Here is a 56,578-nt window from a genome sequence, read left to right as displayed (position 1 = left end):
CGGCGAGACGCCGGGCATCGGCATCAAGGTCGGCAGCGTCTCGTCGATCAGCATGCGCCGGACGAAGGCGGCGAGCAGCGGGTCGGCGATGGCATCCGACGTGTGCTCCAGGCCCGCCAGCACTCCGAGATAGGCAAGCGTGGTCTGGGCGCCGTTGAGCACCCGCATCTTGAGGTGCTCGAAGGGGGTGACGTCGCCGACGAACGTCGCGCCAACCCGGTCCCATCGCGGCACGCGGCCGGCGAATTTCTGCTCGATCACCCATTGCCGGAACGGCTCGCCGACGACGACGGCGGCATCGCGGTAGCCGAAATGCTGCTCCACGGTCTCGATATCGGCCTCAGAGGTCGCTGGCGCGATGCGGTCGACCATGGCCGAGGGAAAGGCGACGTTGGCCGCGATCCAGTCCGACAGGCCATTGCCGCGCCGGCTGGCCAAAGCCTGCACGACGTTCTCCAGGATGATGCCGTTGGTCGGGATGTTGTCGCAGGAGAGCAGCGTCACCGGACGGCTGTGCGAGGCCATGCGCAATTCAAGCGCCCGCGCCAGAATGCCCGGCACGCTTCGCGGTTCCAGTGGATTGGCGAGATCGTGGACGACGTCCGGGTGGGTCACATCCAGCGCGCCGCTGGACGGGATATGGCAATAGCCTTTCTCCGTCACAGTCATCGTGACCATCTCGATGCCGGCGGAAGCCAGCACGTCGATCGCGGGTGCCGCACTCTCCTGGCTGTCGACAACCCTGACGATGCTGCCGATGATTCGCGCCTCGACTTGGCTGTCTTCGCGGATCAGGCGCGTGTAGAGGCCGCCCTGCCAGCCCAGCGTTTCCGACAAGTATGGTGCGCGGATGTTGATGCCGACCACGCCCCAGCGATCGAAACGGCGCGAAAGAAGATCGTCGGTGTACTCCGCCTGGTGGCAGCGGTGGAAGGCGCCGACACCGATATGAGCCATCCCCGGGACAAGTGCGGCCCGATCATAGGATGGTTTTCGGACGGAGGAAGAAAGCCGGCTAATGAGTTCTGGGCCGAGCGTTTCGGGGGGCGTTGAAGTGCTCACCGGTTCGCCCCGACGACCCATTGCTCCTGGTCGATCAGGGCGCCGGTCATCGGCCCGGAGGCGTCGGAGAGCAGGAACACGGCGAGGTTCGCCACTTCGCCGGCCGCCAGCAGCCTCCCGAAAGGCTGCGACGCATTGGCGGCGTCGAGCCAGCCTGGGCCGTGGCCCAGCGTCTCGGCCTGCATGATGCGTTCGGCCGGCGTGTCGGTCCAGCCGACATTGATGCCGTTGACGCGGATGCGGTCGAAGCGGTGCGCATTGGCGGCATTGCGGGTCAGCGTGGCGAGCGCGCCCTTGGTGGCGGAATAGACGGCCAGTTCGGGCGAGCCGCAATGCGCGTTGATCGACAGGATGTTGACGATCGCGCCGCCTTGACCTTGCTTGCGCATCTGCGTGATGGCCGCCTGCATCAGGAAGAAGGGCGCCCGCGCGTTGACGGCGAACAGCGCCGCCCAGTCGTCGAGGCCGGCATCGAGAAACGAGGCGCGGTTGGTCAGGCCGGCGGCGTTGACCAGCGCGTCGATGCGCCCGAAACGGGAAATGCAAGCCTTCACCAGTTGCGCCGGCGCCTCGGGGTCCACCAGATCGGCTGCGACGAAAGCGGTCGGCGTGCCTATCTCTGAAAGCGCTGCGGCGACTTCGGCGCCACGCACCGGCTCGCGGCCCGTGACCAGCAGGCCGCCGGCACCAGCGCGCGCCAGCGCCTCGGCGATCGCCCGGCCGATGCCTTGCGTCGCGCCGGTGACCAGCACCACCTTGTCGTCTAGCCGAAGCTCCATTCCTCCTCCCGGAATAAAGTTTCCATTTTTCTAGATATGGAACCTCAATTCCCGATAGTCAATCGCATCCGTCTCAGGCCGTGCGGCGCGCGACGACACCGTGGACAAGGGCCATGCCGACGGCGAGCGAAGCGGCAAGCGAGCGGAAGCCGGCAAAGTCGGACTCAACCACTTCCAGCCATGTGTCCGACAGCTTGACCAGGGGAGAAAACGTGCTGTCGGTGATGGTGACGATCCGCGCCTTTCGCTCATGGGCGACAGCGACGAGGTCTGGCGTGATCGAGTTGTAGGGGCTGAAGGATACCGCCAGCACGACGTCGCGCTTGCCGATGCAGCCGACCTGGTCAAGCGCGGTGGAACCGACATTGTCGACCAGCACGTTGCGCACGCCCTGTTGCGACAGAGTGAGCGAGAGATAGGTGGTGACGGGAAAGGCGCGTTTGCTGCCGATCACATAGATCAAGTCGGCTGCCGCCAGCAGGTCGACCATGCGCTCGAAGCTGGCAATGTCGAAGTTATTGTCGATGCGGCCGAGCGAAGCCTGCGAGGCGCCGACCATGCCGTTGAGAAAATGCAGATTGGCGTTGGGCTCGGTGGCCGCCCGTTCCTGTCCGTCGCGCCCCCGTCCTTCGGGCCAGGAGCCTTTGACATGGTCCTTAAAGAGACCCTGGAAATCGGAAAATCCGGCATAGCCGAAGATCTGGGCAAAACGAACAAGCGTCGAGGGCTGCACACCGGCCTGCTCGGCGACCTGCGCGATCGTGCCGAGCGCGACGTCGCTCGGATGCTGCCACAGGAAAATGGCAACCTGGCGCAGGCGTTTTGGAAAATGGACGGTGCCGGACGACAATACCGCGCGCAGTTCCTCATAGGTCTGCGGCTTGGTGTAGCCGAGCGCGGCAAGCGAGCGGCCGCGCTTGCGGGTCGCCGCCTCGTCGGCAATAGACCGTCCGGATGCTTTGCCCGCCTCACTCATGATTTGGAGGCTAGCGCGGTACGATCGTATTACAATATGGAAATTGGAAATCTTGTCGAAAGTGCTGGGGCTCGATCCGGTGATTTGGCTGACTGGAGGGCTCTCTGGTGGCCGGGCGCATTGTTCTCGGACCCCAAAATGCCTGTTGGTGTTATTTCACTGCGGTGACCCTGCCCGCCGCATCGAGGCGACAGCCGACCCGCGCCCGCCGAACTTCGATGCCGCCTTGTCTTGTGTAGTCTATTCGCACCTCGATCGGCGCCGTGAGTGCGCTCCGACGTTGACGCAAGGCGCCTGCGCTTACCGCGTGGACACCGACGGCGCCAAGCGGCGTCGCAGCGGATATGATCGCCGCGCGGCAGGCTCGCACGACCGCAGCTGGCGTACCGGGTTTCGCTTTCAGTGGTCTCAAAGATCCAAAGGGATACCCCTTCGTGGAGTCACCCTCACCGGCTTTGGAAGGCCTGAGAGCGGGTGGCAGGGCGATCGATTGCTTGCCGGTCTTGGCAGAGGCAGTGGCTGCCGTGACTGCGGCCGGACTACCGGGAGCGGTACTCGTTCCGTTTTCGGCGGACGGATCGTCGCCCACGCCGACACCCGTCGAAGGGCTAACGCCTGCGTCGAGTGATCCTGCGCCGACCGAAGCTCCAACGTTTGCTCCACCCACACCGTCGACGCTCGTGCCCACCCCCACAGATGCGCCTTGCGAGCTGGCGCTCACTCCGGCACCGACCCCGAGGCCGCCGGCCTTACCGCCTAAACCTGCGTCAAGAGCCGAGGCAGGCCCGATTGCGATCCCGATCGTCAACACGGCTGCGACGTACTTTTTCATTGTGATACTCCCCTGCGGCATACATTTCGCTCACTAGTCTTCACTGGCATAGGTCGAGCTTCACAGTGGTCGCGTCGGGAGCAATGCGGCGGGAAGAGCGATGGTTGCCGGCAGAACAGGATGTGGTGACTTTTTTGCCTTCACTTTCCGTTTTTTCGGCAAGCCCGGTTTATGGGCTGGTTGGGCGCCCGAACGCGATAGCGTACTTGCAAGTGGGGTACGTGATTTCGGCGCGCGCTCCAAAGCCGCAGTGCGACGCTTATCCTTGACGATGTCGATCGCCTCACGCGCGGCACTGAGGCTGCGGCCTAGACCGATAGCCCTTTCACGCTCTTTCTCCAGCGCCGCACTCAACTCTGCCGAGATCTGTTTTGAAGCGTCGCGTTCCTTGCGAACAATGTCGAGGTCGCGCGCAGCTAAATCTGCTCGTTCGCGTTCCAGTTCGAGTGCTTCTCCAGCTTGCTTTAGAGCGGTCTCGACCACCGATCGGTCCTTTATGGCGTTGCTCTTCTCGACCGCGGCCAGGTTTGCGCCTGTCTTAAGAGCGTCGATAGTTTGGCGAGCCGTGGTGAGTTCTTGTTCCAAGAGTTCAACCTTGTGCCTCTCCTCATCAAGCGCTTGCTTCGCAGCAACCTGAGAGGCTTCCATAGAGGGGTGCGCTCCGGCGGCCTTCTCGCGGTCCCAGAGAATGGCTTCGGCCCTAAAGTCTTCGATAACGCGCTGCGCCGTCTCCAGCGCTTCGTCTATTTGCTGCTGTTCTTTTAGGGCTTGTGCTTGCTTAGCCGCCGTGTTTGCCAGTGCGTGTGCCTGGGCGCTTGCGTCACGTGCCTCGCGCTGCATAATTTCTAGCTCCGCTCGTGCTGCGGCCAATTCGCGGCGTAAAGCCATTTCATGCTCGCCGGGCGGCGTCTGCACACCCTCCTTGAGTTGCGCGGCGCTGGCAACGCTGACTCCCGCGGCGGCGATGACGGCAACCGCGACGGAACGAAATGTGGACGAAATCTTCACGATGGGAGACTCCTCAAGATCGCCGCCTACCTAGCGCGACGGACACATGTCGAAGTCCGGCTGATAGCCACCTTCGCGGTAAAGGTTCTCTGCGACGTAGCTGCCTTTCGCCCTTTCCAGCACACCGGGTCCAAGATGGATTCCTCGGGCATCTGTAAAGACCTACTGCTGCCATCCGCGGTGCTCCTTATTTTACCCCCCGGACAGGATGATCCCGTAGACGCCTGCGAATGTCGCCCTTCATTGTGATGAAGCGACGCGCCGCGCGCGGCCAGGTGCCCGGTGTCGTCGACGACGCCCTGGCGTGAAGTTCGTCGCGGCGGCGGTTGCCTCGAATTCCGCAAGTAGGGGCCTGGACGCCTGCTTTGTTCCCATGTGTGCCGAGCATGCAGGTCCCAGAACGGTCAATAAATACAGCCGCATCTACGGCCACACGGGATGCGGCCGATTTCACCGGTGAAGGGGTTCTGTGCAGTGGCCGGCACTTGGCATCGGTCAGCGCGCGGATCGATCCAGGGGTGCAAAATAGTTGCCGTGAAAGCCAAAGGGGATGTGATGCGGGACGGAGGCCCGGGCGCGTTTGGCGAGCGTCGCGGCGTCGAGCACAAGCAGGAATGACGTGCCGGCGCCGACATCGAGCACGACGGACAACAGGACGCCGTCGTCTTCCTCGGCGCCGGTCGGCCGCGCCACATAAACAGGCTCGCCAGCATAGCAGCCCGGTTCGGCCCAGGTCGTCACGGTCGCCGGCGCGGTGGCTGAAAGCTCGACCTTGGCTATAGTGTCGAGGAAGCTGTCCGGTTCACTTTGGCCGGCTCCCCATACGCAGCGATACGATCTGCCGGCGCGGCGGGAATAGTCGATGCGCGGCAACTCGATGCGTGTGCCGCAGAGCGATTCCGGCTCGATCTCGACAGCCGCAGAAGGGCTACCGTCGAGCGGAATGCGGTACCGCGTCAAGGTCGAGGTCGGGTTGACCTGCGCTCCGGAGCGCAGCCGGTCGAGGCGCAGCTCGTCGATGATTCTCGCATCGGGATAGGCGAGGAGGTCCACCAGCAGCGCGCCGTCCGCCTCGAAGGCATTGACGTGGTGAAAGCAGAAGCACGACGCCGCCCTGGCACGGGCGGCGACAGCGCCGGTCGACTTATCGATCACTGTGAATACGGTGCCGAACTCCGGTTGCCAGCGATAGTTTGTGATGAAGGGTCTGCCTGAGAAGACGAGCTTGAGCGGGTTCACCCGAAGCGGAAACTCCGTCAGCACCAAATAGCGTTCCGACATGCCGAAGGAATGCATGTAGCTCGGCCGATCGACGGGCAATTCGGCCAGGACACGCTGCATGCCGCTTTCGTCGACGAACAGGCGATACGTGCTGCGGCGCCCCATCTCGATGACGTACGAGTAGCCGCGCTCGCCGTCGCTGTGCGGATGCGCAGTCGAGATCTGCCCCTTGATCGCCCGACTGAATTGGAGCCGGCCGTGCGTTTTGAGCGTGTGCGGATCGAAGCGGATCGGCATCGGCGTCTCGGTCAGCGCGACGATCTCGCCGGCCAGCACGGAGACATTGACATTCGCATTGTCGGTCAGCTTTGGGTTGAAGATCGCCATCACGCGGCCGAAAAGTGTGCGGCACGGATCCGTCATGAATTCGCCGCGCGCGATGCGACCCTTCTCCATCGCCTCGCAATAGGATTGCGAGCGGATGAAGCGGTTGGAATAGCGGACCGCGCCATCGCTGAAGTCGAAGGCGTGGAGCATGGCGAGACCGTCGAACCAATGCGTATAGGCTTGCCGGCCCACCTCGAATTTCGCAGGCCCGGTTCGGAGAAGCCGGCCGGTGAGCCACGCCGGCAATTCGCCTTCCACCTGCAACGGCAGTTGATCGACCTCCTGTTCGAGTGTGGTGAAGCCCAGTGCGTAACGGCCCTTCGCTTCAGGCATTCCAGCCTCCTTCACTTCGCCTGGTGCCTCCGCCCTCCCTGCCGTTTAACGCGTCAGCGTCGCCGATGTTTCGCATCCGAGCCGTAGAGCCGGACCAACTTCCTGCCAAGTTCCTGACGCAGCGGGATCAATCAGCCTCGCCAGCAGGTCGCCGATCTTGTTTGTGATCCAGACAGAACCGGGTATGGCACGATCCTGGGCGTCATAGGCCGTCGGCGCGGCGGTGAACCTTCGTCATCCGCCCGTATGCAACTGCCGCCGTGCCGGACAAGGGATGACCGGCTGAGCGAACCACAGCCCCAGCCAACGGAAAAACCGTTCGCTGGCAGCGAAATCAGATATTTGGGATATCCCGCTGGTGGAGCTGAGGAGGATCGAACTCCTGACCTCGTCATTGCGAACGACGCGCTCTCCCAGCTGAGCTACAGCCCCGTCCAGCGGATGGGCGCATTTATCGGGCGTGGCGGTTTCCTGTCAAGACGGCGTTTTGCCCAAAAAAGCCGCGCGGCGAGCCATCGACGTGGCCTGCCGCGGACAGCGGCTCTTGCCGCTTTCGCCTGCAATGGCTACATGTCGGCAACAATCGGAGACCGGCATGATAGCTCTCATTCAGACCATTGTCCTGGCGCTTGACATTTATTGGTGGATCATCATCGCTTCGGCGATTTTCTCCTGGCTCTACGCCTTCAACGTCGTCAACTCGCGCAACCAGTTCGTCGATAGCGTCAGCAACATGCTCTTCCGGCTGACCGAGCCGGCGCTGCGGCCGATCCGCCGCTTCTTGCCCGACCTCGGCGGGATCGACATTTCGCCGATCATCCTGCTTCTGATCCTGTTCTTCCTCCGGCAGTTCCTGCTCACCACGGTGGCGCCGCTGGTCGTCTGACGGCCATTCGATGACTGGGCCGTTTCGCCCGCGTAACGACGGCGTCGACCTATTCGTCCGGCTGACACCGAAAGCGGCGATGGACAGGCTCGAAGGCATCGAGATCTCGGCAGACGGGCGAAGCCATCTTAAGGCTCGCGTCCGCGCCGTGCCGGAAAACGGCGCCGCCAATCAAGCGCTCGAACGGCTGGTCGCCAAGGCGTTGGGAGTGCCGCGATCGGCCGTCTCGGTCGTCGCCGGCGGCACGGCCCGGCTGAAGACGCTGCGTATCCTCGGCGATCCGGCTGCGCTGGCGAAAGCCATCGAGGCGCTCAGCAGCGCTTGAGTCGTCTCATTCTTCGCGCCCCCTCTGTCCTGCCCGACATTTCCCCCTCGTGGCAGGGCAATCGCATTTGGATTCTTGCGAAGATGGACCCCCACCCTAACCCTCCCCACAAGGGGGAGGGAACGCTGCCGCGCGCCTCCACTTTGGTGCCGAAAGGCAGGCAATTTGTCGAGGTCAGCGCTAGCGGAAGTCTCCCTCCCCCTTGTGGGGAGGTGTTAGGGTGGGGGTGCATCGTAGAGCGAGAGCCTCGGCTTTCCACCTGCGATAACCCTGCCCACAAGGCATTGGCAGCTTTCGCTGTTCAGACCAGCCCGCGCTTGACCATCATCGCTTCGGGCGACGGCATCTTGCCGCGGAAGGCGGTGTAGAGCTCTTCCGGGTCCTTCGAGCCGCCGGCGGCATAGATGTTCTTCCTGAGCCGCTCGGCCAGCGCCGGATTGAACGGGTCGCCCGTCTCCTCGAAGGCGGCGAAGGCGTCTGCGTCGAGCACCTCCGACCACATGTAGGAATAGTAGCCGGCCGAATAGCCGTCGCCGGAAAATATGTGCCCGAATTGCGGGGTGCGATGGCGCATGGCGATGGTGTCGGGCATATCGAGCTTTTCGAGCGTTTCGGCTTCGAAACGAAGCGGCTCGTCCGGCGCATCCGGCCGCGCATGGTAGGCCATGTCGACCAGCGCCGACGCGGTGAATTCGACCGTTGCGAAGCCGGCGCCAAACGTGCGCGCCGCCAGCATCTTGTCGACCAGCGCCTTCGGCATCGGCTTGCCGGTCTTCACATGCAGCGCATGCTCTTCCAGCACCGCCGGCACGGTCAGCCAGTGCTCGTAGAGCTGCGAGGGCAGCTCTACGAAATCGCGGCTGACCGAGGTGCCCGCGACCGACGGCCAGGTGACGTCGGTCAGCATGCCATGCAGGGCATGACCGAATTCGTGGAACAGGGTCTTTGCCTCGTCGACCGACAACAGCGCGGCCTCGCCTTCCGGCGGCTTGGCGAAATTCATGATGTTGTAGATGACAGGCTTGGAGCCATCGCCGAGCTTATAGCCGGATTTCAGCGCGCTCATCCAGGCGCCAGAGCGTTTCGAGGGTCGCGCGAAATAGTCGGCCAGGAACAGCCCGCGCTCGCTGCCGTCGGCATTCCTGACGACGAAAACGCGTGCATCCGGATGCCAGGTGGCAATGCCCTTCTTTTCCTCGAAGGTGATGCCGAACAATCGTGTCGCCACGTCGAAGCAGGCTTCGATGATGCGGTCGAGCTGCAGATAGGGCTTCAACTCGGCCTCGTCGAAGGCGAATTTCTCGGCGCGCAGCTTCTCCTGATAGAAGCGCCAGTCCCACGCGGCGAATTTCTCGTTGCTGCCGGCCTCGGCCGCCAGCCGCTGCAACTCGGTCTGGTCGCTTGCGGCCTTTTCCAAGGCTTTTTCCCAGACCGGGTCGAGCAGCGTGTGCACCGCCTCCGGCGTCTTTGCCATGGTGTCGTCGAGCTTCAGGGCGGCGAAGGAAGCGTAGCCGAGCAGCTTCGCCTTCTCGGCGCGCAGGCGCAGCATGTCGCGCACCACGGCGGTGTTGTCGGTGGCGCCGCCATTCTGGCCACGCATGGTGAAGGCGCGGAAGGCGATCTCGCGCAGGTCGCGGCGCTCGGAGAAGGTCGAGAACGGCTCGTAGATCGAGCGCGACAGGGTGACGGCATAGCGGCCCTTCTGGCCGCGCATCTCGGCGGCCTCGGCCATCGCGCTTTTCAGGAATTGTGGCAGGCCGGCAAGGTCGGCCTCGTCGAGGAACAGCGCCCAGTCGCGCTCGTCGGCAAGCAGGTTTTGGCCGAAAGTGGTGCCGAGCGACGACAGTTCCTCGTCGATCGCCGCCAGCCGCTTCTTGCCCTCGGCGTTGAGCTTGGCGCCGGAGCGGACGAAACCTTTCCAGGTCTTTTCCAGCACCCGCAGCGTTTCGGCATCGAGCTTCAGGGTTTCCCGGCGCTGGTAGAGGTCGTCGATACGGGCAAACAGCCTCTCGTTCATCGAGATCGCCGAGAAATGCCGCGACATCTTTGGCGAAATGTCGCGCTCCAGCGCCTGGATCGCTTCGTTGGTATGGGCGCCGGCCCGGCACCAGAAGATCGACGATACATGGTCGAGAGCCTCACCGCCAAGCTCCAGCGCTGCGAGTGTATTCTCGACGGTCGGTGTCTCGGCATTGCCCGATATCGCCTCGATCTCCGCCTCATGCGCCTTCAATGCCGCATCGAAAACCGGAGAAAAATCGCCGTCGCCGATGCGGGTGAAATCGGGCAGGCCGAGCGGCCCTTGCCAGGTGGTCAGCGGATGGGCGGCGAGGTCGACGGCTTTCGTGGACGGCATGGACAGTCTTTCGCTGAGAGAGGGGGCTTTCGCTGAGTGGCTGTAGTAGAGGCAGGGCGGGATCATCACCGATGTAAGGCGCTGGCTTGCCGCACGCAATATCGCAGCTGCTACCCGCTCAGTAGCCGTCGCAGTTTTCCGCGATCGCCGCCTGCGAACTGGCGGTGATTTGGTTGTCGGTGATGGCGAAGGTTTCCTGCATCAGCATGTCGTTTTTGGGAAAATCATAGCAGGCGATCACCGTGGTGACGCCGCCTTCGGTCTTCTCGATCCGATGCCGGATTTCAGCCCCGGCGACAGCGCCTTTCCATTCGTCGATCGCGGCGATGAACTCCTGCTTCGTCTGGACGACGCCGAGGTCGTCGAGTTTTATCCGGACGTCGTCGGCAAGCAGGTCCGACAATTCCGTGCGATCGGCGACCAGCAGCGCCGCATACCAGCGGCCGATGAGCGCGCCGTCGTCGGCGCGGGCGGATACGATTGAAAACAGCAGCGCCGCTGCGGCCAAAGCGATCGAACGGCATACCATGCAATCCTCCTATGTCATCTCCGGCCTCTCGAAGTCACCGGTCTCCTTGTTCATCACCCAGAGCTCGCCGGTCGAGATGTCGAACCAGGCGCCGTGCAGCGACAGCCGTCCCTTGCCTTCCAGGATCGAGACGCAGGGAAAGGTCCTGAGATTGGCGATCGAATAGCGGATCGAAATGCGCTCCAGCGCGGTCTGGCGCTCCGTCGCCGTCATGAAGGTGCTGGACGACACCGTCTCGGCCGCCGGCGCAATCAGGCTCATCCATTTGCCGATGAAGTCGCCTGGCGACAAGGGCGCAGCCGTGGTGTCGAGTGCCGCGCGGATGCCGCCGCAGCGGCCATGGCCCATCACCACGATGTTCTTAACCTTGAGGCTCTGCACGGCGAACTCGAGCGCTGCCGAGGTCGAGTGGAACTGGTCGTCGGGCGCATAGGGCGGCACCAGATTGCCGACATTGCGCAGCACGAAGAGTTCGCCGGGGCCAGCGTCGAAGATCGCCTCGGGAGCCGCGCGGGAGTCGCAGCAAGCAACGATCATCGTTTCGGGGGACTGGCCCTCGCGAGCGAGCGAGCGATAGCGCCCGCTCTCGGCGAGATAGCGGCCGCTCATGAAATTGCGATAGCCGGTGAGCAGATGGTCAGGGAGATGAGGCATGGGCGGCGTCTGGAGCCTTTCCGGGTTAGGCGGCAGCTCTTTTAAGTCAGAAAGGCTCTAGCGGCAAAAGCCGGTCGCGAGCAATGCCGAATCGCGGATGGCTGGCTGCTATAGGGATGCAGCAAACAGGGCTCGGCCTGGTAAGACCAATATCTTTGCAAGCCAGATTGTCATGCCCAAATGGCGACAGGGATGCCAAAACGGTCGACGAGCGGCGGATCCGGACACGGCCTTGCCTCGCCGCCGGCGATGCGGCCGGCGATCAGCATCATCACTGCGGCGTCGAGAAAGTCGTCGGCAGCAGCGCCTCGCGGCGGCATCCGGTCGAGAAAGTCCCTGATATAACCGTGCCGGCAAAGCAGCGCCTTGCGTTCCGCCATGCCGGCCGGGTTGATGGCGCCCTTGATCTTCTTCGGCAAGCGCATCGCGTGGTCGTCATTCAGCCGGCAGAAGGCGACTTCCGGATGCGATTCGAAGACGCGGCTGCGCAGTTCGGGACGCGCGATCAGCACGGCATCGATTTCGCGGATCTTGGCAAAGATGCCGAAGGCCTGGATCGAGACGCCGCGCGGCGGATTGGAGGTCGCCTTCGCCACCTTGCTTGCCTGGCGATGCGCGGCATACCAAGCCTCGATCGTGGTAAAGCCATCTGTATGCGCGTAAAGCGCTGCACGCGAGGGGATGGCGAAGACGCTGGATTGCCTGTTACCGAGCAGCGGCCGCACCAGCGCCTCCGGCCCGCGTCCGCCCTTCTGCGAGAGTTCGGGCAGGCCAATCGGCATGTCGACGGCGACCGTCACATCGGCCGGCAATGCGTCGAGAAGTGCTGCGAAGCTGGGAAAAACGGTTACTGAGGGCGCAGCACCCGGGTTACGAGGTGTCGAACCGGGATCGCGGCGAACGGCGATCCAGCCGGCCTTGCAGCCGTCGACACCGACAAAAGTCACGCCCTTTTGTCCCGCCCCGGATGCAGGAGATGGCGAAGCTGCACCATCGCCATCGGGTGCGACAGGCTCTGCGCATCGGTTTCGAGCTGCAATTCATCGCCGCCGCGCTTGGCGGTGCGCGCCAGGATCTCGTAGACCGCCGCCGTGGTCGACTGCAGTGCCTTGATCGCAGGCTGGCCGGACAGGATGCGTGCCAGATAGACGGCCGCCGTCAGGTCACCGAGCCCATTGGGCGGCTTGTCGATCAGGCGATGCTCGGCCAGTAGCGCCTGGTTGCCGTTGAGCAGCAGATTGCCGGTGCCGCCGGCCATCATCGCCGGCGCCGAAGTGACCAGCATGGTCGACGGCCCGGCATGAAGGGCGGCCGCTATCACCGCTTTCAGATCGGGCAGCGGCGCTCCCGCCATCCATTCCAGCTCGTAGCGGTTGGGCGTGGCGATGTCGGCGATCGGCATCAGCCGGTCGCGCATGGCAATGGCGGTGGTCTCCGGCACATAGAGCCCGCCCGAATCGCCCATCACCGGATCGCAGATATAGACGGCATCCGGCGTCTTCGCCTTGACCGCGCCGACCAGCGAGGCGACGGCGTCGGCCTGGCCGCCTTCACCGAGATAGCCGGACAGCACCGCGCCGACCTCACCCAGCCACGGCGCGCGCTCGAGATCGGCCATCAGCGCCTTGAATTGATCGAGCGGCGGCACGATGCGCGTCGCCCGTCCATGGCCCGGATGCCAGGGCAGGATGACGGTCGGCACCGCCCACACCGGAAAGCCCAGCGTCTCCAGCGCAAAGACCGCGGCGCGGTTGCCGACCGAGCCGCGCGCGACATGGCTGGAGATGACGATGACCGCGCGCGGCGCGTCGTGTTCTTCGGTGCTCACGAGGTTCCTAACTTTGGCTGATGAAAAGCACGAGCCAGATCAACAGGCCAATGGCGATAACGAGCCCTAGCGCCCGGCCAATGCGCGTGCCCCAATATTCGATCGGGTCCGACTGGTCGGTGTCTGCAGCAGTGACGTGATCGCGCGCGCCCTTCGCGGTCCGCGCAATGAACGAGGTGCCGCCCGGGTCGGTCTCACGTGCCACGCGCTCGATGATGCGGCGCGATTCGTCGTCGCTGTCCTGGCGTCCCGCCATGGCGAATGTCCTGTCTTTCGCGGCGACTTTAACCCGTTCGCCCGGCCAATCACAGGGCCTTGCAGCGAATGATAAAGAACCAGTAACGCTTCCGGGCGGAGGTCATGTTCTTGCGCGCGGATTGTGGTAATGCTTCGCCTGTCAGTCTTATTGAGGGATCTTACCATGCTTGCCCAGCGTCTTTCCTCCCCTTTCGTCTTCCGCAACCTGCCGGCCTTGCTGATGATGGCGATCGTGCTGCCGCTGCTTGCCGGCTGTGGCTACAACACCATCCCGACGGCGGAGGAAAACGCCAAGGCCGCATGGAGCCAGGTGCTGAACCAGTACCAGCGCCGCGCCGACCTCATTCCCAATCTGGTCGAAACGGTCAAGGGCTATGCCGCGCACGAAAAGGATACGCTCGATGCCGTGGTCGAGGCGCGCGCCAAGGCGACGCAAGTGACGGTGACGCCGGAAACGCTGAGCAATCCGGAGGCCGTCAAGAATTTCCAGGACAGCCAGGCCGGCCTGACCAGCGCGCTGTCGCGGCTGCTGGCGGTGGTGGAGAATTATCCCGACCTCAAGGCCAACCAGAATTTTCTGGCGCTGCAGGCGCAGCTTGAAGGCACCGAAAACCGCATCGCGGTCGCCCGCCGCGACTATATCCAGGCGGTGCAGGAGTACAATCTGACGCTGAAGACCTTCCCGTCGGTGGTTTGGGCAACCCTGTGGTTCCGCGGCAACCAGCCGTTCGCCAACTTCACCATCGAGGAAGACAAGATGCAGACGCCGAAGGTCGATTTCGGCACGACGCAGGGCGGGTGACGAACAGCTGGTGAGCGTGGTCCCTATTGGCCTTGCACTCCGTCGCGCCCCCCTCTGTCCTGCCGGACATCTCCCCCTCAAGGGGGGAGATTTGCAGCTTCGACCCCGCCGCCAATCTTGCAACGTTGGAGATTGGCGAAGGCAGGAATGACATCCAATCTCCCCGCTTGAGGGGGAGATGTCCGGCAGGACAGAGGGGGGCGCGACGGAGTGGCAACCTCTCGCTTCTAGGCGTCACTCTAGTTCTGCTTTGCCTTAGCCTCTTCCTCCCCCTCACCGCTCTCGCCGCCGAATTGCCTGCCCTGACCGGGCGGGTTGTCGACAATGCCGGTATCATCGACGCCGCGACCAAGGCGGCGCTGACCCGGAAGCTCGCCGATTTCGAGGCCAAGGGTTCGGACCAGATCGTCGTCGCGACGATCGATAGCCTCGACGGCGAGGAGATCGAGCCCTACGCCAACCGGCTGTTCCGCGCCTGGAAGCTCGGCCAGGCCGGCGAGGACAATGGCGTGCTTTTGCTGGTCGCCCAGAACGACCGCAAGATGCGCATCGAGGTCGGCTACGGGCTGGAAGGCACGCTGACCGACCTGCACACCAAGCTGATCATCGAAAACGACATGGTGCCCGCCTTCCGCGCCGGCGATTTCTCCGGCGGCATAGCCAAGGCCGTCGACGACATGGTCATGGTGTTGGAAGGCAATCCCGAAGAGCTGGAAGCGCGCGGGACCCGCAACCAGCAGGCGCCATTCAACACCGACGATCTGTTCTTTGCGATCTTCATAAGCATCTGGGCAATCATCTTCTTCGGCAGCATCGCCGCCTCCATCCTGCCGCCGATCTTCGGCCAGAAGATCGGTCCTGGCCGCTATCGCTGGCTGGGCATGACCTTCGAGCCGAGCCGGCGGTCTTCCAGCGGCTGGTCGGGAAGTTCCGGCGGGGGATGGTCGTCGGGTTCAGGCGGTGGCGGCTTTTCCGGCGGCGGTGGCTCGTCCGGCGGCGGCGGCTCCTCGGGAAGCTGGTGACGACATGACAAGACGCGCCATCCGTTTACCAGGTTCCGGCCGTTTTGCCGCTACGATCGGCGCCGTCTTGGTGACCATGGCGGTGGTGCTTGTCGGCTTCACCGCATTCGCCGCCGAATTGCCTGCCCTGACCGGGCGGGTTGTCGACAATGCCGGTATCATCGATGCCGCGACCGAGGCGGCGCTGACCCGGAAGCTTGCGGATTTCGAGGCCAAGAGCTCTGACCAGATCGTCGTCGCGACGGTTCCTAGCCTCGACGGCGAGGAGATCGAGCCCTACGCCAACCGGCTGTTCCGCGCCTGGAAGCTCGGCCAGGCCGGCGAGGATAATGGCGTGCTTTTGCTGGTCGCCCAGAACGACCGCAAGATGCGCATCGAGGTCGGCTACGGGCTGGAAGGCACGCTCACCGACCTGCACACCAAGCTGATCATCGAAAACGACATGGTGCCCGCCTTCCGCGCCGGCGACTTCTCCGGCGGCATAGCCAAGGCCGTCGACGACATGGTCATGGTGCTGGAAGGCAATCCCGAAGAACTGGAAGCGCGTGGCGAACGCAATCCGGCCGCCAACAATTCCATCGATCCCATCGTCGCGCTGTTCATCATCGTGTGGGCAATGCTGTTCTTAGGCGGCCTAGCGATGGCGGTCCTGCCGCCGATCTTCGGCACAAAGCTGTCGCCGGGCGTGTACAAATGGCTGGGCATGACATTTCGCTACGGTCAAAGATCGGGTTCCGCGTCCTCGGGCGGCGTCTGGACAACCGGCACCGGCAGCGGCTGGTCATCGGGCCGCTCCAGCGGCGGCTGGTCGTCGGGCGGTGGTGGCGGCGGGTTTTCGGGCGGCGGCGGCTCGTCCGGTGGTGGCGGTTCTTCAGGAAGCTGGTGAGACACAACATGGCAACACGACCGATCAGCCCCGAGGATCATGACCGCATCGCCAAAGCGATCCGCGCCGCCGAGACAAAGACCGACGGCGAAATCTACTGCGTGGTGGCCTATGCCAGCGACGGCTATTTCTTTCCGGCCGCCTTCATGGCGACATTGGCCATGCTCGTCGTCAGCCTCGCCGTCAGTTACGGGCTGGAAGCCTGGTGGCTGTCGATCCGCTTGCCGCATTTCGTCATCGCCCAGCTTTTGGCGCTGGCCTCGGTGCTTGCCCTGTTGTGGGCGCTGCCCGGCTTGCGCATTCATCTGGTGCCGAGACGGCTGCGCTACCAGGCCGCGCACGCCAATGCGATAAAGCAGTTCCTCGCCCGCAACGTCCACCGCACCACGGCGCGCACCGGCGTGCTGGTCTTCGTCTCCATTGCGGAACGCTACGCCGAGGTGGTCGCCGACAGCGGCATCGACAGCCGTGTCGGCCAGGATGTCTGGGACAGCGTCGTCCGCGACCTTACCGCACATGCCGGCGACGATCGTCTCGCCGACGGCTTCATCAAGGCAATCGAAGCGACGGGCGCGGTGCTGGCCGAGCATTTCCCAGTTTCTAACGGCGACAGCAACGAGCTCGACGATCATCTGGTCGAAATCTGAGAGCCTGCCTGTAAACGCTACTCTGCCGGACGCCTGACGCAGTTTTCTGCGCTTCCGATGCTCACGGACCCAAATGTCCGCTGCGCTTCGGTTCTCGAAAACCACGCCATCCGCCTCGGCAGAGCGCATTTTCAGACAGGCTCGCGGGCCTTCCGATGGCCTGTGCGAAAGCGGGGGGAGCCGCTTACCGGACTCTTGCAATCGGGCGATGCGGGTTTATGGTTAACCAATCATGAAGACGCTGAGCATCGATATCAGGAAAGCCGAGCCGCGCGATGCAAGCGCCATCGCCGACGTGCACCTGCTGGCCTGGCGCGGCGCCTATGCTGGCATCATCCCGCATCGCACGCTGACATCGATGATCAACCGCCGCGGCGCCGAGTGGTGGGCGAACGCCATCCGTCGTGCCGCCACCGTCCTGGTCGTCGAGATCGGCGGCAAGATCGCCGGCTACGCCACGATCGGCAAGAACCGCGCCCGCGAGCTCAAGCAGCAGGGCGAGATCTACGAACTTTACGTGCGCCCGGAGTATCAGGGCATCGGGCTCGGCAGCCGGCTATTTTCAGCCGCACGAGCGCGACTGGCAGACCACGGGCTGAAAGGCATGGTGGTGTGGGCGCTGGAGGACAACCAGAACGCGCTCACCTTCTATGCCGGCGCCGGTGGCCGCGACGTCGCCGAGGGCGTCGAGATCTTCGAGCAGAAGGCGCTGAAGAAGGTTGCCTTCGTCTGGGAATGACGGCTCAACGCTCCTCCCGCTAAAACCCTCAGTCTGTTTTCAGTACCATTCGCCGCATTGCACCATGCGCCACCGCCCGCTATCGGTTTCCAATCGAAAGAGGGACAAAAGCCATGCGTATCGAAGCCATCGCCATCGGAAAGAACCCGCCGGAGGACGTCAACGTCATCATCGAAGTGCCGATCGGCGGCGAGCCGATCAAGTATGAGATGGACAAGGAGGCCGGCACGCTGTTCGTCGACCGCTTCCTGCACACCTCGATGCGCTATCCCGGCAATTACGGTTTCGTGCCGCACACGCTGTCGGGTGACGGCGACCCGATCGACGTGCTGGTCTGCAACACGCGCGCGCTGGTGCCGGGCTGCGTCATCAATGTGCGGCCGATCGGCGTGCTGGTGATGGAGGACAATTCCGGCCAGGACGAGAAGGTCATCGCGGTGCCTTCGCCCAAGCTGACGCTACGTTATCAGAACGTCACCGAATACACGCAGCTGCCAGACATCACACGCGACCAGGTGCAGCATTTCTTCGAGCACTACAAGGATCTCGAACCCGGTAAATGGGTCAAGATCGAGGGCTGGCACGATGCCGCCTACGCCAAGAAGATGATCGTCGAGGCGATCGAGCGGGCCAAGGCAAGCAAGTAGGCTACCGGCGTACCCGTCGGAACTAGGCTTCTTTTAGTTCGAGCATGATTTTCGGGATCATGCTCAATTGTCGACGCGGCCGAAAGCGGGCGCGTTGCCGATGACGACGCGCTTGTCCTTGCCGCAGGCAAAGGTCCGCGCCTTCTCGTCGGCGAGCTTGCGGGCCTGGTCGTTGGCACTGGGATTGCCGGTGGCCAGCACCAGGCCGACGGTGCAGCCCTCATAGTTCTCCGGCTGGGCGACCTTGGCGACGATCAGCACGTCGGTCGGTTTGTTCTCCCCCTCGGGATCGCTGATCGAGCGACGGTGGATGACCGCGAAAGGAATGGCGAGGTCGCCGTTCGTCTCGATGCGCCACTCGAGTTTTGGTCCAGCCGAATTAAGCCCGACAAAACTTTCCCAGACCGCGGTCATGTCGCTGGGCGGAAAACCATAGAACAGCGATTCCCGGGCGTCGTCGTAAGAGATCAGCACTGGGTAGCCGCGATAGCCCGAACAGACGAGACTGGCCCAGTCGCCGTCGCCTTCCTCGGCCTGCGCGTAGGTCACGCAGTCCTTCTTCCCGTCAAGATCGGTGTAGGCACTAGAAAGATCGCCGGCCTGGGCAGCCTGGCAGAGGCCGGCGAGGGCTAGCGAAATCATCAAAAGGGCTCGCATCGCAGGCAACTCCGTTTCGGGCTGCCGTAGCGTATCGTCAAACGCTATTTCTGCAAGCTCGCTTCGATCAGCAGATCGGCGTTGCGGGCCACCGATTTTGCCGGTCCGCCGGCACCGAACAACTGCCCGCTTATATAGGCGCCCTCGATCAGGAGCAGCAGCCCGTCGCCCAGCGTATCGGCGTCGCCGGCACCCATTGCCGCCGCCATGGCGCGCAGGCGTCGGCGCAGTTCCTGCTTGTTGGCCTCGCTCACCACGCGGGCCGGGTGGCCATGTTCGGGATACTCGACGGCCGCATTGGTCATGCCGCAGCCGCGATAGTCCGGTTTTTGCGTGCGCTTGCCGATGCGGGTCAGGAAGGCGGCGATCTGCGCGCGCGGATCGCCGGGATGGGCAGCCACCGCCTCGTCGAAGCGGGCCCAGAACTCGAGGTCGTATTGCCGGAGATAGGAGGCGGCCAATTCGTCCTTGGAGGGAAAGCTGCGATAGAGGCTGGGCTTGGTGACGCCGGCACGCCGCACGATCTCGTCGACACCGATCGCCCTGATGCCTTGCCGGTAGAACAGGTCGCGGGCAACGCGAAGGATTTTTTCGCCGGCGCGGGGCGGGGCTACTTCATCCGCTTTGATCGTTGGTTCAATGCTTTTCATCTAGGACGTGCCGTGGCCTGCTTGACAATGTTACCGATCGGTACGTATACCTCGGTGCAATTGCAACGTACCGGTCAGTAACATGATAGCTCAATCCCGCCCGTTTGGCCAGCGCTATGCTTTCGTCGTGGTCGCCGTCATTTTCCTCTGCCTGCTGATCGCGGCGGGCCTCCGTTCGGCTCCCGCCGTCATGATGCTGCCGCTGGAGGAGAGTTTCGGCTGGCGGCGCGATGTCGTCTCGCTCGCCGCGGCTATCGGCATCTTCCTCTACGGCCTGACCGGGCCGTTTGCCGCGGCACTGATGGAACGGATCGGGCTGCGCCGCACGCTGCTGGCATCGCTGGTGGTGATGTCGGGCTCGACGGCGCTCAGCCTGTTGATGACCCAGCCGTGGCACCTGCTTCTCACCTGGGGCGTATTCTCGGGCGTCGGTTCGGGCGCAGTGGCCACGGTGCTTGGCGCCACCATCGTCAACCGCTGGTTCAAGACCAATCGCGGCCTGGTGATGGGACTGATGTCGGCCTCCGCCGCCACCGGCTTGCTGGTGTTCCTGCCACTGCTCGCCGCGCTCGCCCAGTCGGGCGGCTGGAAGCCGGTCGCCATCGCCATTGCGGTGGCCACCGCTTGCCTGGTGCCGCTGGTCTATCTGCTGGTGCCGGAGCGTCCGGCGTCGATCGGCATGGTGCGCTACGGCGCTGAGCCCGACGACGTGCCGCCGGTTCCACCGGCCTCGCAGGGCAATTTTCTCACCCACACGCTCACCACGCTGCGCCGTGCCGCCGGCACCCGCGTGTTCTGGTATCTGTTCGCCACCTTCTTCATCTGCGGCTTCACCACCAATGGACTGGTCGGCACGCACCTGATCGCGTTTTGCGGCGACATGGGTATCGGCCAAGTGCAAGCCGCCGGCCTGCTGTCGCTGATGGGCATTTTCGACCTGATCGGCACGACGCTGTCGGGCTGGCTCACCGACCGCTTCGATCCCCGCAAGCTGCTCGGCGTCTATTATGCGATCCGCGGCCTGTCGCTGATCTATCTGCCTTATTCCGGCTTCTCGTCGACCAGCCTGATCATCTTCGCCGTGCTCTACGGATTGGACTGGATCGCCACCGTGCCGCCGACGCTCAGGCTGTCGAACGAGGCGTTCGGCGATCGCAGTGGGCCGATCGTCTTCGGCTGGATCGTCGCCGGCCACCAGGTGGGTGCTGCGACCGCCGCCTTCTTCGGCGGCACGATGCGTGAATTGCAGGGCAATTACGAGCTTGCCTTCCTCATCGCCGGCATGACGGCAATAGCCGCAGCCTGCATCTCGCTGTTGATCAACACCAGCCGTCCGGCCTTCGAGCCCGAACCGCAGGCGGCTTGAGCTGCGACGGCCGAGCGCTAATCTCCCCCCTTGAGGGGGAGATGGCCGCGACGCGGCCAGAGGGGGTCGGTCCGACCGGGCTCGGCCCCTTATCGCAGACGCAGGAGGTTGGCGCTTCACGCGAGACGACCCCCTCTGTCGCCTTCGGCGACATCTCCCCCTCAAGGGGGGAGATCACCTGTCCATTGTTATCAAACCTTCATGGTTTCGAGATGTGCCTGAAACATTGACGCTGGACCTTGGCGGCGACGTTCAACGCCATCCAGGAGACAGCCATGAACAAAATTTCGATGACGCGGCGCGCTTTCGTCACGTCGGCGAGCGCCTTTGGCCTCGTCGGCGCCTCGGGCCTCGCGCTTCCCTACTATTCCCGCGCCAATCAGCGGCCGGCGTTCACCCATGGTGTCCAGTCCGGCGACGTCGACGCCACCAGCGGCATGGTCTGGACGCGCACCGATCGCCCGTCGCGCGTCATGTTCGAAGTATCGTCGACGGAGAATTTCGCCAACGCCGTCCGCCTTGCGCCGCTCGATACGTCGCCGGCCAGCGACTATACGGTGAAGCGGCTGCTGACCGACCTCGCCTCGGACCAGGATATATTCTACCGGATGATTGCGGCCGATCTTGCCGACATCAACGCCGTCTCCGAGCCGATCGTGGGCCGTTTCCGCACGGCGCCGGCTTCGAAGCGTGACATCCGGTTCGCCTGGTCGGGCGACACCGCCGGCCAGGGTTGGGGCATCGACGATACAGGCATGAAGACCTATGCCACGATCGGCAAGCACACGCCCGACTTCTTCCTGCATTCCGGCGACACCATCTATGCCGACGGCGCGATGAAGGACGAGGTCGACCTGCCCGGTGGCGGCAAGTGGAAGAACAACGTCCTCATCGACGAAAAGCGCAAGGTTGCCGAGACGCTGGACGAGTACCGGGGCCAGTGGAAGTACAATTTGATGGACGGACATGTGCTGGGGCTCAACGCCATCTGCCCGACCTTCTACCAGTGGGACGACCACGAGGTGGTGAACAACTGGTCGGATTCGAAGGACCTGAGCGCCCACGACCGCTACTCGGAAAAAAACATCCATGTGCTGGCGGCACGCGCGGCACGCGCCTTCCACGAGATGACGACGATCCGCTACGAGCCGTCGGAACCGGGCCGCGTCTATCGCAAGATCGCCTACGGGCCGCTGCTCGACGTGTTCTTCCTCGACATGCGTTCCTATCGCGGCGCCAATGGCCTTGGCATGCAGGATACGATGACCCCGCAATCGCGCATTCTCGGCGAACAGCAGACCAAATGGCTGAAGCGCGAACTGGCAAACTCCAACGCGACCTGGAAAATCATCGCCGCCGACATGCCGCTCGGTCTCGTCGTCTGGAACGACGCCACCAAGAAGGCCGGCGCCGAGGCCGTCAGCAATGGCGACAATGGCCCGGCCAAGGGCCGCGAGCTGGAAATTGCCGACCTCCTTCGCTACATAAAGAACGCTGGTATCAGCAACACCGTCTGGCTGACCGCCGACGTGCACTACACGGCGGCCCACTACTACAATCCAGACAAGGCGCAGTTCCAGGACTTCAATCCGTTCTGGGAGTTCGTCTCGGGTCCGCTCCATGCCGGCACGTATGGACCCAATGATTTCGACATGACCTTCGGCCCGGAGCTGAAATTCATCAAGGCGCCAACTGCCGAGCAGGGGCAGAACCTGCCACCGTCGGCCGGCCTGCAGTTCTTCGGCCTCGTTGATATCGACGGCGCCACTGAACAGATGACTGTGCGGCTTATGGACCGCGACGACAATGAACTCTACAAGGTCGCGCTCGATCCGGTGCGATCGGCGTGAGCCAAACCATGATCCCGAAAAAGTGGGAACCGGTTTTCGGAGAAGATCATGGTCAAACAAGAAGATAGAGCCCCATCCCGATTCTGTCGGGATGGATCAGGCTCTAGTCCGGATAGCAGACGGTTGGAATCTTAGGCCAGACCGCGCTGTCGCAGCCGGCATTTTCCTGCCTCTGCTTGAAGGCGGCGCTAACCGGCCCGGTCACTACCGGGTCGACGCCATCGGGCGCATCGGCAAACAACTGCTCCGCCGAACGCGTATCGGACGGCAGGGCAGGCGGCGTCTCCTTCAGCGTCGCGGCCGACTGCGCCGCGCCTGCCGCAAGCAGAACGGCGAGGGCTGCCCATGCAAGGATTGGCCGGTATCTGATGCCCGTATTGGTCATGAAATTTGAACTGTCCCGACCCTGAAAGGTTCCGCTTTGGTTAATAATTTCATTTCACACCAAGACGCTTAAGATTTGGTGACCATGTATTTGGTGGCACGCCTCCTCTTTCGCAATTGCGAAAAACCCTGTATGAGCCGCCCAACCGAAAGAGGCAGCGCCGTTTGGCCTGCTGCCTGCAACGCTCCCGAGACCACAACATGAAAATTCGTAATATCGCGATCATCGCGCACGTCGACCATGGAAAAACCACCCTCGTCGACCAGCTTCTGAAGCAGTCCGGCTCGTTCCGCGACAACCAGCGCGTCGCCGAACGCGCCATGGATTCGAACGACCTCGAAAAGGAACGCGGCATCACCATCCTGGCCAAGGCGACGTCGGTCGACTGGAAGGATACCCGCATCAACATCGTCGACACTCCCGGCCACGCCGATTTTGGCGGCGAGGTGGAGCGCATCCTGTCGATGGTGGATTCGGCCATCGTGCTAGTCGATGCCGCCGAGGGGCCGATGCCACAGACCAAATTCGTCGTCGGCAAGGCGCTCAAGGTCGGATTGAAGCCGATCGTCGTCATCAACAAGATCGACCGGCCGGACGCCCGTCACGTCGAGGTGGTCAACGAAGTGTTCGACCTGTTTGCAGCGCTCGACGCGACCGACGAGCAACTCGACTTCCCGATCCTTTACGGTTCAGGCCGCGACGGCTGGGTCTCGGAAAACCCCGAAGGGCCGAAGGACCAGGGCCTCTCGCCGCTGTTCGACCTCGTCATCAAGCACGTGCCGGCGCCGACCGTTCATCCCGGCCCGTTCCGGATGATCGGCACCATCCTGGAGGCCAATCCGTTCCTCGGCCGCATCATCACCGGCCGCATCGAATCCGGCACGCTGAAATCCAACCAGGCGGTCAAGGTGCTGCACCATGACGGCACCCAGGTCGAAACCGGCCGCATCTCGAAGATCCTGGCTTTCCGCGGGCTCGAGCGCCAGCCGATCGACGAGGCGCAGGCGGGCGACATCGTCGCCATTGCCGGCCTGTCGAAAGGAACCGTCGCCGACACGTTCTGCGACCTGTCGGTGACCGAGCCGCTGCATGCGCAGCCGATCGATCCGCCGACCGTGACGATGTCGTTCCTCGTCAACGACAGCCCGTTGGCTGGCACCGAAGGCGACAAGGTGACCAGCCGCGTCATCCGCGACCGCCTGCTGCGCGAGGCCGAAGGCAATGTCGCGCTGAAGATCGAGGAATCGCCTGATAAGGATTCGTTCTTCGTCTCCGGGCGAGGCGAATTGCAGCTTGCCGTGCTGATCGAGACGATGCGCCGCGAAGGTTTTGAGATTGCCGTGTCGCGTCCGCGCGTCGTCATGCAGAAAGGCGACAATGGCGAATTGCTGGAGCCGGTCGAGGAAGTCGTTATCGACGTCGACGAGGAGCACGCCGGTGTCGTCGTGCAGAAGATGTCGGAGCGCAAGGCCGAGATGGTCGAGCTGCGCCCGTCAGGCGGCAACCGCCAGCGCATCGTCTTCCACGCGCCGACGCGCGGCCTGATCGGCTACCAGTCGGAGCTGTTGACCGACACGCGCGGCACCGCTGTCATGAACCGGCTGTTCCATGCCTACGAGCCCTACAAGGGCGAGCTGCCGGGCCGCACCAACGGCGTGCTGATCTCCAATGAACAGGGTGAATCGGTCGCCTATGCCATGTGGAACCTGGAAGACCGCGGCCCGATGGTCATCGATCCGGGCGTCAAAGTCTATCAGGGCATGATCATCGGCATCCATTCACGCGACAACGACCTCGAAGTGAACGTGCTGAAGGGCAAGAAGCTGACCAACATCCGCGCCGCCGGCAAGGACGAAGCCGTGAAACTGACGCCGCCGATCCGCATGACGCTGGAACGCGCTCTGGCCTGGATCCAGGACGACGAGCTGGTCGAGGTGACGCCGAAGACCATCCGCCTGCGCAAGCTCTATCTCGACCCGAACGAGCGCAAGCGTTTTGAGAAGTCGGCGAAAGTGGTCGGCGCGGCGTAAGCTTTTTTCTCCGGAAACAATTATCGAGGGAGGGAGTGTTGCTCCCTCCCTTTTTTACCCGCCGGCGGCCGAGATGATGGCGTCGCGGTCGGTTTCGCCGGCCAGATCGATGCGGATCGCCGTTCCCGCGCGTGCCGGCTTGCGTAAGGCTTTGGCCCCGTCCGGACCAACGACCAGCAATCGCTTCTCGTCCCAGGCCTGAAGCCGCGATCGCGAGATGCCGAGTTCACCGGCGAGCAACCGGTCGAGCCGCAGCGCTGTCGGCATCTCCAGCCCGAGCTGGAGTTCGAGAGCGGTGGTGTTTTCCGGTCTGTCCCCAAGCACCTCCTTATGAACGGCGGCTTCGGGAAATTCCTCGACGCGCCCGATCCTGCTTCGCAGTGCGACAATATCGAAGGCATGGCGACGCGCCAGGGCCGGGTCGTTGCTTTCGAGCGCCTGCAGCAGCGCAGGCTCAATGTTGCGGCGATAGCATCGCTCCAGAATGCCGAAATTCCAGGAATTGTCGCAATCGACGCAGCGGTAGATCAACCACGCATCGATGCGTTTGCCATTGGCGTTGACGCGGAATTTCCCGCTGCTGTGGTACGCCTTCAGGCCACTGCAGCGATTGCAGTTGATGTGAGGTCGAGGCGCGGTTTTGGGTGCGATCGCCCAGCGGATACGCAGTATCGAGAACATGCCGAAAAGCCCTTCCCGTCGGGAAGTTCGTCAGATCGGCGATGTCGAGATGCCCATGCGGGCACGGCGTGGCGAGAGGCTGCGATGGTCGGAAATCAGGTGTCGCGGGTGATTGTGCGCGACAGCAGTTCAGCAGTGCCAAACCGGTCTCGAACCGCCACCCTGAGGAACACATGATATGAAACAGACGCCGCGAAAAGCGGCGCCATGCATTGTGTCGGGGGAGTTGACGAGACCGGCGGTTACGTAGGCAAAGTGAAGCTCAAAAATGTGTCGGGACGAAACTTCTAGCTGCGACGCGTCGGGTCGACAAGCCCCTTCTATTATCGATGCTACCGCCGCGGGGGCACTTGCGCTAATATCGAGCAATCAACGTCCCAAGCAAAGATCCCGGTCATGCACTTCACCTCGCTTCTGATCTTCGCCGCCGCCCTTTTCGTCGCCGCTGGCTCGCCCGGCCCGTCGATTGCCGCTCTGGTGGCGCGGGTCATCGCAAAGGGCTTTCGCGACGTGTTCCCGTTCCTGCTCGCCATGTGGATCGGTGAGGGCATCTGGCTGTCGCTGGCGGTGTTCGGACTGGCGGTGGTGGCGCAGACCTTCCATCTTGCCTTCGTCGTGCTGAAATGGGTCGGCGTCGCCTATCTCGCCTACCTCGCCTGGAAGATGTGGACTGCCCCGGTCGAGGCGCGTGAGGGCGAGATGCCGCGCGAGGAGTCGGCCATCAAACTGTTCTTTGCCGGGATGGCGGTGACACTCGGCAATCCCAAGATCATGATGTTCTATCTGGCGCTGCTGCCGACCATCATCGATCTCGCCTCGGTGACGGTCGTCGGCTGGGTCGAGCTGACGCTGACCATGGCCGTGGTTCTGGTCGCCATCGATCTCGCCTGGGTGCTCGCGGCGGCGCAGGCGCGAAAGCTGTTGAAGAGCAAGCGGGCGATGAAGATCGCCAACCGCGTCAGCGCTGGCACCATGGCCGGCGCTGCGGCGGCGATCGCGGCGCGGTCCTGAGCCGGCGCGTCAACTCATTTCGATGATCGGCGCGATCTCGACGCTGAAACCCGGGTCCGTCAGGATAGGACAATCCTTGGCTTTGGCGACGGCATCGTCGATGTCTTTCGCTTCGATGATTGTATAGCCGGCGGTCGGATTGCTGCCGCCATTGTTCTCGACCTTGCCGCCGGGCAGCACGGTCTTCGACATGCCGACCGGATTGCCGCCGTCGACAACGGCCGAGCCAAGCTTGCCGTACCAGCCGTTCCAGGCATCCATCGCTGCTTTCCGCTCGGCCTCGTCGGTCGGCATCTTGCCCGAGCCGTGATAGACGTAGAGAAACTTCGCCATGGTCTCCTCCCTTGATCGCGGCATCGAACCGGCATGCGGTCACGCCGCAGGAGCGATCATCGGACCAAACCGGCAAAGACGCAACGAGAATGCGCGATAGCTAATATACAGATGACTCGCACATCACCGCGCCATCGCGTGGTATTCATCGTTCGGCCGCATGTCGACTGCCGCTGCCACCCGGTTCGACATGTTGAAGAAGGCGGCGGTCGAGGCGATGTCCCAGATGTCGCGGTCGGAAAAGCCAGCTTCACGCAGCGCTGCCCGGTCGGCTTCGACGATCTTCGCCGGCTGCTCGGTCAGCTTCACCGCGAATTCGAGCATCGCCTTCTGTCTCGCGGAAAGATCGGCGGCGCGGAAATTCATCACCATCATCTCGCCGAAGGCCGGGTCCCCTGAAAGCTGGCGCACCGCCGCGCCATGGGCGGCGAGGCAATAATAGCAGTGGTTGATGGAGGAGACGGCCACCGCGATCATCTCGCGCTCCAGCTTCGACAGGCCGGATTGGCCCAGCATCAACTCGTTGTACATGTCGGTGAAGGCACGCAGCTTCGTCTCGTCGAAGGCGTAGGCCAAAAGCACATTGGGAACGAGGCCGAGCTTCTCCTCGCATTTGGCGAAATAGGCTTTTGTCGCTTCGCTCCGCTCCGCGGGTGCGAGATCGAGTGCAGTGATTTTGTCAGTCATGGCGGATTTTCTCCTTATTTTCGGTGACCCACCGGCGAATTCCGACATTTCGTCGCAAGCCGTCAAACCTTTGTCGCCAAGTACCGGTCATCTGCTACCATAGTTGCAAAACATATGACGGGAGGGATTAGCGACATGGCCGGCCTGAAATCCGCAAGCCAGTTGAAAAAGTTGAGCACGGCCAAGGGCAGCGAAAAGCCCGGCAGGCTTGCCGATTACCTGCTGGCCCGCGCGCCGGCCGAAGATGTCGCCGCCTATGATGTCGCCGACCTCGAGCGCGCCGCCGATCTCGCCGGCCGCGCCGTCGCCAGGCACAAAAAGGGCGATTGCGTCGTCGCCATAGAGGTCGATTCCGGTGTCGTCCGCCAGGGCAGGCCGATGACCGTGATCACCGTCGTCAACGACAACATGCCGTTCCTGTTCGATTCCATCCTCGGCGAGATCTCCGAGAGCGCTGGCGAGCCGCTGCTGGTTACCCATCCGGTCATCGTCGTCAGGCACGGCAAGAGCGGCGTCGACGAAATCCTCGGCGATGGTGGCTTTGCCAAGGGCGATCACAGCCATGAACGCTTGAGCGTCATCCACGTCCATATCGGCCGTCTTTCGGCCGAGCAGGCCGAGGCATTGGCCGGACGGCTGAAGAAAATATTGGACCAGGTGCGCGCCGCTGTCACCGACTGGAAGCCGATGCTGGCCCGCCTCGACCAGGCAATCTCGGAGTTCCGCTACGCTCCGGTGCCGCTCGACAAGGCCCACGTCACCGAAGCGATCGCCCTCCTCGAATGGTTGCGCGACGACAACTTCACCTTTCTCGGCATGCGCGAGTTCAAATACACCGGCGGCGAGAAGAGCGGCACGCTGGAGCGCACCGAAAAGCCTGGCCTCGGCATCCTCTCCGATCCCGACGTGCTGGTGCTGCGGCGCGGCACCGAAGCGGTGACGACGACGCCGGAAATCCGCGCCTTCCTGCATGGGCCGGAACCGCTGATCGTCACCAAGGCCAACGCCAAATCATCGGTGCACCGCCGCATCTATCTCGATTACATCGGCGTCAAGACCTACACCGCCAAGGGCGTGCTCTCGGGCGAGCTGCGCATCGTCGGCCTGTTCACCTCGACGGCCTATACGCGCTCGGTGATGAAAATCCCCTATCTCAGGTCGAAAGCCGAAACCATCATCGCCAAATCCGGTTTCAACCCTGAAGATCACTCCGGCAAGGCACTGATCAACGTGCTGGAGAGCTATCCGCGCGACGAGCTGTTCCAGGTTCCGGTGCCGGTCCTGCGCAAGCACGCCGAAGCGCTTCTGGGTCTGATCGAGCGGCCGCGCGTCAGAGCGCTGGTGCGCGTCGATCAGTTCGACCGCTTCGTCTCGATCCTCGTCTTCGTGCCGCGCGACCGCTATGACAGCATCGTACGCGAGAAGATCGGCACCTACCTGAAGACGGTGTTCGAAGGCCGGTTGTCGGCCTACTACCCCGCCTTTCCGGAAGGCGGACTGGCGCGCGTCCATTTCATCATTGGCCGCTCCGGCGGCAGAACGCCGAAGATCGAGCAGGCGACGATCGAGGCCGCGATCCGCGACATCGTGCGGACCTGGGACGATACGCTGCGCGAAGCCGCCGCGGAGACCGGCGCTGAGGCGGCGCTTACAACCATCGCCTCGCGTTTCTCGGAAAGCTATCGCGACAGTTTTCCACCGGCCGTAGCACTGGCCGACGCTGGACGCATATCGAGGATCAATGCCGACAATCCGATCGCCATCGACTATCACCGCCATGCTGACCAGAAGCCGCATCAGGCCGCGCTGAAGATCTACCATCACGGTGAGCCGGTGGCGCTTTCCAGGCGGGTGCCGGTTCTGGAAAACATCGGCTTCCGTGTCATCAGTGAGCGCACCTTCGAGGTCGGCGACCAGACCTCAGGCATGGTCTTCATCCACGACATGGAGCTCGAAAACAGCTACGGCGAGCCGATCGACCTTAGCGACGGCGGCGCGCTGTTCGAGGACGCCTTCCTTTCCGTCTGGCGCGGCGACATCGACAATGACGGCTATAACGGCCTTGCCCAGACGGCGGGGCTGTGGTCGGGCGAGGTCACCATCCTGCGCGCCTATGGCCGCTATCTGCAACAGGCTGGCATTCCGCAGAGCCAGGATTTCATTGCCGCCGCGCTCAACCGCTATCCCGACATCGCGCGAGGCCTGCATGAGCTGTTCGTCGCCCGCCTCGGACCGACGGCGGAGACGGAAGGGCTGATCGCGGCCAAGCACCTCAAGGCCAAGATCAAGGATGCGTTGGAGGAGGTTCCCAACATCGATGACGACACCATCATCCGTCGCTATCTCAACCTGATCGAAGTCTCGCTACGCACCAATCATTTCGTTGCCGATTTGAAGGAGAAGGGCCAGTCGCTGGCGATCAAGCTCGATTCGCAGGCGGTCGACGGCCTGCCGGCGCCGCGGCCGTGGCGGGAGATCTTCGTTTACGGTTCCGAGGTCGAGGGCGTGCATCTGCGCTTCGGCCCGGTCGCCCGCGGTGGGTTGCGCTGGTCGGACCGCGCCCAGGATTACCGCACGGAGGTGCTCGGCCTGGTCAAGGCGCAACAGGTCAAGAACGCGGTGATCGTGCCGGTCGGCGCCAAGGGCGGCTTCTATCCGAAGAAGCTGCCGATGAGCGCCGGCCGCGACGCCATCTTCGAAGCCGGCACCTCGGCCTACAAGAACTTTGTCTCGAGCCTGTTGTCGATCACCGACAATATCGGCCTGGACGGCGTCATTCCGCCAGCCGGCGTGGTGCGGCGTGACCAGGACGATCCCTATTTCGTCGTCGCCGCCGACAAGGGCACGGCGACCTTTTCCGACACCGCCAATGCCATCAGCGAGAAGCATGGGTTCTGGCTCGACGACGCCTTCGCCAGCGGCGGCTCGGCCGGCTATGACCACAAGAAGATGGGCATCACCGCCAAGGGCGCCTGGGAAGCGGTCAAGCGGCATTTCCGCGAGATGAACCGCGACATCCAGACCACACCCTTCACCGTGGTCGGCGTCGGCGACATGTCGGGCGACGTGTTCGGCAACGGTATGCTCCTGTCCGAGCAGACCCGGCTGATCGCCGCTTTCGATCATCGCGACATTTTCATCGATCCCGCTCCCGACATGGCGGCTTCGATGGCCGAGCGCCGGCGTATGTTCGCGCTTCCGCGTTCGAGCTGGCAGGATTATGACAAGACGAAGCTGTCGGAAGGCGGCGTCATCGTCTCGCGCAGCCAGAAGTCGATCACGCTGCCGCCGGCCGCGGCCGCAGCGATCGGCCTCGGCAAGACAACGGCCACGCCGGTTGAGATCATGAGCGCCATCTTGAAGGCGCCGGTCGACCTTTTATGGTTCGGCGGCATCGGCACGTATCTGAGGGCTTCGACGGAAACCAACCAGGAGGTCGGCGATCGCGCCAACGATGCTATTCGGGTGACCGCGCTCGACGTGCGCGCCAAGGTCATCGGCGAAGGCGCCAATCTCGGCGTGACGCAGCGGGCCCGCATCGAATTCGGGCTGAATGGCGGACGCTGCAATTCCGACGCGATCGACAATTCGGGCGGCGTCAACTGCTCCGACGTCGAGGTCAATATCAAGATCGCGCTGGCTTCCGCCATGCGCAAGGGAGTGCTGACCCGCCCAGTGCGCAACAAGCTTCTTGCCGAGATGACCGACGAGGTGAGCGGGCTGGTGCTGTCCAACAATTACGAACAGACGCTGGCGCTGTCCCTTGCCCGCAAGCGCGGCCTTGCCGACATCGCCCATCAGAGCCGTTTCATGGCCGCGCTCGAGGCGCGCGGCCTGCTTGACCGCAATGTCGAAGCTCTGCCGTCGCCGGCAGCCCTTGCCGAGCGCGAGGCGCGCGGAGAGCCATTAACCAGGGCTGAGCTCGGCGTGCTGTTGGCCTATGCCAAAATCGTGCTGTTTTCCGACATCGTCGCCAGCGACGTGCCGGACGATCCGCATTTCGACCGTGACCTGATGGGCTATTTTCCGGACCGTATGGCGAAGAAATATGCGGCCGAGATCCATGGCCATCGCCTGCGCCGCGAAATTATCGCCCGTGTCGTCGCCAACGATCTGGTCAATCGAGGCGGCCCATCCTTCGTCAACAGGCTGCAGGAAGCGACCGGCCGCAGCGCGGCCGACGTGGTCCGGACTTTTGCGGTGGTGCGCGACGGCTTCGGCTTGCCGGCGCTCTACCGCCAGATCGACGCGCTCGACAACCAGATCGACGGACAGGTGCAACTCGACCTCTATCAGTCTGTTAGCCGGCTTACCTATGTGGCCAGCGGCTGGTATCTCAAGAACGATGCCAGCATCGCACCGCTCGGCCAGCGGATCGCAGAACTGCAGGACGCTCGCAAAGCACTGGAGCCGAAGCTCGTTTCGCTGCTGCCGGCGTTCTCGCGCGAACGGATCGAGGAGCGGCGGCATGGTCTGGCCAAGGGCGGCGCGCCCGAAAGCCTGGCCGAACAGCTGGCGCTGACCGATGTGGCGGGCCTCGTCCCCGACATCGCGCTGACGGCACGGACGGCGGATGCCGACATTGTTGTTGCCGCGAAGGCGTTTTTCGCGGTCAGCGATGCATTCCGCATTCCGCGCGTCGAGGACGCGGCGCGCTCAATCACCCCGTCCGACTATTACGACCAATTGGCTCTTTCCCGCGCCACCGACACGATCGGCGCGGCCAGGCGCGGCATCGCGGTGGCGGCGCTCACCGGCCATGCCGAGGCGACGGACCCGGTGGCGGCGTGGCTCGAGGCCGGCGGCGAACGGGTCGGGCGCATCCGCGAGCGGCTACAGGCGCTGACCGAGGGCGGCGACATCACCGTGTCGCGGCTGTCGGTGGCGTCGGGGCTGATCAGCGACCTGACGGCGCTGTGAGAAGTCTCCGACATCGCGCGGGATTGCCGGCAGGAACTGCGCTATAGAGCGAAGCGGTTCCCTGCTTCGGGCGCCGTTCGTGGGAGGGCATATGGCCGAGGTAGCAGCGCAGCGAGCGCCGGAACGCGGCATCTGGGGATGGATGCTGTTCGACTGGGCGGCGCAGCCGTTCTTCACGGTGATCACCACTTTCATCTTCGGACCCTATTTCGTCTCGCGCATGGCGAGCGATCCGGAAACGGGCCAGGCGGCATGGGGTTACGGCATTGCCGCAGCGGGTCTGGCCATCGCCGTGCTGTCGCCGATCCTCGGCGCGATCGCCGACCAGACCGGCCCGCGAAAACCGTGGATCGCCTCTTTCGCTGCGATCAAGATCACCAGCCTCTGCCTGCTGTGGTTCGCTGCTCCCGGTTCGAACATTTTCCTGGTTGTGCTGTTCTTCTCGCTGGCTTCGGTCGCGGCGGAATTCTCGACCGTTTTCAACGATTCGATGATGCCGCGCCTGGTGCCCAAGAGCGAAATCGGCCGAATCTCGAACATGGCCTGGGGTCTTGGCTATCTCGGCGGCATGGTCGCGCTGATCTTTGTCGTCGCCTTCATGGCCAGTTCCCCGGAAACCGGCAAGACGCTTCTCGGCCTCGATCAGGTCCTCGGGCTCGACCCGAAACTCGGCGAAGACGCGCGGGCGACCGCACCCCTCTCGGCAGCCTGGTATTTCCTGTTCATTCTGCCGATGTTCTTCTTCACGCCGGATGCGGCGAAGGGCATTCCCCTACGACCGGCGGTGCGCGCGGGACTGTCGGAACTGCGATCGACGCTGGGCGAAATACGCAAGCGCAGCGGCATCTTCCGCTTTCTCGTCGCCCGCATGATCTATCAGGATGGCGTCAATGCGTTGCTTGCGCTGGGCGGTGCCTTTGCGGCGGCGATGTTCCATTGGTCGATCACCGAGATCGGCCTGTTCGGCATCATCCTCAACGTCGTCGCCATCGTCGGCTGCCTCATTGCCGCACGCCTCGACACGGCGCTTGGCTCCAAGACCATAGTGATGATTTCGCTTGTCCTGCTCAGCATCGCCACGATCGGCATCGTCTCGACCGGGCCGGGCTATACGCTGTTCGGTGCCTGGATGATGCCCGGAGCCGATAGCGGCGGATTGTTCGGTACACCGGCGGAAAAAGCCTACATCTTCTTTGGTCTGCTGATCGGGCTTGCCTTCGGACCGGTGCAGGCATCGTCGCGCTCCTATATGGCGCGCAGCGTCACCGCTGCCGAATCGGGCCGCTATTTCGGCATCTATGCGTTGGCCGGACGGGCTACGAGTTTTGCTGCGCCGTTCATGGTGGCGACGATCACGCTGGCCAGCGGCTCGGCGCGGCTCGGCATGGCGGTAATCGTGCTGTTCCTCGGCATCGGCCTAGCGATCTTGATTCGCACGCCTTATCCGGCGGACAACCCGCCGGCGGCGTAGGGGCGCCTTTCCCTTCTCCCCTTGTGGGAGAAGGTGGATCGGCGCGTAGCGCCGAGACGGATGAGGGGTGTTGGAAGAAACTCAACGTGAAACATCAAGGGATTTGAAGCGCTTACGTCTTCGTCGCAGCGATCCTGCCCTCACCCCTCATCCGACCGAGCTTCGCTCGGCCACCTTCTCCCACAGGGGGAGAAGGGAAGAAGGGCTCAATGCCGGAAATGCCTGACGCCCGTAAACACCATGGCGATACCGTGCGCGTCGGCGGCGGCGATGACATCGTCGTCGCGCATCGAGCCGCCCGGCTGGATGACGGCGGTGGCGCCGGCTTCGATCGCTGACAGGAGCCCGTCGGCGAAGGGGAAGAAGGCATCGGAGGCGACGACAGACCCTTTGGTCAGCGGCTCGGCCATGCCGGCAGCCTCGGCTGCGTCGAGCGCTTTGCGCGCCGCGATGCGCGAGGAATCGACCCGGCTCATCTGGCCGGCGCCGATGCCGACGGTGGCGCCATCTCTGACATAGACGATGGCGTTCGACTTGACGTGCTTTGCGACGCGGAAGGCGAATTTGAGATCGGCCATCTCGGCCGGCGTCGGCGCGCGCCTGGTCACCACTTTCAGGTCCAGATCATCGACCACCGCATTGTCGCGGCCCTGGACGAGCAATCCGCCGGAAACGGATTTCACGGTGGTGCCGGCCGAGCGCGGATCGGGCAGGCCGCCGGTGACAAGCAAGCGTAGATTCTTCTTGGCGGCGACGATGCGGATAGCTTCTTCCGAGGCGCCCGGCGCGATGATGACCTCGGTGAAGGTTTTGACGATCTCCTCGGCGGCCTCGGCATCGAGGGTGCGGTTCATCGCGACAATGCCGCCAAAGGCCGAGACCGGATCGCAGGCAAGCGCCTTGGCGTAGGCCGCCTTCAGCGAAGTGCCCTCGGCGACGCCGCACGGGTTGGCATGCTTGATGATGGCGACGGTGGCGGAGCTGGCCGGATCGAACTCGCCGACCAGCTCGAAGGCGGCGTCGGTGTCGTTGATGTTGTTGTAGGAAAGCTGCTTGCCCTGAAGCTGGCGCGCCGTGGCGACGCCCGGCCGCTTGTCGCCATCGATGTAGAAGCCGGCGCCCTGATGCGGGTTCTCGCCGTAGCGCATCACCTGGTCCAGCCTGCCGCCGAAGGCACGCCAGGTGGGATGCTCGATCTCCAGCGCCTCGGCGAACCAGCCGGAGATCGCCGCATCATAGCTGGCAGTGCGGGCAAAGGCCTTGGCCGCCAGCTTCTTGCGGAAATCCAGCGAGAGCGAGCCGAAATTCATCTCCAGAGCGTTGAGCACCGAGGCATAGTCCTCGGGGTCGGTGACGATGGCGACGTAAGAGTGGTTCTTGGCGGAAGCGCGGATCATCGCCGGGCCGCCTATGTCGATGTTCTCGACGATCGAGGCATAAGCAGCGCCGGAGCGACGGACATCCTCGAACGGATAGAGATTGGAGACGACGAGATCGATCGGCTCGATGCCATGATCGCGCATCGCCGCGGCGTGTTGGGGGTCGTCGCGCACGCCAAGCAGCGCGCCATGTACCGACGGATGCAGCGTCTTGACGCGGCCGTCCATGATCTCGGGAAAGCCGGTGAGGTCGGACACGTCGCGTACCGCCATGCCGGCCTCAGCGATTGCCTTTGCCGTGCCGCCGGTTGAAACCAACTCGACACCGGCCGCGGCCAGCGCCCTGGCGAAATCGATGAGCCCGGTCTTGTCGAAAACGGAAAGCAGCGCGCGACGCACGGGAACGAGATCGGGCGCGGGAATGTTCTTGGCGGCGACGGCCATGGGCTGGCGGCCTTTCACGGCTGGTTGGGAAAGTGTCTGCGCGCCGTAGCACATGAGACCTGGAAATCAAACTGCGAGGCTAGCCGCAGTCTCAGCTTTTTTCCGGATGACCGGCGATGACCGTTCGCGTCAGTTGCCAATGGACTTCGGAAACCTCCGACGCCCTAAAGGCCAGCACGATCTGCCGGCTGCGGCGCGGGCCGCCAAGGCCGGCGAAATAGATGGATTCCTCGACCTCGGGCGCCACCTCGGTACAGGTGAACACCCAGGTGTCGGCCTGGTCAGCGGCCAGCACCAGGCGGTCGTGCTCGTCCTGAAGCATGCCTATGTCGGGATGGATGTGGAAGCGCACCGTGACGAAATCGCGGCCATTGTTGCGGATCGCGGCATTGCCGGGCCGCTGAAAACGGTCCCTGCCGGCGAGCACGTTGCCGTTCGTCGACAATTTCAGCTCGCGCTCATGCAGCAAGCCGAAGCGCGCGACATAGCCGTCGTGACGGGCCAGGAAACCCTGGCTGCCCGGCTGGTCGGTGCGTTTGCAAGGCACATGCTGCGGGCCGCCGATCAACGGCGTGCCGAGGAGATCGTTGACGCGCAGCGAATGGCTGAAACGCGCCGACGACGTATCGTTGATGGTGGCGGTCGAGTGGGCGGCCGTGGCGCGGGCAAGCGGCCTGAATTCGGCGGCGCCATAGGTGTCGACGCCAGCGTTGACGACATAATGCTGGCGGCCAGACGACAGCTCGAAGGCCAGGCATCCGGCGTGCGCCGCGTTGGAAACGTCGATGGGCGGTGGCAGGCCGGTATCGGCGACCACGGTGACGCCGCCCATAGAGAGGCGTTCGTAGCCCGAATGTGGCGCGTGCAGCAACGGCGCGCCGGCGGTGTCGTCGTGGCGCAGAATGGTGGCGATGCGGTCGTGGATGGTCGCGCCCATGCCGTTGAAGCGGGCGAGGCTGCCGTCCTGGTGGCGAAAGAAGCGCAGCGCTGGCAGCATACGGTCGATGGCGCCCATCAGCGCCGCCGGCGGCGTCTCGGCTTGATTGGCATAAGTCTGGCGCAACGGCAGAAGGTCGGCGAGGATTTCAAGCACGGTCATCGGATTGCGGGAAATATGGCCGCCATCCGGCAGAATCTGACGGTCAAGCTCTTCGGCCAGGTTGCGGGTCGCGCCGCGCAAAGCCGATGCCGGCGCCGGTAGCGACAAAGCGGCAAAGGCAAGCGCGATGCGGGCGCGCAGCCTGTCCTTGCCGTCCGGCATCTCGCGTGCCATCGCCCTGAGATAGCGGATCTGCACGGCCAGCGATTTCAGGAATGCCCGGTAAAAGGGAAATTCAGCGCCCTGCAGCACCACCGAGGAATGCTGCAGCCAGGCGATGACGCGCTTGGCCGTCGTGCCGGGCTCCCAGGCGACACCGGAAATTTGGCTGCCGTGGATAGTGATCCAGTCGGAGACCAGCGCGCGCGCGTTGGCGGCGGCAAGCTCGGTGCCGGCGGCACGCATGTGGCGCAGCCAGCGAAAACCGTGCAGGGCCTTTTGCCATCCGGGATTGGGCACGGCGATCTGGAAGGGCGATTTGCCGCCAGTCTCGACCAGATGTCCCGACAGCGGATAGCGGCCATAGTAGATCTCCAGCGCGATCTGGGGGTCGGCCAGGCGCAGGTCCGGCGGAGCGATCAAAACGCGTTCCGGCGTGCGGCCGGAGTAGCGCCAGCGATAGACCGGCCCGGCGCGCAGGCGCCGGCGCGTCTTGCGCCAAAACTCCTTCGCGACAAGCGTCCATAGACGTGTCGTGCTGCCGGCAGCGATCGCCAAAAGCCCTCCTCATCGCCTCAACCCGAAGACAAGATTATATGATTCAAGAACTTATGCGAAGGCGAATTCAATGGAACCCTTGGAGTTCAGCCTGTTTTCTGCAGGATTCTCCCTAAAATAGTCGTCAAATTTTTAGCATTAGCCGGCTCTGCGCATCCGGGCGGCGAAGAAGCCGTCTAGGCCGGACCGTTCCGGTGAGCCGAGATCGAGATCGGCGGGCGTGGTGCGCAGCGTGCCTTGCGGCGTCAGGAACGGATCGATGCCGGCGATCTCTCCCGGGCGGAGCGGATCGTCGACGATATCAGCCGTCCCGGCGAGGAACGCGCGGTGAAGCGCCTCGCCTTCGAGCGGGTCGAGCGAACAGTTGGAAAAGACGATGCGCCCGCCGGGCCTGACCAGGGTGACGGCGCGGGCGAGTAGCCTTCGCTGCAGATCGGCGAGCTTTTCGACGTCGGCCGCGGTCTTCGTCCAAGGCACGTCGGGATGCCGCCGCACCGTGCCGGTCGAAGAGCAGGGCGCGTCGAGGAGGACGGCGTCGAACAGTTCCTTCGGCTCATATTTGAGCAGATCGGCCTGAACGATCTCTGCGGACAGGCCGAGCCGCTCGAGATTCTGCGAGAGCCGCGCCAACCGGTTTTTTGAGGAATCGATCGCGGTGACCTTGGCGCCGCCAAGTATCAGCTGGGCGGTCTTGCCGCCTGGGGCGGCACAGAGATCGGCGACGCGCAAACCCTTTATGTCGCCGAAGAGCCGGGCCGGAAGGCTTGCCGCGGCATCCTGAACCCACCAGGCGCCATCTTCGAAGCCTGGCAACTCGGTGACGGAGGCGCTGAGCTTTTCCACCCGCACTGTGCCAGTCGGCAGCGCGATGCCGCCAAGCCGCTCGGCCCACAACGCGGGATCGGACTTGACGGTGAAATCGACCGGCGCCTCGTGCCGATGAGCGGCGAGAATCTGCCTGGCCTTGTCGACGCCATAGGCGGCCTTCAGCCGGTCGGAAAACCATTTCGGCGCTTCATCGGTGGCGGCAAGCGCTGCAGCCAGCTCGGCCTGCTTGGACCGCGCCAGCGTGCGCAGCACGCCGTTGACGAGACCAGAGAAGCGCACCGTGCGCGGATCGGACTTGGCGTGGGTCACGGCAAGGTCGACGGCGGCGCTGTCGGGAATGTCGAGGAACAGGATCTGTGCAGCCGCCACATGCAGAATATGCGAAAGCGCGGTGGCATTGGGCGGCAGCGGCTTTTCCAGGCGGCGGGCCAGCAGCCCCGATATGGTCATGCGGAAGCGCAGCGCGGTGACCAGTATGGCGCGCACCAGCGCCCGGTCGCGCAGATCCAGCGCCTTGTATTGCGGATGGCCGTTCTCATGGTCTGTCAGCCCGTCAAGCGGCGTCCTCGCGTCGATGACGGCAGCAAGCAGCCGTGCGGCCGCCTTGCGCGCGGCAAGGCCGGCAACGGGCTCGCCGGGGCTCACCGCATTGTTTTCATGATCGCCTGAAATTCGGTGCCGGCGTTTCGCTTCGCTCACGACCACGGACCCTTGGGTCCGGTCGGATTGCGGCCCCAGGGATTGGATTTCGGCCGGGCCGGTTGCGCCGGCGGCTGCTCAGGCTGCTGAGCTGCCTTCTCCCACGGGCCCGAAGGCTGCTGCTCACCGGCCTGCTCTGGAATTGGAGCTTGCGGCCGCGACGGGGCGGATACGCCACCAATCGCCATGTCCCGCGCCATCGCCTGCAGGGCTGCGATGCGGTTATCGGTGTTCGGGTGGGTGGAAAACAGGCTGTCCATGCGCTCGCCGGAAAGAGGATTGATGATGAAGAGGTGGGCGGTCGCCGGATTGCGCTCGGCATCCGGGTTGCGGATGCGTTCGGCGCCACGGGCGATCTTGTCAAGGGCCGAGGCAAGCCAAAGCGGGTTTCCGGCTATTTCGGCGCCGCGCCGGTCGGCCTCGTATTCGCGGGTGCGGCTGACCGCCATCTGCACGATCATGGCGGCGAAGGGCGCCACGATCATCGCCACCAGCACGCCGACAAAGCCGAAGGGATTGTTGCTGTCGCGGTTGCCGCCGAAAAAGAAGGCGAAATTGCCGAGCATCGAGATCGCGCCGGCAAGCGTGGCGACGATCGTCATGGTCAGCGTGTCGCGGTGCTGCACATGGGCGAGCTCGTGCGCCATCACCGCGGCGACTTCTTCAGGCGACAGTTGCTGCAACAGTCCGGTGGTGGCGGCGACCGCGGCGTTCTGCGGGTTGCGGCCGGTGGCGAAGGCGTTGGGCTGCGGGTTGTCGATCAGATAGGTTTTCGGCATCGGCAGGCCGGCCTGACTGGCGAGGCTCTGCACGATGGCGTAATATTCCGGCGCATTCCTTTCGTCGACCTCGACCGCGCGGTGCATCGACAGCACCATCTTGTCGGCGTTCCAATAGCTGAACAGGTTCATGCCGGCGGCAATCAGCAAGGCGATCACCATGCCGCCCGATCCGCCGATCAGATAGCCGACGCCCATGAACAGCGCGGTCATCGCGGCCAAAAGCATGGCGGTGCGAAGTGTGTTCATCGTCTGCTCCGTTTCTGCCGGCGCTGCGTAAAAGGGGTCGATCCTTGTCGGCTCATCGCTATATGATGGGAAACGCTTGGCCCTGTTTCAATCCGGGAATATCGCATGATCGACGAAACCAGTAAAACAGGCAAAACCGGTAATACAAATGCCGGCCCCGGTCACCGTGCGCTGCAAAAGACGCTGACGCCGGCAGCCCGCCGCGCCTTGGCGGAAGCGGAAGCACGGCGCGAACACTACCGCCAGCAGGAAGCCGCGATGCCCCGGGAGATCGGCGGTCGTGGCGGCAAGGAGCCCGGCCGCTATGGCGATTGGGAGGTCAAGGGCCTGACCAGCGATTTCTAGGCACGACCCTGATACTTGAGGCTTAGCAGACCTCGGCGGCGCGCTCCGGCTCGAGGGCGATCCAGCCGCGGTCGTCAACAGCGATGCCGATCGCGTCGTAACCGGCGATTGCGGCATGCGGCGTTTGCAGCGGATGCTGGTGCGTGGCGCTGATCACCATGACCGCAGCACCTGCCGCCTCGGCCGCCGATATTCCGGCGGGCGCATCTTCGAAAACGAGGCAGTCGCGCGCATCGACGCCCAGCCGCTCGGCCGCCAGCCGGAAGCAATCGGGCGCCGGCTTGCCGTGGGAAACGTCCTCGGCCGCGACAAGGACAGCGGGAAGCGGGATGCCGGCGGCCGCGATGCGCAGGAGAGCCAGCTCGCGCGGCGCAGAGGTGACGATGGCCCAGCGCTCGGGCGGCAGCGACGCCAGAAACGCCGCGGCGCCGGCGATCGGAAGGATGCCGTCGATATCGGCCACCTCGGCCTTCAGAAGCGCATCGGCGTCGCGCATCGGGTCGACGCCTGGAAGCGCCAGCCGAGCTATGGTCTCAATCGCCCGCACGCCGTGGATCGTCGGCAGGAATGCAGCAACGTCGAGACCTTGCCGGTGTGCCCAATCTGCCCATACCCTTTCTGCCGCGGCAATCGAATTGACCACTGTGCCGTCCATGTCGAACAGGAAGGCTGCGAATTTTTTGCCTGCGAACATCTGCTATCCCGGGAGGTTGTTTCGGAGAGATCAAAGCCTGTCGATCGACCGTAACGTCGCGTCGGCTGCATGGGAAGGCGCGAGGCCGCGTTTTCGACAATGCCAGGGAACCACGGCGAGCCGTCTCGCGTTCACCAGACTGTCTTCCGCGATGCTCAAAAAGGGGTGGAACCGCGATGCTGATTCGGCTCGGCTACGAAATCGCCATCGACTGTGCGGAAGCCACCCCGGTGATTTCGCTGCTCGAGATCCACAAGGAGCGGCAGGCAGACATCAAGCGGCAGACGCGCGTGCTGACCTCGCCGGCCGTCCCAACCAGGCTCTATCACGACCTTTATGGCAACACCTGCCGTCGCTTCACGGCGCCTGGCGGCGGCTTTCGCATTCTCTACGACGCCGTCGTCGAGGACAGCGGCGAGGCCGACGAGGTCAACCTACTGGCCAGGGAAGTGCCGGTGGCGGAGTTGCCCGACGACGTGCTCTGCTATCTGCTCGGCAGCCGCTATTGCGAGACCGACCACCTCGGCGGATTGGCCTGGCAGGTTTTCGGCCCTGTTCCCTCCGGTTGGGCGCGGGTGCAGGCGATCGTCGACTATGTCCACAACCGTCTGTCGTTCGGCTACGGCTATGCGCGCCCGACACGCACGGCGGCGCAGGCGCATGAAGAGCGCGTCGGCGTCTGCCGCGACTTCGCTCATCTGGCGATCACGCTCTGCCGCTGCATGAACATCCCCGCCCGCTATGTGAACGGTTATCTCGGCGACATCGGCGTGCCGCTCGACCCGGCACCGATGGATTTTTCGGCGTGGCTGGAAGTGTTCCTCGATGGCAAATGGTACACGTTCGACCCCCGCCACAACATGCCGAGGATCGGCCGCATCGTCATCGCGCGCGGCCGCGACGCGACAGACGTGCCGCTGCTGCACAGTTTCGGCCCGCACCGGCTTGGGCTGTTCAAGGTCTGGACCTACGAGCAGGAAAGCAACTTGTTCAACCCGCCCCATCGCGGCGTCGACAGGACCGTCAGCGCGCAGATGCTGGCATAGAAGCGCAGGCGAACGGCGTGCGTCCCGCTGTTACTATCATCCGGGGCTGTCCTACAGATCTGGTGAGCCTGATCCGCTTCGGCACAGCCCGTCTGTGCCGGATCGGGACCGAGTTCTTGTGCTCCACGGCACACGGCGGGATCATGGTAAGCATTTCGTAAACGAAACTGCCGCAGCGGCTTGTCGTTTACCGGTTGTTCACCCTGTCGCATTCCCAAACCAAGCAGAAACAATGGTTTGACAATGAGCCGTTGGCTGTTGGTCCCTTGGCGGTGCCATCCGGCCGGATTCCTGCAATGCGCCTTCACACGACCTCGATGTCGTTGGCGAATGGAGGCGGAAGCATGCGGCATTTTGGGGGTCTTGTTGACGCGATCGGCGGCTTTGCCAAGGATCGCAGCGGAAATTTTGCGGTTCTGTTCGGCATCGTCGCGTCGGTGCTGGCACTGGGCGCCGGCTTTGCCGTCAACGTCTCCCAGCTCTCCAACGCCAAGTCGAGCCTGCAAGGCGTGGTCGATGCGGCGGTGACCTCGACGGCGCGCGACCTGACGACCGGCGTTATCAAGGAGGCCGATGCCAACACATCGGTGCAGGCCTTTCTCAACGCCAACAGCCAAGCGGGCATCCTGAGCGCTGACCAGATCGTCCTCGACAAATTGACAGTCGACAAAATCGCCAAGACGGTCCAGGCGGACGTCTATGTCGATGTCGGCCTTTATTTTCCGATTTTCAGCATGGGTGATATGAAGCGCGTTGCCGCATCGACGACGGCGGTCTATTCGGACAAGACGATCGAAGTGGCGATGATGCTCGACGTCACAGGGTCGATGGCGGGCCAGAAAATCATCGATCTGAGGACGGCTGCGGCGAACGCGGTCGACAGCTTCCTGAGCGGTCAGGACCCCGCCAAGCCACGGGTGCGAGTCTCCATCGTGCCCTACGCCAATTCGGTGAATGCCGGCGCGCTTGCCGGCAGCAGCGTCTATGTCGAAACCTCGACCAGCCAGCGCAAGCAGGCGCCCGGCAATGGCGCCGTACAGTACGTCTCCGGCTTAACGCGTCCGGACAATTGCGCCACCGAGCGCAAGGGCACCTATCAATATTCGGATGCCGGTCCCGATGTCAGCATGGTCAATCGCGACTACCTGTTGTCGTCCTTCGCCTGGCAGACCGGCACGGCTGCCTGCCCGGCCGCCGCGTTGAAGCCGCTGACGGCGGACGCCACGGCGCTCAAGAACGTCATCAAGAACTTTGTCGCGTCGGGCGGCACCGCGGGCCATATCGGCGTGCAGTGGACCTGGTACATGCTTTCGGAAAACTGGGGCAGCGTGATGAATGCTTCGCAGCGGCCGGCCAAGGCGGATCCGAAAAAGGTCGCCAAAATCGCGATCCTGATGACCGACGGCGAGTTTAACCTGTCCTATTTCGACGCCAGCACTGTCGGTGAGGTCTACAATGATGCCGGCAAGGAACCGACTCGCACGGCAGCCAAGACGCTGTGTACCGCCATGCGCGACAAGGGCATCGAAATCTTCACCATCGGTTTCGATCTCAACGAGGAGAATGCCCAGGCGACACTGCAGAATTGCGCGAGCCCGGATACCGCCAAGATCAAGCACTTCTATCAGGCCGCCAACGGGACGGAACTCAATCAGGCTTTCCAGGACATAGCGCGCAACATCGAAAGCCTGGCACTGACCAAGTAGAGGGCATTGACTAAACGGGGTCCAGAACAAGGAAAAGGCCGCCGCTTCTCTCGAAGTCGGCGGCCTTCCGTGTTTCCGTCCATGGCGCGGCCCATGGCGGCGACGTTTTACGTCACCAGCCGCGCATCTCGCGCCTTAACGGGAAGACTGCTTCCCGAAAGTGCAATCCGCTGAGGCCACGTTCTGGAAAACGAAATCACTCGACATCGGATCACCTCCTTTCGATTTGTTGAACACGCCCTCATGATGGGGTGTCGATCCGCAAATGGCAAGGCGCCATGGTGAAAATGCCGTGCGAGCTTGTCGCTAGCGGCTTGCGACTATCCGATCGGACAGGCAAAGTCGGCGCCGGACCGCCAGCGTGCTGAGCATGAGAGGACGGGAATGGAGGCAGCCGACAAGGCAGCACGGATTGTTCGAACGGCTATCGAAACGCTGAAGCCGGGTTTCGCGGTCAGGCTGTGGACCGGCGAGCGGATCGGGCCGGTCACCGGCCCTGTGCTCACCATCAATGACCAGGACATCGTCTGGCAGGTGATCCGCCGGCCGTCCCTTTCGACGCTGATCGAAATGTGGATTTCCAAGACAATCGACGTGGAAGGCGGATCGCTGTTCGATTTCTACGCCCTGCCTTCGCAAGGCAAGCTCAGGACGAAGCTAAAGACATTGCCGAAACTCGCGATCTTGCGCGACTTGCCGGCCGTGCTGTTTTCGAGAAAGCAGATGGCGGCGCGGACCAACCTTTCCGGGCGCAACCCCTTCGTCAGCGGGTCGAACAGGCAAGCGATCCAGCACCACTACGACATTTCGAACGCCTTCTACCGCCTCTTCCTCGATGAACGCATGGTCTATAGCTGCGGCTATTTCACCGATTTCGCCAACGGCATCGACCAGGCGCAGAAAGACAAGCTCGACCACATCTGCCGCAAGCTCCGGCTGAAGCCGGGCGAAAGGCTGCTCGACATCGGCTGCGGCTGGGGAGCCATGCTCATCCATGCCGCGAAAAATTACGGTGTCGTCGGCCACGGCGTCTCGCTGTCGGAAGCCCAGACCCAGCTAGCCCGCGAGCGCGTCCGCGCCGAGGGGCTGGAGGATCGCATCACCATCGAGATAAAATCCTACGCCGAGCTGTCCGGCTCCTTCGACAAGATCTCGTCGATCGGCATGTTCGAGCATCTGGGGCTCGCCAACCACGCGGCCTATTTCTCGACCATCCATCGCCTGCTCAAGCCGGGCGGCATCTATCTGCATCACGCCATCACCCGGCGCGACAAGGGCAGCATCAAGAAGACCTTGCGCAAAGGCCCGGAATTCAAGGCGCTGATCAAATACATCTTTCCCGGCGGCGAGCTCGACACGATCGGGATGACGCTCGGCAATCTCGAAGCGCACGGCTTCCTCGTCTACGATGTCGAGAATTTGCGCGAGCACTACGCCCGCACCTGCCGCCTGTGGGCCGAGCGCCTGCACGCACGCTTCGACGAAGCGATCGCCGAGGTTGGCGAAGCCAAGGCGCGCCTCTGGCTGCTTTATCTCACCGGCTGTTCGATCACTTTCGAACGCGCCTCGGCGCAGATTTTCCAGACCGTCGTCACCAAGCGGGCGCGGGGTCCAAGCGGTCTGCCGCCGACGCGAGCGGATTTGTATCGATGATCAGCACACATGTTGCGTTCTGCCGCGATCCTTCGCGCCCCCCTCTGCCCTGCCGGACATCTCCCCCACAAGGAGGGAGATTGGCCGTCACCACGGCTTTCGCCAATCGCCGGCGTGGTATTCTGGGCGCGGCGCCCGAACTGCCGATCTCCCCCCAAGTGGGGGAGATGTCCGGCAGGACAGAGGGGGGCGCTGTCCCGCCCTCATCTCAAATGTTCTGCACCGCCTAAACGAACCGCATCATCTCTCGACACGGGCCGGCCGGTCGACCAAGCAGTAGACGCCGAGATTTGCGCACGTTGTGGCGGTTGCTGCCTGCATCAAGCCCTCTTGTTTTGCCGGTTGGCGACGAGGTCGTCGACGACCGCCGGATCGGCCAGCGTCGAGGTATCGCCGAGCGCGGCAAAATCGTCCTCGGCGATCTTGCGCAGGATGCGCCGCATGATCTTGCCCGAACGGGTCTTCGGCAGGCCCGGAGCGAACTGGATCTTGTCGGGCGTGGCGATGGCGCCGATGTCCTTGCGGACATGGGCGATGAGTTCCTTGCGCAGCTCCTCGCCCGGCTTCTCGCCGGCCATCAGCGTGACATAACAGTAGATGCCCTGGCCCTTGATGTCGTGCGGATAGCCGACGACGGCAGCTTCCGAGACTTTCTCGTGCGAAACCAGCGCGGATTCGACCTCGGCCGTGCCCATGCGGTGGCCGGAGACATTGATGACGTCGTCGACGCGGCCGGTGATCCAGTAGTAGCCATCGGCGTCGCGGCGGCAGCCGTCGCCGGTAAAGTATTTGCCCTTATAGCTCGAAAAATAGGTCTGTTCGAAACGCTCGTGGTCGCCATAGACGGTGCGCATCTGGCCTGGCCATGAATCGGCGATGCAGAGGTTGCCGCTGGCAACACCTTCCAGCACCTTGCCGTCGCCGTCCACCAGTTCCGGCTTCACGCCGAAGAACGGCCGCGTCGCGGAACCTGCCTTAAGGTGGGTGGCGCCGGGCAGAGGCGTGATCAGGATGCCGCCCGTCTCGGTCTGCCACCATGTGTCGACGATCGGCACCTTGCCGTTGCCGACGACGTTGAAATACCACTCCCAGGCCTCCGGATTGATCGGCTCGCCGACCGTGCCGAGCACACGCAGCGACTTTCGCGACGTCCTGGCGACATGGGCGTCGCCGGCGCCCATCAGCGCGCGCAACGCCGTCGGCGCGGTGTAGAAGATATTGACCTTGTGTTTGTCGATGACCTCCCAGAAGCGGGACTGCGACGGGTAGTTCGGCACGCCTTCGAACATCAGTGTGGTGGCGCCGTTGGCGAGCGGCCCGTAGACGATATAGCTGTGGCCGGTGACCCAGCCGACATCGGCCGTGCACCAGTAGATGTCGCCGTCATGATAGTCGAAGACATGTTGGTGGGTCATCGAGACATAGACGAGATAGCCCGCCGTGGTGTGCAGCACGCCCTTCGGCTTGCCGGTCGAACCCGACGTGTAAAGGATGAACAGCGGGTCCTCGGCCTTCATCTTCTCCGGCTTGCATTCCGCCTTAACCGTCGCGACCTCGTCGTGGTACCAGACGTCGCGTCCGGCCACCCAGCCGGTCTTGCCGCCGGTGCGGCGCACCACCACGACCTTCTCGACTTTCGTTCCGGCCTTGGCGGCGATCTCGATCGCCTTGTCGGTATTATCCTTCAACGGGATCGGCTTGCCGCCGCGCAGGCCCTCGTCGGCGGTGATGACGAAGGTCGACTTGCAGTCGTCGATGCGGCCGGCCAGCGCGTCCGGAGAGAAGCCGCCGAAGACCACCGAATGGATGGCGCCGATGCGCGTGCAGGCGAGCATCGCATAGGCGGCTTCCGGGATCATCGGCATGTAGATGGTGACGCGGTCGCCCTTCTTGACGCCGTGCTTCTTCATCACATTGGCGAGCCGGCAGACATGGCCGTAGAGCTCGTTATAGGTGATCTTCCTGTCGTCGTAAGGGTTGTCGCCTTCCCAGATGATGGCGGTCTGGTCGCCGCGCTTCTTCAGATGCCGGTCGATGCAGTTCCATGAGACATTGGTCTCGCCGTCCTCGAACCATTTGATCGAGACCTTGCCGTCGAAGGAGGTGTTCTTGACCTTGCTGTAGGGCTTGAACCAGTCGATGCGCTTGCCGTGCTTGCCCCAGAACTTGTCCGGGTTCTTCACGCTGTCGGCGTACCATTTCAAATAGGTGTCATTGTCGATCAGCGCATTCTTCTTCCACGCCGGCTGGACGCGATGGACATGAACCTCGGACATTTCTTCACTTTCCTCCCGAAACCAGGCCGCCCGGCTTGACCGCCGTCGGCATCACGGCGAAGCGGCCGCGAATTCGCGCGCATTATTAACAGTTCCGCGGTGACGGCAACATTAGACGTTGGATTTGCGCGGCGGGATGCCGCAGAAGCTTTTCTCACCGTTGTCAGCACTCGGGGTTGACGGCTGCTAACTTTATGATTTTGCACAGTAAACCCGGCTTCAACCACAAAAAATCAATAGACGATTAAGCAAATAGCGCGCACAATTTCGCATTGGGAGGAAAGGAGAATCAACCCAGAGGATCGAAATGCGCGACCAATCCGAAATGGACCTGATGCTTAGGGGATATGGCTTGACCACGGCCAAGATTCTTTATCATTTTCCCGATCATCCGCATCTGCTGCAGAGCTTCATCTGGCAGGACTACGACATCGCTCCGAAATTTCCGGTGCTGATCCGGTTCATCGAGTTCTGGCAGACCAAGCTCGATGGCCCGCTGCATTCGGTGAGCTATACGCACCAGAAGCTGATCGCGCCGAATGAGTGGCACAAAGTCGACGGCGAGTTCGTGCTGCATTAGGGCATGTCGATATTCAGGTGAGGCCGGCCTGCGAATGGCGGTTTCCTGCGCTTCCGGTGCTCACGTACTTTAAGTACGCTCCGCTCCGGTTCTCGGAAGCCACCATTCTCGGCGCGCCCTGACCTGAATCTCAACATGCCCTGTCCCCGGGGCATTTGTATCGAGCGGGGTCAAACCGCAGGCGGGCTGAGCCTGGCAAAACCTTCCTGCCGGCGATACGGAAAATACGGATAGGGCGCGGTGACTTCGCTTGCTGCGTCGAGCTTCTTCATCTGGTCTGATGTCAATGACCAACCGACTGCGCCGAGGTTCTGGCGCAGCTGCTGCTCGTTGCGCGCGCCGACAATGACAGAGGCGACGGTCGGCCGCTGCAGCAACCAGTTGATGGCGATCTGCGGCACGGTCTTGCCGGTTTCCTGGGCGACAGTGTCGAGCGCATCGACGACCCGGTAGAGATGTTCGTCATCGACCGGCGGCCCGAAGCTCGCGGTGTCGTGCAACCGGCTTTTTTCCGGCAGTGGCTCGCCGCGGCGGATCTTGCCGGTCAGGCGGCCCCAACCGAGCGGGCTCCACACCAGCGCACCGACACCCTGGTCGAGACCGAGCGGCATCAACTCCCATTCATAGTCGCGCCCGACCAGCGAATAATAGACCTGATGGGCGACGTAGCGCGGGTAGCCATGCTTGTCCGCCAGGCCGAGTGATTTCATCACTTGCCAGCCGGAAAAATTGGACACGCCGACATAGCGCAGCTTGCCGGCGCGCACGAGACTGTCCAGCGTCGACAGCACCTCCTCGATCGGCGTTGCGGCGTCGAAAGCATGCAGTTGCAGCAGGTCGATGTAATCGGTGCCGAGACGCTTGAGCGCGTCCTCGACGGCTTTGATGAGACGCGAACGGGAGGAACCGGCATCGTTGGGTCCGTCGCCCATCGGCAGCGAGGTCTTGGTCGAGATCAGCACGGCATCACGGCGGCCCTTGATGGCCGCGCCGAGCACTTCTTCGGAGGCGCCGTTCGAATAGACGTCGGCGGTATCGAACAGGTTGACGCCGGCCTCGAGGCAGATATCGATTAGCCGCCGCGCTTCCGTCGCATCGCTGTTGCCCCAGGCGCCGAACAGCGGGCCTGAACCGCCGAAGGTTCCAGCGCCGAACGAGAGTGCCGGGACCTTCAGGCCCGAGGCGCCTAGACGTCGATAGTCCATGGTTTTGCTCCTTGATGATGTCGGATGAGTTTTTTGAAGAGTGATTGAGGGTTGCCGACCTATGACCGCACGATTTCCGGTGTGGCGAGGACGGTATTTTGGTCGAGGCGAAGCGCCAGTGCCGCCACGGCCAGCGCCGAGAGCGGCAGCAGGGCCGCGACCCAGGTGACGGCGCCGAGGCCGGGACCATGGGCGATGACCATGCCGCCGAGCCAGGCGCCGGCGGCGTTGCCGAGATTGAAGGCGGCGATGTTGAAGGACGAGGCGAGGCTCTGGCCGGCGCCTTGCGCTTTCTCCAGCACCCACATCTGCAGCGGCGCCACAGTGGCGAAGGCGGCGGCGCCGAGCAGGCCGACATAGATGACGGCCATTGCCTGGCTGTGTAGGGCGAAGGTCATCGAGCCGAGCACCAGCGCCAGCACGACGAGACTGCCGAGAACCGAAGGCACCAGCCAGCGGTCGGCGAATTTGCCGCCGGCGAGATTGCCGGCGATGAGGCCGCCGCCGAAGACAAGCAGGATCGGCGACACGGCTGCTTCCTCAAAACCGGTGATCTCGGTCAGCAAGGGGGCGATATAGGTGAAGACGGCGAAGACGCCGGCATAGCCAAGCACGGTGGTGGCGAAACCAAGCAGAACCGGCGCGCGGCCGAGCACGGCGAGATCGCCGCGCAGGTCGCTCTTCTCCGGCTCTGTCTGGCTGCGCGGCACCAGCAGGAGAATGATGGCGAAGGCAACGATGCCGATAAGGGTTACAGCCCAGAAGGTCGCCCGCCAGCCGAAGGCCTGGCCGAGCCAGGTGCCGAAGGGCACGCCGAGGATGTTGGCAATGGTCAGGCCGGTGAACATCAGGGCGATCGCCGAAGCCTTCTTGTTGGGCGCCACCAGCCCGGTCGCAACGACGGAGCCGACGCCGAAGAAGGTGCCGTGGGCAAAGGCGGTGAGCACGCGGGCACCCATCAGTGTCCAGTAGTCGGGGGCGAGCGCACAGGCGAGGTTGCCCAGCGTGAAGATCGCCATCAGCGCCAGAAGCACGGTTTTGCGCGGCCAGCGGCCGGTGGCGATGGTCAGCAGCGGCGCGCCGATGACGACGCCCAGCGCATAGCCGGAAATCAGCTGGCCGGCGGCCGAGATCGAGACGCCGAGATCGGTGCTGACGTCGAGCAGCAGGCCCATGATGACGAATTCGGTGACACCGATGCCGAAGGCACCGGCGGCGAGGGCATAAAGAGCAAGAGGCATGGCGGTTCCCACTTCGATCGCGGTCGTTTGATGGGACGCCGGTCTTCCCACGCCCCGTCCCGGAAGATCGTGTCGCGATGTGCTGTGAACCAGCCTTGCGTCGGGCACATTGTCTGTGAAATAGATTCACGAATGGCGAGACCCGACATCAACCGCTCCGGCGAGATCGAAGTGTTCGTCCGCGTCGTCGAGGCGGGCAGCTTTTTGGCCGCCGCTCGCGCCTTGCGGATGACGCCGTCGGCGGTGAGCAAGCTGATTGCGCGGCTGGAGGCGCGGCTCGGCGCGCGGCTGATCAGCCGTTCGACACGCAAGCTGCAGCTGACACCGGAGGGAGCGGCCTTCTTCGACAGCGGCGTGCGCATCCTGGCCGACATGGCGGCAGCCGAGCGCGAGGCGGCGGCGGGTGCCGCCCCGCGTGGGCGGCTGCGCGTCAACAGCTACGTGCCGTTCGGGCAGCACCGGCTGATCCCGCTTTTGCCGCACTTCCTCGATCGCTATCCGGAAATCGCTGTCGATCTGGTTTTGACCGACAGTGTCATCGATCTGATGGAGGAGCGCGCCGATGTCGCGATCCGCGCCGGGCCACTCGGCGAATCACGGTTGGTGGCGCGCAAGCTCGGGCAAAGCCCTGTGGTCGTCGTCGCCGCGCCATCCTACCTCAGGACGCATGGCACGCCCCGAACGCCGGCCGATCTCGATCGTCACAATCGGATGGGTTTCTGCTTCGTGCGCCATGTCGACGGCTGGCCTTTTGTCGACGCGGCCGGCAAGGCCGTTCTCGTCCCGATCACCGGAAATGCACTGGTCAGCGATGGCGAGGCGATGCGGCTGATGGCGCTCTCCGGAGCGGGCATCGCCCGGCTGGCGCGCTGGCATGTGGAGCCCGACATCGCCGCCGGGCGGCTGGTACCGCTTCTGGAGAACTTCAACCCCGGCGATGAGGAGCTCACCCACGCTGTCTATGTCGGGCAGGGCAAGCATTTGCCGGCGCGGGTGCGGGCCTTTCTCGACTTTTTGGTCGAGACTGTCCGGTTGTCCTGAGCCCAAAAAAGATCGGGAGCCCGCCGGCTCCCGAAACGTCAAGCCGAAGAGGAGATTGAACTACTTTTTCGGCGCAAAAGGCGCCGGTTGCCGGCCATCACGCTCATCACGAAGGGTTTTTGCCAGCCCTGGCAGAAAGGCGCCGCCTCAACCAACCAGGCGCGCCACGATCGCGAAGGCCGTCATGCCGAAGGCGACGGCGGCGAGCGGCAGGAGGAGCTCGACCAGCGCGGTCTTGGCGCTCATGCGACCTTGCCCGGTATCGAATTCGCCGCCGATCCAATCCTCGAAGCTGTGGGCGGTTGCGGACGTCCGATGATGATGTCGAAGCCAGACGCGTCCTGCAATGGCGGGCAACGCCACCGAGATGATGATGAATCCGGTCATGACGACGAGAAGATAGTCGGTATAGCCGCCGTCCCGAAGCCCGCCCAGGCCGACAGCGCGTACCACGCGGCAAGGCCGACCATCGCCAGATAGACGTGCGGGTGCAGCCCGTTGGAGACATATCGGTTATGGGGAACGTTTTCCTTGCTCATGTTGCCCTCCTTTGGCATTGCAAAGGAACGGCCATGCTTGGTCGCTCGGGTTCTCCCACGGAGCTAGCGCGCAGCCCAGGCGTCGCAATGCGGTGCTATGACGCGGCCGCTACGATCGTCCAGCATTGCGACCGCGTCGGTGCCGTGAGGCCGAAATGGAAGTCAGATAGCCCAAGGGTTGAGGACCGTCACCCCGGTATCGTCGAAGTCGGCGACGTTGCGCGTAACCAGAATGAGGTCGTGGACGAGCGCGGTCGCGGCGATGAGCGTGTCGGCGCTGCCTCGTGTGCGACCTGCTGAAATGCGGCCCCAGGCCAAGGCGACCTCTTCGGTAAGCGCAAGGATGCGATCGGCATTATCTCGGCGAAGTTCTCGCAACCAAAGATCAAGACGCGTGCCTCGTTCGGGATCGACTTTACGCAACTTGACGATCCCGCGTTCGATCTCGCCGATAGTGATAACGCTGAGACTTATCGAATCCGGGTCTGTCGAAGCCAGCCAGGCAGTCGGCTTGAGTAAGCGTCGTTCCACATCCGAAACGATGTTCGTGTCAAGCAGGTACATCAGAGGTCGATGTCGCGGATCATCGTATCCGAGCGACGGTTGACCTCCTCGGCAAAATCATCATCCCAGACCGGACCGGTCAGAAGATACTCTGCCAGCGTCTTCTTTTTTCCCGCCAGACGGTCATAGTCTTCGGCAGAAAGCACCACTGCTGCGCGCTCGCCGCGCAGGGTTACCGTCTGCGGTCCCTCGCTGCGCGCGCGCTGAACCACTTTGGAGAAATTATTCTTTGCGTCCTGGAGATGCCAGTTCATGATGAATGATCCTAGCTAGCTTGGCTAGATATGTATATTGGGCAAGCCTGAACATCAAGGGATTCGCTATCTGGCTCCGAAGATCGCCGAGCCGACCCTGACGCTGGTGGCGCCGAAGGCGATCGCTGTCTCGTAATCGCCGGACATGCCCATGGAGAGCTTTTCGACGCCGGCCTCAAGCCCAAGTTTCTCCAGCAACGCGAAATGCGGACCGGGATTCTCGTCGGCCGGCGGAATGCACATCAGACCTTCGATGGCGAGGCCGTGAACCGTACGGCAGCGCGCGACGAACGCGACGGCTTCCCGCGGTTCGATCCCGGCCTTTTGCGGTTCCGAACCGGTGTTGACCTGAACGTAGAGTTTTGGAGACCGGCCCAGTCTGGCGATTTCCTTGGCGAGTTCGGCGGCGATTTTCTCGCGGTCGACCGACTCGATGACATCGAACAGCGCGACCGCTTCCTTCGCCTTGTTCGATTGCAGCGGACCGATAAGATGCAGCTCGATGTCGGGGAAAGCTTCCTTCAGCGCCGGCCATTTTCCTTGTGCTTCCTGGACGCGGTTCTCGCCGAAGATACGCTGGCCGGCCTCGATGACCGGGCGGATATCGTTGGCGTCGAAGGTCTTCGAGACCGCGACTAGCGTCACCGCGCCGGCCTGCCGTCCCGCCTCGCGCTCGGCAGCGGCGATCTTCGCCTTGACCGTGAAAAACTGTTCGACGGCGCTCGTCATGCCTATATCTGCCTCTAGTTTTGATACTCGCCGGACCGCCGCAGTTGACGGGTCCGGCAATCCATGGTGAACACCGCGACGACATTTCCTGAGCCGCCGGGCATTGTCCGGCCGTTCGCGCATGCTTTTAAGTGAAAAACATCCGATGGCAACCGAACGATACAACCCGCGCGCATCAGAGCCCAAATGGCAGAAGGCCTGGGACGCCAAGAAGCTGTTCGAGGCTGACAACGACGACCCGCGCCCGAAATACTACGTGCTGGAGATGTTCCCCTATCCGTCGGGGCGCATCCATATCGGCCATACCCGTAACTACACGATGGGCGACGTGGTGGCGCGCTACAAGCGGGCCAAGGGTTTCAACGTGCTGCACCCGATGGGCTGGGACGCCTTCGGCATGCCGGCCGAGAACGCGGCCATGCAGAACAAGGTCCATCCCAAGGACTGGACCTATCAGAACATCGCCGTCATGCGCGAGCAGCTCAAGGTCATGGGCCTGTCGCTCGACTGGGCACGCGAATTCGCCACCTGCGATGTCGACTATTACCATCGCCAGCAGATGCTGTTCCTCGATTTTGTCGAGAAGGGTCTGGTGACGCGCAAATCCTCCAAGGTCAACTGGGATCCGGAGGACATGACGGTGCTTGCCAACGAGCAGGTCATCGACGGACGCGGCTGGCGCTCGGGCGCGCTGGTCGAGCAGCGCGAGCTGACGCAGTGGTTCTTCAAGATCACCGACTATGCGCAGGATCTGCTGGACTCGCTCGAAGGCCTCGACGACTGGCCGGAAAAAGTGAAGCTGATGCAGGCGAACTGGATCGGCCGTTCGGAAGGCCTGCTGATCCGCTGGCCGCTGGCCACCCCAGCTACTGGCCCAGCTACTGGCAAGGTGATCGACGGCGAAGATGAGCTGGAGGTCTACACGACGCGGCCCGACACCATCTTCGGCGCCTCCTTCATGGCGGTCGCAGCTGATCATCCGCTGGCGAAGAAGGCGGCCGAAAGCAAACCGGCGCTGGCCAAGTTCATCGACGAGGTTCGCCACATGGGCACTTCGGTAGCGGCACTGGAGACGGCCGAGAAGAAGGGTTTCGATACCGGTATCCGCGTCGTTCACCCATTCGACGCCAACTGGACGCTGCCTGTCTACGTCGCCAATTTCGTGCTGATGGAATACGGCACCGGCGCCATCTTCGGCTGTCCATCCGGTGACCAGCGAGATCTCGACTTCGCCAACAAATACGGCCTGCCGGTCATCCCGGTGGTGATGCCGGAAGGCGAGAATCAAGGAAACTTCCAGATCATTGACGAGGCCTATGTCGGCGACGGCGTGATGATCAATTCGCGCTTCCTCGACGGCATGAAGCCGGATCAGGCGTTCGACGAGGTGGCGAAGCTGCTGGAACAAAAGACCATCGGCAACCGGCCGATGGCCGAGCGCAAGGTGAACTTCCGCCTGCGCGACTGGGGCATTTCGCGCCAGCGCTACTGGGGCTGCCCGATCCCGATGATCCATTGCGAGGATTGCGGCGTGGTGCCGGTGCCGAAGGCGGACCTGCCGGTCAGGCTGCCGGACGATATCGAGTTCGACCGGCCGGGCAATCCGCTCGACCGCCATCCGACATGGCGGCATGTCAAATGCCCGCAATGCGGCAAGGATGCACGCCGCGAAACCGACACGATGGACACGTTCGTCGATTCGTCGTGGTATTTCGCGCGCTTCACCGCGCCCTGGGCGAACGACCCGACCGATCCCAAGGCAGCGACTGAATGGCTGCCGGTCGATCAGTATATTGGCGGCATCGAGCACGCCATCCTGCACCTGCTCTATTCGCGCTTCTTCACCCGCGCCATGCGCGAGACCGGCCATGTCGATCTCGCCGAGCCGTTCAGGGGACTGTTCACGCAAGGCATGGTGGTGCACGAGACCTATCGGGTCGGCAGTGGGTCGAACAGCCGCTGGCTTGCGCCCAGCGAGGTGCGGCTGGAGGACGTCGACGGCAAGCGCCGCGCCATCGAAATCGCGACCGGCGAAGAGGCTGTAATCGGCCCGCTCGAAAAAATGTCGAAGTCGAAGAAGAACACGGTGAGCCCGGAAGAGATCACCGACGGCTACGGCGCCGACACCGCGCGCTGGTTCATGCTGTCGGACTCGCCGCCCGAGCGCGACGTCGAATGGACCGACGAAGGTGCGGCCGGCGCGCATCGCTTCATCCAGCGCATCTGGCGCCTGGTGTCGACGGCCGCACCTTCGTCGGTCCATTCGACGTCGCGCTCGGGCGGCGAGTCCGAC

50 protein-coding genes and 1 tRNA gene are annotated in these 56,578 nt (G+C 63.4%); 21 read left to right on the top strand and 30 right to left on the bottom strand.

Annotated elements, in window-relative coordinates:
* The 6 genes from EOB36_RS09710 to EOB36_RS09680 form a co-directional block, all read right to left on the bottom strand.
* On the bottom strand, positions 1–1,083 hold a 1,083-nt coding region (locus tag EOB36_RS09710; protein ID WP_164897487.1), incomplete at its 3' end, for a mannitol dehydrogenase family protein.
* A complete protein-coding gene (locus EOB36_RS09705; RefSeq protein ID WP_095485024.1) occupies positions 1,059–1,841 on the bottom strand; it encodes an SDR family oxidoreductase in 783 nt (260 codons plus the stop codon). The genes EOB36_RS09710 and EOB36_RS09705, both read right to left, overlap by 25 nt.
* 73 nt (positions 1,842–1,914) lie before the next feature.
* Positions 1,915–2,817 (bottom strand): MurR/RpiR family transcriptional regulator, encoded by a 903-nt coding sequence (locus tag EOB36_RS09700; RefSeq protein WP_095485025.1) that lies wholly within the window; start codon positions 2,815–2,817, stop codon positions 1,915–1,917.
* Positions 2,818–3,709: 892 nt separating this feature from the next.
* A complete protein-coding gene (locus EOB36_RS09690; RefSeq protein ID WP_127206554.1) occupies positions 3,710–4,657 on the bottom strand; it encodes a hypothetical protein in 948 nt (315 codons plus the stop codon).
* Positions 4,658–5,152: 495 nt separating this feature from the next.
* Positions 5,153–6,598, bottom strand: coding sequence for a carotenoid oxygenase family protein (locus EOB36_RS09685; protein ID WP_095485027.1), 1,446 nt, complete (start codon positions 6,596–6,598; stop codon positions 5,153–5,155).
* Between the two features lie 356 nt (positions 6,599–6,954).
* Positions 6,955–7,030 (bottom strand) — tRNA-Ala (locus EOB36_RS09680).
* Positions 7,031–7,193: 163 nt separating this feature from the next.
* Between EOB36_RS09680 and EOB36_RS09675 the strand changes: the two genes are divergently transcribed.
* Positions 7,194–7,484, top strand: a complete 291-nt coding sequence (locus EOB36_RS09675) for a YggT family protein (protein ID WP_023800489.1) — start codon at positions 7,194–7,196, stop codon at positions 7,482–7,484.
* Between the two features lie 10 nt (positions 7,485–7,494).
* A complete protein-coding gene (locus EOB36_RS09670; protein WP_128284753.1) occupies positions 7,495–7,809 on the top strand; it encodes a DUF167 domain-containing protein in 315 nt (104 codons plus the stop codon).
* Positions 7,810–8,110: 301 nt separating this feature from the next.
* On the opposite strand, the gene EOB36_RS09665 is transcribed toward EOB36_RS09670, so the two are convergent.
* The 6 genes from EOB36_RS09665 to EOB36_RS09640 form a co-directional block, all read right to left on the bottom strand.
* Entirely contained in the window at positions 8,111–10,165 is a 2,055-nt protein-coding gene (locus EOB36_RS09665) for a M3 family metallopeptidase (protein ID WP_128284752.1), read from the bottom strand.
* Positions 10,166–10,283: 118 nt separating this feature from the next.
* Positions 10,284–10,694 carry a nuclear transport factor 2 family protein gene (locus EOB36_RS09660; RefSeq protein WP_128284751.1) on the bottom strand — a complete coding sequence of 137 codons (411 nt, stop codon included), beginning with the start codon at positions 10,692–10,694 and terminating at the stop codon, positions 10,284–10,286.
* Between the two features lie 9 nt (positions 10,695–10,703).
* On the bottom strand, positions 10,704–11,348 hold the full coding sequence (locus EOB36_RS09655) for a carbonic anhydrase (RefSeq protein WP_128284750.1): 645 nt from the start codon (positions 11,346–11,348) through the stop codon (positions 10,704–10,706).
* Positions 11,349–11,518: 170 nt separating this feature from the next.
* Positions 11,519–12,295 carry a DUF429 domain-containing protein gene (locus tag EOB36_RS09650; RefSeq protein ID WP_128284749.1) on the bottom strand — a complete coding sequence of 259 codons (777 nt, stop codon included), beginning with the start codon at positions 12,293–12,295 and terminating at the stop codon, positions 11,519–11,521.
* Positions 12,292–13,176, bottom strand: coding sequence for a pyridoxal kinase PdxY (gene pdxY / locus EOB36_RS09645; protein WP_128284748.1), 885 nt, complete (start codon positions 13,174–13,176; stop codon positions 12,292–12,294). The genes EOB36_RS09650 and pdxY overlap by 4 nt, the downstream gene beginning before the upstream one ends.
* 7 nt (positions 13,177–13,183) lie before the next feature.
* Entirely contained in the window at positions 13,184–13,432 is a 249-nt protein-coding gene (locus tag EOB36_RS09640) for a hypothetical protein (RefSeq protein ID WP_128284747.1), read from the bottom strand.
* A gap of 165 nt (positions 13,433–13,597) precedes the next feature.
* Between EOB36_RS09640 and EOB36_RS09635 the strand changes: the two genes are divergently transcribed.
* The 6 genes from EOB36_RS09635 (at position 13,598) to ppa (ending at position 18,177) form a co-directional block, all read left to right on the top strand.
* A complete protein-coding gene (locus tag EOB36_RS09635) occupies positions 13,598–14,236 on the top strand; it encodes a LemA family protein (RefSeq protein ID WP_128284746.1) in 639 nt (212 codons plus the stop codon).
* 245 nt (positions 14,237–14,481) lie between these two features.
* The gene (locus EOB36_RS09625) at positions 14,482–15,258 is read left to right on the top strand and encodes a YgcG family protein (RefSeq protein ID WP_245467711.1); all 777 of its coding nucleotides are present in this window, start codon (positions 14,482–14,484) and stop codon (positions 15,256–15,258) included.
* A 4-nt stretch (positions 15,259–15,262) separates the two neighbouring features.
* The gene (locus EOB36_RS09620; RefSeq protein ID WP_128284744.1) at positions 15,263–16,144 is read left to right on the top strand and encodes a YgcG family protein; all 882 of its coding nucleotides are present in this window, start codon (positions 15,263–15,265) and stop codon (positions 16,142–16,144) included.
* Between the two features lie 8 nt (positions 16,145–16,152).
* Positions 16,153–16,791, top strand: coding sequence for a TPM domain-containing protein (locus EOB36_RS09615; protein WP_128284743.1), 639 nt, complete (start codon positions 16,153–16,155; stop codon positions 16,789–16,791).
* Between the two features lie 232 nt (positions 16,792–17,023).
* Complete coding sequence (locus EOB36_RS09610) at positions 17,024–17,530, top strand: GNAT family N-acetyltransferase (RefSeq protein WP_128284742.1); 507 nt, start codon at positions 17,024–17,026, stop codon at positions 17,528–17,530.
* A gap of 113 nt (positions 17,531–17,643) precedes the next feature.
* Positions 17,644–18,177 (top strand): inorganic diphosphatase, encoded by a 534-nt coding sequence (ppa, locus tag EOB36_RS09605; protein WP_128241804.1) that lies wholly within the window; start codon positions 17,644–17,646, stop codon positions 18,175–18,177.
* A gap of 63 nt (positions 18,178–18,240) precedes the next feature.
* Here ppa and EOB36_RS09600 read toward each other — a convergent pair whose 3' ends face one another.
* Positions 18,241–18,834: a hypothetical protein gene (locus tag EOB36_RS09600; RefSeq protein ID WP_128284741.1), complete on the bottom strand. Its 594-nt coding sequence runs from the start codon at positions 18,832–18,834 to the stop codon at positions 18,241–18,243.
* 44 nt (positions 18,835–18,878) lie between these two features.
* Positions 18,879–19,484 (bottom strand): TetR/AcrR family transcriptional regulator, encoded by a 606-nt coding sequence (locus EOB36_RS09595; RefSeq protein WP_128284740.1) that lies wholly within the window; start codon positions 19,482–19,484, stop codon positions 18,879–18,881.
* Between the two features lie 82 nt (positions 19,485–19,566).
* Here EOB36_RS09595 and EOB36_RS09590 point away from each other — a divergent pair, with 82 nt between their 5' ends.
* Positions 19,567–20,850, top strand: a complete 1,284-nt coding sequence (locus EOB36_RS09590) for an MFS transporter (RefSeq protein ID WP_128284739.1) — start codon at positions 19,567–19,569, stop codon at positions 20,848–20,850.
* A gap of 275 nt (positions 20,851–21,125) precedes the next feature.
* Positions 21,126–22,700: an alkaline phosphatase gene (locus tag EOB36_RS09585; protein WP_128284738.1), complete on the top strand. Its 1,575-nt coding sequence runs from the start codon at positions 21,126–21,128 to the stop codon at positions 22,698–22,700.
* Between the two features lie 103 nt (positions 22,701–22,803).
* On the opposite strand, the gene EOB36_RS09580 is transcribed toward EOB36_RS09585, so the two are convergent.
* Positions 22,804–23,085: a hypothetical protein gene (locus EOB36_RS09580; protein WP_095487629.1), complete on the bottom strand. Its 282-nt coding sequence runs from the start codon at positions 23,083–23,085 to the stop codon at positions 22,804–22,806.
* Positions 23,086–23,285: 200 nt separating this feature from the next.
* On the opposite strand from EOB36_RS09580, the gene typA reads away from it, so the two are divergent.
* Entirely contained in the window at positions 23,286–25,115 is a 1,830-nt protein-coding gene (gene typA, locus EOB36_RS09575) for a translational GTPase TypA (protein WP_127206483.1), read from the top strand.
* Positions 25,116–25,169: 54 nt separating this feature from the next.
* Here typA and EOB36_RS09570 read toward each other — a convergent pair whose 3' ends face one another.
* Positions 25,170–25,796 (bottom strand): DUF1062 domain-containing protein, encoded by a 627-nt coding sequence (locus tag EOB36_RS09570; RefSeq protein ID WP_095487625.1) that lies wholly within the window; start codon positions 25,794–25,796, stop codon positions 25,170–25,172.
* Between the two features lie 396 nt (positions 25,797–26,192).
* On the opposite strand from EOB36_RS09570, the gene EOB36_RS09565 reads away from it, so the two are divergent.
* On the top strand, positions 26,193–26,807 hold the full coding sequence (locus EOB36_RS09565; RefSeq protein WP_095487623.1) for a LysE family translocator: 615 nt from the start codon (positions 26,193–26,195) through the stop codon (positions 26,805–26,807).
* 9 nt (positions 26,808–26,816) lie between these two features.
* On the opposite strand, the gene EOB36_RS09560 is transcribed toward EOB36_RS09565, so the two are convergent.
* Positions 26,817–27,140: a YciI family protein gene (locus EOB36_RS09560; protein ID WP_095487621.1), complete on the bottom strand. Its 324-nt coding sequence runs from the start codon at positions 27,138–27,140 to the stop codon at positions 26,817–26,819.
* 123 nt (positions 27,141–27,263) lie between these two features.
* The gene (locus tag EOB36_RS09555) at positions 27,264–27,827 is read right to left on the bottom strand and encodes a peroxidase-related enzyme (protein ID WP_095487619.1); all 564 of its coding nucleotides are present in this window, start codon (positions 27,825–27,827) and stop codon (positions 27,264–27,266) included.
* A 135-nt stretch (positions 27,828–27,962) separates the two neighbouring features.
* On the opposite strand from EOB36_RS09555, the gene EOB36_RS09550 reads away from it, so the two are divergent.
* Both EOB36_RS09550 and EOB36_RS09545 read left to right on the top strand, forming a co-directional pair.
* On the top strand, positions 27,963–32,747 hold the full coding sequence (locus tag EOB36_RS09550) for an NAD-glutamate dehydrogenase (protein WP_128284737.1): 4,785 nt from the start codon (positions 27,963–27,965) through the stop codon (positions 32,745–32,747).
* Between the two features lie 91 nt (positions 32,748–32,838).
* The gene (locus EOB36_RS09545) at positions 32,839–34,218 is read left to right on the top strand and encodes an MFS transporter (RefSeq protein WP_128284736.1); all 1,380 of its coding nucleotides are present in this window, start codon (positions 32,839–32,841) and stop codon (positions 34,216–34,218) included.
* Between the two features lie 206 nt (positions 34,219–34,424).
* On the opposite strand, the gene purH is transcribed toward EOB36_RS09545, so the two are convergent.
* The 4 genes from purH to htpX form a co-directional block, all read right to left on the bottom strand.
* Complete coding sequence (purH, locus tag EOB36_RS09540) at positions 34,425–36,041, bottom strand: bifunctional phosphoribosylaminoimidazolecarboxamide formyltransferase/IMP cyclohydrolase (protein WP_128284735.1); 1,617 nt, start codon at positions 36,039–36,041, stop codon at positions 34,425–34,427.
* A gap of 91 nt (positions 36,042–36,132) precedes the next feature.
* Positions 36,133–37,857 (bottom strand): heparinase II/III family protein, encoded by a 1,725-nt coding sequence (locus EOB36_RS09535; protein ID WP_095487613.1) that lies wholly within the window; start codon positions 37,855–37,857, stop codon positions 36,133–36,135.
* A gap of 138 nt (positions 37,858–37,995) precedes the next feature.
* Positions 37,996–39,390 carry an RsmB/NOP family class I SAM-dependent RNA methyltransferase gene (locus EOB36_RS09530; protein WP_164547084.1) on the bottom strand — a complete coding sequence of 465 codons (1,395 nt, stop codon included), beginning with the start codon at positions 39,388–39,390 and terminating at the stop codon, positions 37,996–37,998.
* Entirely contained in the window at positions 39,381–40,412 is a 1,032-nt protein-coding gene (htpX, locus tag EOB36_RS09525) for a zinc metalloprotease HtpX (protein ID WP_095487609.1), read from the bottom strand. Before htpX ends, EOB36_RS09530 begins: the two co-directional genes overlap by 10 nt.
* A 105-nt stretch (positions 40,413–40,517) precedes the next feature.
* On the opposite strand from htpX, the gene EOB36_RS09520 reads away from it, so the two are divergent.
* The gene (locus EOB36_RS09520; protein WP_164547085.1) at positions 40,518–40,757 is read left to right on the top strand and encodes a DUF1674 domain-containing protein; all 240 of its coding nucleotides are present in this window, start codon (positions 40,518–40,520) and stop codon (positions 40,755–40,757) included.
* Between the two features lie 22 nt (positions 40,758–40,779).
* Here the strand turns inward: EOB36_RS09520 and EOB36_RS09515 are convergent, their stop codons facing one another.
* Positions 40,780–41,451: an HAD-IA family hydrolase gene (locus tag EOB36_RS09515; protein WP_128284734.1), complete on the bottom strand. Its 672-nt coding sequence runs from the start codon at positions 41,449–41,451 to the stop codon at positions 40,780–40,782.
* A 176-nt stretch (positions 41,452–41,627) separates the two neighbouring features.
* On the opposite strand from EOB36_RS09515, the gene EOB36_RS09510 reads away from it, so the two are divergent.
* The 3 genes from EOB36_RS09510 to EOB36_RS09500 all read left to right on the top strand — a co-directional run bounded on the left by EOB36_RS09510 (position 41,628) and on the right by EOB36_RS09500 (position 45,856).
* Positions 41,628–42,497 (top strand): transglutaminase family protein, encoded by an 870-nt coding sequence (locus tag EOB36_RS09510; protein WP_095487605.1) that lies wholly within the window; start codon positions 41,628–41,630, stop codon positions 42,495–42,497.
* Between the two features lie 344 nt (positions 42,498–42,841).
* Positions 42,842–44,203, top strand: coding sequence for a pilus assembly protein (locus EOB36_RS09505; RefSeq protein ID WP_095487719.1), 1,362 nt, complete (start codon positions 42,842–42,844; stop codon positions 44,201–44,203).
* Between the two features lie 384 nt (positions 44,204–44,587).
* Entirely contained in the window at positions 44,588–45,856 is a 1,269-nt protein-coding gene (locus EOB36_RS09500; RefSeq protein WP_095487603.1) for a cyclopropane-fatty-acyl-phospholipid synthase family protein, read from the top strand.
* Between the two features lie 320 nt (positions 45,857–46,176).
* Here the strand turns inward: EOB36_RS09500 and acs are convergent, their stop codons facing one another.
* The gene (acs, locus tag EOB36_RS09490) at positions 46,177–48,132 is read right to left on the bottom strand and encodes an acetate--CoA ligase (RefSeq protein WP_095487599.1); all 1,956 of its coding nucleotides are present in this window, start codon (positions 48,130–48,132) and stop codon (positions 46,177–46,179) included.
* Positions 48,133–48,439: 307 nt separating this feature from the next.
* On the opposite strand from acs, the gene EOB36_RS09485 reads away from it, so the two are divergent.
* Positions 48,440–48,712, top strand: a complete 273-nt coding sequence (locus tag EOB36_RS09485; protein WP_095487597.1) for an usg protein — start codon at positions 48,440–48,442, stop codon at positions 48,710–48,712.
* 170 nt (positions 48,713–48,882) lie between these two features.
* Here EOB36_RS09485 and EOB36_RS09480 read toward each other — a convergent pair whose 3' ends face one another.
* Together EOB36_RS09480 and EOB36_RS09475 are read right to left on the bottom strand one after the other, a co-directional pair.
* Positions 48,883–49,917, bottom strand: coding sequence for an aldo/keto reductase (locus EOB36_RS09480; RefSeq protein WP_095487595.1), 1,035 nt, complete (start codon positions 49,915–49,917; stop codon positions 48,883–48,885).
* Positions 49,918–49,976: 59 nt separating this feature from the next.
* Positions 49,977–51,158 carry an MFS transporter gene (locus tag EOB36_RS09475; RefSeq protein WP_095487593.1) on the bottom strand — a complete coding sequence of 394 codons (1,182 nt, stop codon included), beginning with the start codon at positions 51,156–51,158 and terminating at the stop codon, positions 49,977–49,979.
* A 132-nt stretch (positions 51,159–51,290) separates the two neighbouring features.
* Here EOB36_RS09475 and EOB36_RS09470 point away from each other — a divergent pair, with 132 nt between their 5' ends.
* Positions 51,291–52,199: a LysR family transcriptional regulator gene (locus EOB36_RS09470; RefSeq protein ID WP_128284733.1), complete on the top strand. Its 909-nt coding sequence runs from the start codon at positions 51,291–51,293 to the stop codon at positions 52,197–52,199.
* 147 nt (positions 52,200–52,346) lie between these two features.
* Here EOB36_RS09470 and EOB36_RS09465 read toward each other — a convergent pair whose 3' ends face one another.
* From EOB36_RS09465 to EOB36_RS09450, 4 genes are all read right to left on the bottom strand, one after another.
* Positions 52,347–52,652, bottom strand: a complete 306-nt coding sequence (locus EOB36_RS09465; RefSeq protein WP_128284732.1) for a hypothetical protein — start codon at positions 52,650–52,652, stop codon at positions 52,347–52,349.
* A gap of 248 nt (positions 52,653–52,900) precedes the next feature.
* Positions 52,901–53,302 carry a type II toxin-antitoxin system VapC family toxin gene (locus tag EOB36_RS09460; protein WP_128284731.1) on the bottom strand — a complete coding sequence of 134 codons (402 nt, stop codon included), beginning with the start codon at positions 53,300–53,302 and terminating at the stop codon, positions 52,901–52,903.
* On the bottom strand, positions 53,302–53,556 hold the full coding sequence (locus tag EOB36_RS09455; RefSeq protein WP_095487585.1) for a type II toxin-antitoxin system Phd/YefM family antitoxin: 255 nt from the start codon (positions 53,554–53,556) through the stop codon (positions 53,302–53,304). Before EOB36_RS09455 ends, EOB36_RS09460 begins: the two co-directional genes overlap by 1 nt.
* Before the next feature lie 66 nt (positions 53,557–53,622).
* The gene (locus tag EOB36_RS09450; RefSeq protein WP_128284730.1) at positions 53,623–54,285 is read right to left on the bottom strand and encodes a YggS family pyridoxal phosphate-dependent enzyme; all 663 of its coding nucleotides are present in this window, start codon (positions 54,283–54,285) and stop codon (positions 53,623–53,625) included.
* Between the two features lie 145 nt (positions 54,286–54,430).
* Here EOB36_RS09450 and leuS point away from each other — a divergent pair.
* Positions 54,431–56,578 (top strand): leucine--tRNA ligase (gene leuS / locus EOB36_RS09445; protein ID WP_245467709.1); only part of this gene is annotated, 2,148 nt, incomplete at its 3' end.

The sequence above is a fragment of the Mesorhizobium sp. M6A.T.Cr.TU.017.01.1.1 genome, assembly GCF_004023115.1.
Taxonomy (GTDB): domain Bacteria; phylum Pseudomonadota; class Alphaproteobacteria; order Rhizobiales; family Rhizobiaceae; genus Mesorhizobium; species Mesorhizobium mediterraneum.
The sequence above is the reverse complement of the archived record's forward strand: the minus strand, read 5'-3'. Positions and strand labels throughout refer to the sequence as shown.

Excerpts from the sequence above, each read along its gene's own strand:
- EOB36_RS09705 (WP_095485024.1), bottom strand. The coding sequence starts at position 1,841 with ATGGAGCTTCGGCTAGACGACAAGGTGGTGCTGGTCACCGGCGCGACG.
- EOB36_RS09700 (WP_095485025.1), bottom strand. The coding sequence starts at position 2,817 with ATGAGTGAGGCGGGCAAAGCATCCGGACGGTCTATTGCCGACGAGGCG.
- EOB36_RS09685 (WP_095485027.1), bottom strand. The coding sequence starts at position 6,598 with ATGCCTGAAGCGAAGGGCCGTTACGCACTGGGCTTCACCACACTCGAA.
- EOB36_RS09675 (WP_023800489.1), top strand. The coding sequence starts at position 7,194 with ATGATAGCTCTCATTCAGACCATTGTCCTGGCGCTTGACATTTATTGG.
- EOB36_RS09670 (WP_128284753.1), top strand. The coding sequence starts at position 7,495 with ATGACTGGGCCGTTTCGCCCGCGTAACGACGGCGTCGACCTATTCGTC.
- EOB36_RS09665 (WP_128284752.1), bottom strand. The coding sequence starts at position 10,165 with ATGCCGTCCACGAAAGCCGTCGACCTCGCCGCCCATCCGCTGACCACC.
- EOB36_RS09660 (WP_128284751.1), bottom strand. The coding sequence starts at position 10,694 with ATGGTATGCCGTTCGATCGCTTTGGCCGCAGCGGCGCTGCTGTTTTCA.
- EOB36_RS09655 (WP_128284750.1), bottom strand. The coding sequence starts at position 11,348 with ATGCCTCATCTCCCTGACCATCTGCTCACCGGCTATCGCAATTTCATG.
- EOB36_RS09640 (WP_128284747.1), bottom strand. The coding sequence starts at position 13,432 with ATGGCGGGACGCCAGGACAGCGACGACGAATCGCGCCGCATCATCGAG.
- EOB36_RS09635 (WP_128284746.1), top strand. The coding sequence starts at position 13,598 with ATGCTTGCCCAGCGTCTTTCCTCCCCTTTCGTCTTCCGCAACCTGCCG.
- EOB36_RS09620 (WP_128284744.1), top strand. The coding sequence starts at position 15,263 with ATGACAAGACGCGCCATCCGTTTACCAGGTTCCGGCCGTTTTGCCGCT.
- EOB36_RS09615 (WP_128284743.1), top strand. The coding sequence starts at position 16,153 with ATGGCAACACGACCGATCAGCCCCGAGGATCATGACCGCATCGCCAAA.
- EOB36_RS09610 (WP_128284742.1), top strand. The coding sequence starts at position 17,024 with ATGAAGACGCTGAGCATCGATATCAGGAAAGCCGAGCCGCGCGATGCA.
- ppa (WP_128241804.1), top strand. The coding sequence starts at position 17,644 with ATGCGTATCGAAGCCATCGCCATCGGAAAGAACCCGCCGGAGGACGTC.
- EOB36_RS09600 (WP_128284741.1), bottom strand. The coding sequence starts at position 18,834 with ATGCGAGCCCTTTTGATGATTTCGCTAGCCCTCGCCGGCCTCTGCCAG.
- EOB36_RS09595 (WP_128284740.1), bottom strand. The coding sequence starts at position 19,484 with ATGAAAAGCATTGAACCAACGATCAAAGCGGATGAAGTAGCCCCGCCC.
- EOB36_RS09590 (WP_128284739.1), top strand. The coding sequence starts at position 19,567 with ATGATAGCTCAATCCCGCCCGTTTGGCCAGCGCTATGCTTTCGTCGTG.
- EOB36_RS09585 (WP_128284738.1), top strand. The coding sequence starts at position 21,126 with ATGAACAAAATTTCGATGACGCGGCGCGCTTTCGTCACGTCGGCGAGC.
- EOB36_RS09580 (WP_095487629.1), bottom strand. The coding sequence starts at position 23,085 with ATGACCAATACGGGCATCAGATACCGGCCAATCCTTGCATGGGCAGCC.
- typA (WP_127206483.1), top strand. The coding sequence starts at position 23,286 with ATGAAAATTCGTAATATCGCGATCATCGCGCACGTCGACCATGGAAAA.
- EOB36_RS09570 (WP_095487625.1), bottom strand. The coding sequence starts at position 25,796 with ATGTTCTCGATACTGCGTATCCGCTGGGCGATCGCACCCAAAACCGCG.
- EOB36_RS09565 (WP_095487623.1), top strand. The coding sequence starts at position 26,193 with ATGCACTTCACCTCGCTTCTGATCTTCGCCGCCGCCCTTTTCGTCGCC.
- EOB36_RS09560 (WP_095487621.1), bottom strand. The coding sequence starts at position 27,140 with ATGGCGAAGTTTCTCTACGTCTATCACGGCTCGGGCAAGATGCCGACC.
- EOB36_RS09555 (WP_095487619.1), bottom strand. The coding sequence starts at position 27,827 with ATGACTGACAAAATCACTGCACTCGATCTCGCACCCGCGGAGCGGAGC.
- EOB36_RS09550 (WP_128284737.1), top strand. The coding sequence starts at position 27,963 with ATGGCCGGCCTGAAATCCGCAAGCCAGTTGAAAAAGTTGAGCACGGCC.
- EOB36_RS09545 (WP_128284736.1), top strand. The coding sequence starts at position 32,839 with ATGGCCGAGGTAGCAGCGCAGCGAGCGCCGGAACGCGGCATCTGGGGA.
- purH (WP_128284735.1), bottom strand. The coding sequence starts at position 36,041 with ATGGCCGTCGCCGCCAAGAACATTCCCGCGCCCGATCTCGTTCCCGTG.
- htpX (WP_095487609.1), bottom strand. The coding sequence starts at position 40,412 with ATGAACACACTTCGCACCGCCATGCTTTTGGCCGCGATGACCGCGCTG.
- EOB36_RS09520 (WP_164547085.1), top strand. The coding sequence starts at position 40,518 with ATGATCGACGAAACCAGTAAAACAGGCAAAACCGGTAATACAAATGCC.
- EOB36_RS09515 (WP_128284734.1), bottom strand. The coding sequence starts at position 41,451 with ATGTTCGCAGGCAAAAAATTCGCAGCCTTCCTGTTCGACATGGACGGC.
- EOB36_RS09510 (WP_095487605.1), top strand. The coding sequence starts at position 41,628 with ATGCTGATTCGGCTCGGCTACGAAATCGCCATCGACTGTGCGGAAGCC.
- EOB36_RS09505 (WP_095487719.1), top strand. The coding sequence starts at position 42,842 with ATGCGGCATTTTGGGGGTCTTGTTGACGCGATCGGCGGCTTTGCCAAG.
- EOB36_RS09500 (WP_095487603.1), top strand. The coding sequence starts at position 44,588 with ATGGAGGCAGCCGACAAGGCAGCACGGATTGTTCGAACGGCTATCGAA.
- acs (WP_095487599.1), bottom strand. The coding sequence starts at position 48,132 with ATGTCCGAGGTTCATGTCCATCGCGTCCAGCCGGCGTGGAAGAAGAAT.
- EOB36_RS09485 (WP_095487597.1), top strand. The coding sequence starts at position 48,440 with ATGCGCGACCAATCCGAAATGGACCTGATGCTTAGGGGATATGGCTTG.
- EOB36_RS09480 (WP_095487595.1), bottom strand. The coding sequence starts at position 49,917 with ATGGACTATCGACGTCTAGGCGCCTCGGGCCTGAAGGTCCCGGCACTC.
- EOB36_RS09475 (WP_095487593.1), bottom strand. The coding sequence starts at position 51,158 with ATGCCTCTTGCTCTTTATGCCCTCGCCGCCGGTGCCTTCGGCATCGGT.
- EOB36_RS09470 (WP_128284733.1), top strand. The coding sequence starts at position 51,291 with ATGGCGAGACCCGACATCAACCGCTCCGGCGAGATCGAAGTGTTCGTC.
- EOB36_RS09460 (WP_128284731.1), bottom strand. The coding sequence starts at position 53,302 with ATGTACCTGCTTGACACGAACATCGTTTCGGATGTGGAACGACGCTTA.
- EOB36_RS09455 (WP_095487585.1), bottom strand. The coding sequence starts at position 53,556 with ATGAACTGGCATCTCCAGGACGCAAAGAATAATTTCTCCAAAGTGGTT.
- EOB36_RS09450 (WP_128284730.1), bottom strand. The coding sequence starts at position 54,285 with ATGACGAGCGCCGTCGAACAGTTTTTCACGGTCAAGGCGAAGATCGCC.